Genomic DNA, 57,671 nt, shown 5'->3' with positions numbered 1-57,671 from the left:
CTTTGATTAAGTATGGGCAGAGTGACTAAAATTAATCGCTTATTAATTTCGAATAAATATTTAAATCGATAAGCTTTCCAGCTGATTTTTCGCTTTTTCTCAGAGTACCTTCAAAAGTAAAGTTTAATTTTTCTAATACTTTTATGGAATTTACATTTGCTGGTTCAACTTTTACAAAAATTGAATCAGGTTAGAAATTATATGGTTGTAATGGGAATTGAGGGATATGAATAAAAAAATTGTATCCCGCATTAACGGGCAGTAAGACCCCCACTGATTAAAGTTTCACTTTATTAGGGATTTGCCTTAAACATTTATTACAGTCAAGAATATTTATAATAATATGAACTAAAAAAGGTCCAATTTTTGTAATGTTGGAGGGGATTATTGTGGACATAACTCAAAGCGTGGCAAGAATAGTGGTTAATGGGAAAGACCTTTCTTTCACTTCAGTTCAAACCTCTGCATGGAATCATGGACCTGTAAATGATTTAATCATTACGACGAATCAGAGGGTGAATGAGCTTTTTCAATTCATGTGGTCACAAGTACCGGTTACGATGTCGATATATTTTCTTCAAGGGGCGGATTTACTTAGGTTCGTTAGGGTTGCTGGAATCGATGAGCGTGTAACAGGAGAATATGTATATCATTTCATTTGGTAATAAGAAGAATTCAAAGTAGTCTAGCAGCTACTGTTTTATTTTGTCATTTGAATATAAGCGAGCGGACTAGCTTATAGTACCTACTGAAATAAAGAATCATAATATAATTTGTAATAAATTATACGGAAGTGAGTTGAAGATCATGTTTTATTCATATTTTAATTCTGAAGCTGGCATGCGACCAGCGTATGGTACGTCTATAACATATAGTGGAGCACAAAGTACAGTCCAAGCTATTCAACAAGCATTGCAAATGCAACAACAAATGCAAATGCAGCAGCAAGGAGTACAACCATATTACTCATCCGTAGAGTATTTTTACCCAGTACATCATGTTACACCGTACGGAAGTTCTTTTCTTACTATTCCATATGGAACTATATACAACTTATAACTAGTAAGGAATGAAGTGGTGTATATAAATAAGGGTGCAGATTAATAGCGCCCTTATGAATAATAAAAATAGCTAGTCCAAACCGTATAAATCAATCTTACATAATATGTAGTAATAAGTTTGAAAGGGGAATTAGTATGTCTTGTTATTACTACTGTAAGTATTGTCAGGAGTATAAAGATAAGCATCATGATTGTTGTAAGAACACTAGTAAGTGTCATGATAACAAGGACAATCTTGTTAGAGCATCGGCATTTAGAGCTAGAAATACTGTGAATCAAAATGTTCCTGCTAATACTTTTGTGAAAGTGTTATTTCAAAATGAACAATTTGATTTAGCGAATGAGTATAATCCAGCAACATCTATTTTTATGCCGAAGACTAAAGGTGTATATTCTGTTATTGGAACAATTGGTTTCTTTCCAAACGATCCAACTTTAAATTATAGAGCGCGTGTAGAAATTCGTGTGAATGGAAACGCAGCGATAGCTATAGATAATGACTTTTTTGGTCCAATAAGTTTTGGAAATGTCGTAAGTGTTTCGACGATTGTTCAATTGAATGCAGGGGATGAAGTTGAGATTTATGCACAAAGTAGTATAGATGGGGTTTTAAGTCCTTTAGAAGATGGGGCACATTTTGAAGCGGCAAGATTTCCTTCTCCAACTAAATAAAACTGATCATTAAATGTTTTTTAGTAGGTTTAGTTAATCCCCTTACCAAATGGTGGGGGATTATTATTGTTTTTCTAGGATATATATAAGTAAATAGGTAAAGTGTAGTTTAATTTGTAGGGGCTTCAACCTTCTTCAGATAATGAACAAAATAATATGCAAATAAGTAACATGCTTGTGAAAACTCATTGTTAGTAAGTTTACTAGTTTTCTTATTGAACAGAAAGACGGAATACATAAAAGATCGTATCATTACGTTTTTTCTTTACTATATAGAAATTACATATTGAACACAGCTTTGTATAGGTAATGCTAATACACTGAAAAGAATAACATAAAGGCGATTACACTATATAAAAACAAAATCAATCCTAAGATGAGTAGTATCGGATGCAGCTTGAACATATTTGACCTCCTTGAGTATATAAAGAATTTTAATATATTGTTGGTCAATTTAGAAGGGGGACGGTTATATAAAAAAAGAGCATACATAATAAGTACGCTCCAAAGAAAGATAGGTTTTATGAGTGGATAATCTCCATACGATAATATATGTTCTTTTAATAAAAACGTGTAAAAAATCAATGAATTATCAATGGAATATCATAAAATGAGTAATTTTAGTCTAGGAATGCAGTTATTTTCTTTCTCAGTTATTTTAGGTAACAAAGTTGTGAAAATCGTGCATTATGCGGACTAACAACGGGATAACGATCGTACTTCAGTTACATATTTCTTAAAGTCTGGATATTGCGTGATAGTTTGACATTTGGGGGCGCATAGTTGATTAATTATAGACACATTTGTAATTACTTCGTTACAAGGACCGAAAAATGTAACTTTTAGTTTTGAATTTGGTGGGATTTTGAACACGATAGGTTTTTTTTCCATGAAATCAGCTCCTAATATTGAGTATTATAATTTAAAGGATATAGAGTCGTATTAGTATAATATGAAATTTCAGTGGATTTGCTTATAATAAAGAATTTCATAGTAGTAAAAGTGCTTAAAGATGTAAAGGGGAAATTGAGAATATGAAATAAAATGTTTAATTAATATAACTAATGCATTTTTTAGTTTGTTACATATTATGTTAGTAAGAATGGTATAAGGAGGTAGTATAAAATATTGGAAGAAAATGTACAAGCTCAGCTTTCGCCACCGTGGATCACATATTTTAATGAATTAAAAAATTCAACATTTGACTTAATAATATATAGAAAATGAGTAGTGATTTTTATTAACTGAAAGGGAATTGATACTGGAAGTTTTAAGTTAATAATATAAGAGGATTTTTTCTAATATCTATAAAAATGTTCAATACCTAAATTGATAGGATGAGACTACATAACAAATAGTAAGGTATATTTCGAATATGAGAATATTTTTTGTGACATACATGTTAAAGCTAATAGAAATATTTCTGAAAGAGAATATATTTTGAAAAACAGTAAAGATTCTTTTTACTTATATTATAGATAGCTAGTTTTAGAGAGCTGAGGCTTACAATAAAACTAGCTATGAATAGGACATTCAAAAGGAGTTGGAATGTATGGGGTATATTGTAGACATTTCAAAATGGAATGGAACTATCAATTGGGATATTGCAGCATCTCAGCTAGATTTAGTGATTGCTAGAGTTCAAGATGGCTCTAATACGGTGGATTTTATGTATCAAAATTATGTTAGTGAAATGAAAAAGCATAGTATCCCATTCGGTAATTATGCTTTTTGCCGTTTTATATCTATTGCTGATGCAAAGAAAGAGGCACAAGATTTTTGGAATCGTGGTGATCAATCTGCTAAGTTTTGGGTAGCGGACGTAGAAGTTCAAACGATGGTAGATATGCAAGGTGGGACACAGGCATTTATTGATGAATTACGCCGTTTAGGTGCGGGAAAAGTAGGATTATATGTAGGGCATCACACGTATCTATCATTTGGAGCACGTAATATTGAAGTTGATTTCGTATGGATCCCTCGTTATGGAGGGAATAAGCCAGCATATCCATGCGATATGTGGCAATATACGGATTCAGGGAATGTTCCTGGGATTGGGAAATGTGATCTGAATCGATTAGTAGGAAATAAGTCACTTTCTTGGTTTATAAATTCGAACAAAGCAAATCAATCTAACATAGTGTATACACAGCAACCGAATGGCATTGGTATTGCAGTTTCGAAATATCCTGATGGATATGGAATAAATTTATATGAAAACCCCATGAATCCTCAATTTACAGGTACACTCACTCAAAAAATTCCATATTTAATCTTAGCAGGTTATTGGGGAGGCGGTGAGCAAGATATGATTTGTTTAGGGAACGATAAGCAGTGGGTATATTTAAACCATTTTAATGTGAAATGGTTTTATGCAACTTCAAAATATCCTGTCGGTTACGGAGTAAATTATTATGAAGAGCCTGAATGTATGAATTATAAAGGAAACATAGATGGATCGACATCTTTTCGAGTGTGGGGTAGAGTGGGAAATGCGGTAGATATCGGACAGAATAGTTGGATACCTGAAAAACATGTAATTATTAAGCAACTATAGAAGCTATATTTTTTTGAGAATTATATAAAGAGCCTTCTTACTATGCATAGTAAGAAGGCTCTTTATATTTAAAAATGAAAATACATGATACATAGTCAACTCATATGAAATGAATTACATGTAGAAAACACACTGTTTTCACAATGACTGTGTATAGTTAATTTGCATAATGATAAAAGTGAGGTATTTGAATTGAAAAAGAAGAAAATATTTATTGGAACAATTATTTCATGCATGATGCTAGCATTATCTGCATGTGGTTCCTCAGACAACGTAGTAACATCAAAAGTAGGAAATGTTACAGAGAAAGAATTAAGTAAAGAATTACGACAACAATATGGAGAAAGTACTTTATATCAAATGATGTTAAGTAAGGCATTGCTAGATAAATATAAAGTTTCAGATGAGGAAGCAAAAAAGAAAGTAGAAGAAGCAAAAGATAAAATGGGTGAAAACTTTAAATCGACTTTAGAACAACTTGGGTTGAAAAATGAAGATGAATTAAAAGAAAAAATGAAGCCAGAAATTGCATTTGAGAAAGCAATTAAAGCAACAGTTACAGATAAAGATGTGAAAGATAACTATAAACCAGAAATGAAAGTAAGTCACATTTTAGTGAAAGATGAAAAAACGGCTAAAGAAATAAAGGAGAAAGTAAATAATGGTGAAGATTTTGCTGCCTTAGCAAAACAGTATTCAGAAGATACTGGTTCAAAGGAACAGGGCGGGGAAATATCTGGTTTTGCCCCTGGACAAACAGTGAAAGAATTTGAGGAAGCTGCGTATAAATTAGATGCAGGCCAAGTAAGTGAGCCGGTTAAAACAACTTACGGTTACCATATTATTAAAGTGACGGATAAAAAAGAATTGAAGCCATTTGATGAAGTAAAGGATAAAATTCGTAAAGATATAGAACAACAAAGACTACAAGATACGACAGGTAAATGGAAACAACAAGTAGTCAATGATTTATTGAAAGATGCTGATATTAAAGTGAATAATAAAGAATTTAAAGATACATTTAAATTTCTAGAAAAGAAATAATGACTGTAATCATAATTAGAAAAGGGAACTCATATAGAGTTCCCTTTTCTAATTAGTGTGTGAGTTATAAATAGATAGTAAGACAATACAATATTACATTTAAATATTAAGAATTACAATGGAAAATTATGGATTATAATTATTTCAACGAAAGTGGATATTCTACGGTTTTCATTATGCAAGTTTATTACATATATTTACTCTTTAATAATGGATATCGAACATAATTTAAAAAATAATACATATAATGTCTTTGAATAAATATTTAACATGGATAATTAGTAAAAAGCTGAGCATTCGATTGGAAAGGATGTTCTTTTTTATATGAAAATTTTAGGATAAAGAATGAATCGTTTTAAACGCGTCATTTACCACATCAATAAATTAAGGTGGTGGAGAATATATGAAAGTAATCTTTCAAGGAGAGGGCGGCGCGAAAATTTTTGAGTCATATGATGAAAATGTAAGTGATTTATTAGCTATATTAAAAGAAACGAAAGGGATTAAAATCGGGATGGTTGAGTATAAAGTGTTAAAGTACGAACTTAATTATTTTCGTCATCCGAAAAAAGCGGATACAGAGAGAGAGTTACATATAATAGTACAACCTAAGTATATGTAATAAAATATAATAATAAAAATCATTGATTCAGTTTTGTAAAGTTCCATGGAGTATGTAAGAAAAGAGAGTGTTGTAAATGCTCTCTTTTCTTATGCTTTGTGAGTTCGTTCATCATAGTATATGTTTTCAGTTATAGATGGTTAATAAACGATAAAAATTTAAAACTTTTTCGTTTAGGCAGGGATTTTATATTTAAGTAAATAAATATACTATGAAGTATTTTTTATACGAATACTGGAGGAGTATAAAATGAGTTTAGCAAGTTACATAGGCTGTAATGTAGAAATTCCGTTAACGGATCCGGATTCTAATAATCTAATTGTTTTTGGACCGTGTTTTTCAGATGAAAGTATGCTTGAAATTGTACAAGATTATCAATTCCAAACAAATTACACATATGAGGTTTCAACTAGTTGGGGAATTGAACTTGTCGAGTGGCAAAATGTAAAGGAAAAAAAGAAGCGAAAGAAAAACTTTTAACTTTATGGAAGGTTATTTGGAAGATAGAGACTATTTCGAATTATTTAGTTGTTGGGTTGGTGATGAAGATAAGGAACGAGTAGGGGAATTGAACTTAAAAATAAATCATTTTAATATAGATGAATTATGTATTCCAGAAAGAACATTAGTTAGGATAGAAAAATAAGCTTTGAAATATTTTTTAGAAAAAGGCGATTTCACTTTGGGTGAAGTCGCCTTTTAGTTGTTATATGCATGTTATATAAGAAATGAGAAGTTTATTTGATAAAGGAAAAAAGTATGGAGATAAATAAAATTATGTTTTTTGTTAAGAAATAATAAGTATGGCTCTTCTCAAAAGAACGTAAGTTCGTGTATAATAGGAACGAATGTTCTTTTAAGAAGTAACCTAATTATAGTTTAGAAGTAAATCCGAGTTTAGTGAGTATTAAAAATAACTAAGGGATAGTATGGCTAAATAAATGTATAAATGATCAAGGAGATAAAAAATGAACGATGTAAAGATACAAAAAGAAGAAAGAGAGTGGGTTCCGTTTACAGTAATGTCCGAACAACTTTTAAATATGAGAAAGATTATTGGAGAGAAATTAAAAGTACAAAAACCGCTTTTAACAAATGAAGCAAAAGAGAGAATTTCTGATAAATTATTAACGTCATTATTGTCTGAGAAAGAAATATTGGTAACATATTTTGAAGATGGTTACATACTAACAAGCTACATGACTGTTGTACATATCAATCCGGTAAAACAAATTGTAATTTGTACAGACGCCTTTTATAAAACTTACGTATTTAACGCTATGGATATTATTGAAATAACGTAAAAGAAGCTGAATATTAAATGGCAGCTTCTTTTATTTCTGATTTATGAGACAAATAATACATGAAAAAGCAGCTAGCTTCGTGCTAGCTGCTGAGCCCCAGGGAAAGGGAGAAAAAGATAGGGTACTCCAAAATCAACAAGAGCTGTCAAACAGCCTGATTATAGTATAGACAAATTAAAATTTTCTATACAGAAAGTTGAACATAAGATTAGGCTGTACCCACTTGGTTTTGATCTGCAAGGTCAGAATCAAATGTATTGGTCGCGCTAACACCGCTAAAAGTATTAACAACAAAACCAACGTTTGATGCGCCGGAACCATTATAAGCTTTCGTATTTTCTTTCGGAGATACGTTGTAGAAATCACCTAAGTTAAATGATCCATTGCTATTTTGTACAACTAAATTTCCTACAACTGATGGCATAATTTTCACCTGCTTTATAATAAGTTGTTAACATTACTATATGGAGTTATAGTCCAGATGGTTCATACAATAAAAATTGTGGAATAGTAAAACGTTTGGAGCGTGGATTTCAATAAAAGTGTGTTAAAATTAATATAATAAAGTTGAGTAATTTTTTAAAAAAATTTGTATAATTGATATATATGAAAATAAAGGAGGCAAAATGTAATGAAAGATATTATGAAAAAAGTTGATTTAACAGATGCCAAATCAAGTAATCTTGTTGCATTAATTTATAGTAATGAAGTTATATTAGTTGAAGACGCATTTTGTCCAAATGAAATAAAATTAAAGTTTAATGAAATTGCAATTTTATCTGCAATTAAAACAGCTCATATTGCGAAAGTGTCTATTAGGAAAGAACTTGAAGCGCTTTTTCATGACACGGGTGTTATATTAGTGAAACAAAATGTTGATTATGGTAGTAGCCAATCTATTACCATGCATTTTGAGCAATTTAAAAAATTGCAAGATGAGATTGAACATTTAAATAAAAGTATGTAATAAAGCAGCTAAATAAAGGTTCTATCATAAAGGTGGAATGTGTTGTGTTGAAAAAGTGGTTTAAAAATTATTTGGGTGAATCGCATTGTAAACATAAATATATTTTTATTAAGATGCAGGATAATGAGGATTTTAAAAAAGGTATATTAGGTGTAGTTTATATTTACCAGTGTGAGAAATGTGGAAAAGAGAAGTTGAAATGTAAAAACAATAATGAAATAAACAATGAATTTTTAGATATATAGCAAAAAGTAACCATGATGGTTACTTTTTTTGCTTATGTATGCAATATCAAAACCATTACTAAAGTATGAGTTGAGTTGATACTATAGTAAATCGCTGAATAAAAATGAAGAGAGTAAGATATAGGGAAGGAGGATGAGAGAAATGAAGCGAAAAGAAATTAGTAAATCTGTAATTATTACAGGCGTGACACAAGGGTTAGGACGTGCGATGGTTGATCGATTTCATGAATTAGGGTGGAACATATATGGTTGTGGACGTTCAAAAAATAAAATTGAAGAACTAAAAAAACAGTACAGTAAAATACATGATTTCCAAGTAATTGATGTTTCAGATTCTCAGCAAGTTAACGATTGGGCAAATTATATACTTAATAGACATATGGCTCCCGATCTGATAATAAATAATGCATCGATTGTAAATCAAAATGCACAACTTTGGAAAATTACGGCTCAAGAATTCGAAAATGTAATGAATGTAAACGTGAATGGTGTAGTAAATGTAATAAGAGCGTTTGTTCCCGCAATGGTAGCTAGGAAAGAAGGAATTATCATTAATATGAGTTCTAGTTGGGGGAGAGAAGGTGAAGCTGAGCTTGCGCCATATTGTGCCTCGAAATTTGCAATTGAAGGTATCACTAAATCTATGGCCCTGGAATTACCCCATGGCATGGCTGTAGTTGCTTTAGATCCTGGAGGGAGTATTAGTACTCCAATGCTGAAGTCATGTGCGCCACAATATATATATGAATCGCCTACACCTGAAACTTGGTCACATAAAGCGATTGAATATATATTGAATATAACAATAGATAAAAATGGAGATTCATTGACATGCCCAGCATGCGTATAAAAAACACATTATATCATTCACAAAATTACATCTGAAAAATAAAATAAAAGATTAAGGGTGAGATTTGTTTGTTTTGAAAGCTTTAGAAAATATTTGAATAGGTGATAAAAATGAATCCAAGCAGTTTAAAAGTGACAGGGGCATGGTTTCAAGTAGGGGGGAATCTTACAGCTGCTATTGGAACGACAAGAGGATTTATTGGAGAAGAGAAAGTTGAATCGGAACTTGTTATTGTAGGAAGCTCATTACAAGCCCTCGGGTATATATTACAAATCATTGCGAGCAATTATGATGATGGGGAAGAAAAAAGAGAGAATCAAAGTAAATTACTTGATCAAATAGGAATTGAGTTATTAGCATTAGGAAATATATCAAATGTAATAGGAATATATTTTAATATAAATGAACAATTGAAAGAAAATGATTATCTTATCATTACAGGGAACAGTTTACAATCGATTGGTGCTTTTTTAGGAGTAGAAGCAGCTTTGGTGGATATAAATGTATTACAGAAAATTATTATACTGGGTAACTCCATGCAAAGTTTAGGAGCTGGATTACAAGCGTATCAAGGTGTTTTAAATGTATTGAAAGATGAGAAAGAAAATAAAGATAGTATTTTTGATAAGAAGGATGAGAGAATCATTGCACTCATTGGTATTTGGATACAAGCGATAGGAACGTTAATTTCCGCAATTGGAATAACTGCAATAGAGGAAGAAAATAGGCTAGAAAACAATGAAAAGTCTGAAATACTTATATAAATAGAAGGAGATACATTGATTTTAGAGGCAGGTTAAGATTAAAATGGTAGTAGGTTTTTTTGCGTATATTTTGAAAAGTGATATATAAAATACAAAATAAGGAGTTTTCAAGGGATGATGTATTTATTAGCAATTTTTCTTCCACCTGTTGCTGTATTATTTTGTGGAAAACCAATTCAGGCAATCATAAATTTCATATTAACATTAATATTTTGGGTTCCAGGAGTTATACACGCAATTCTTGTAGTGCATGATAAAAAAGCTGATCAGCGTTTGAAAAAACAAATTCAAGCATATGATGAAATTAATAAGAGAAATCGAAGATAATTCATCTGCCAAATGTTTTTAAAAGAAAGGAGGATTAACCTCCTTTCTTTTTTTAGTGGGTGTTAAGTTTAAATTTTTGTGTGGCGGAAAGAATTTTTAATGTAAGTATTATGATAATAACTTTTAGATTGTGCATGTAATAGGCCGGTATAAATGCTTTCTGGTACATTAAAGAAATCATACATACCATGCTTTAATTGGATTCGCAAAATCATAGAAAAAGGATTATAACCAACAGCAACTATATTTTTTGAGGTAACCGGAGATAGCTTCATTATTATGCAACTCCTTATTTTTCATTTTTAATAATTCTTTGTAGGTAACGGTATTGTGGTGTTGAAATCTTTATAATTAAAGAGGTATTATACCTATATTCAATATATTTAATATTGGTTATACGTAATTATAAGTAAGTTCACACGAAGTTCATATCGATATGCTATTTTTATTTCACCTTTGATTTATTAATAAGAAAATATTGACCATTTGAAAAAAAGGTATATTATTTATACGAGGTAATAAAAATTCACTTCTTTCATTATTATGCTAAAAGGGGCAGCATTATTAGAAAATTAGAAGTGAAAATAGTATGTATAAGAGCCATTCTAAAATTTGTAATCTGTGAATTAGGAAAATATTGAATGCTCCAGGTCAGTACACTTTCTTGCCTAAACGTATTTACGAAAGTGACCTCAATATTTTTAATTAAATCAACGGGAGAATTGAAAGGCAGGAGAAAGTAACATGTCAGAAAATTATCGTTCTCGCGAGGAGCGACGACAAGTTAAAAAGAAAAAACAGCCAGCTTCTAAAACACAAAAACCAAAAGGTAAAACATCATTTTTCCGCAAGTTTTTAATTACTTGTTTATTACTTGGTATTGTAGGTTTAGTGGCGGGGGTTGCTACCTTTTTCGTAATGATTAAGGACGCACCAAAACTGGAAAAAGCAAAACTTGTTAATCCGTTATCCTCAAAAATTTATGATAAAAACGGGGATTTGGTATATGAATATGGAAAAGAAAAAAGGACGAATGTTACGTATGATCAAATACCTAAATTAGTAGAAAATGCATTTTTAGCGACAGAAGATTCACGTTTTTATGAGCATAGCGGAGTAGACTTTAAAGGTACTGCCCGTGCTGTTTTAGTGAGTCTTAAAGGAGATTATGGCTCTCAAGGTGGAAGTACGATAACGCAGCAAGTTATTAAAAACTACTTCTTATCTATGGATAAAACACCAAAGCGTAAGGCGCAAGAAATATATTTAGCTTATAAGCTAGAACAACAGTATTCAAAACATGAAATATTAGAGATGTACTTAAATAAAATTAACTTAGGTAATCGTTCATATGGTATCGCAACAGCAGCACAAAACTACTATGGTAAAGAATTGAAGGACTTAACATTACCAGAAGTTGCGATGCTTGCAGGTTTACCGAAAGCACCGAATAACTATGATCCAACGAAAAAAGAAAATGTTCAAAAAGCAACAGAAAGAAGAAATGTTGTTCTAAACTTAATGAATCGACATGGATATATAACAAAACAGGAAATGGAAGAAGCAATAAAAGTTGACGTAGAAAAGGGACTCAAGCCTGCAGCTCAACTACAAACAATGCCATACCCTGCATTTATGGATGCAGTTGTGAAAGAAGTAGAAAAAGAATTGCCAGATGCTAATATTGGTTCTGACGGTTTAGAAATTTATACAACGTTAGATCCGAAAGCACAGAAACTTGCTGATAATATTTTAAATAATAATATCATTGATTATCCAAACGATAAATTCCAAGGTGCATTCACATTTATGGATACGAAAACAGGAGAAGTTCGTGCTATAGGTAGTGGCCGTGGAGAAAATAAAGCTGTATTTAAAGGGCATAATATGGCAATTGAATTAGATCGTGCAGCTGGTTCAACGATGAAGCCAATTTTCGACTATGCTCCTGCAATTGAATATTTAAAATGGGCTACGTATCATCAAATCGATGACTCTCCATTTAAGTATTCAACGGGTCAAGAAGTTCGAAATGCAGATAGAAGTCATATGGGTCCAATTACGATGCGTGAAGCATTAAAAATGTCGCGTAATATTCCTGCAATTAAAACTGCAAAAGAAGTAGGGATTAGTAAATCAAAAGAATTCTCTGAGAAACTAGGTATTACATTTAATACAGCACCGACGGAATCGACAGCGATTGGTACAAATGAAGTATCGCCAACTGAAATAGCGGGTGCTTATGCGGCATTTGGCAATGAAGGTAAATATACGAAACCGCATTTTGTTAAGAAAGTCGTTTATCCAGACGGTAAGTCACAAAGTTTTGGACAAAAACCAAAACAAGTTATGACAGATTCTACCGCATACATGATTACTGATATGCTTCGTTCTGTAGTTACATCGGGTACTGGTACATCGGCAAATGTAGGCTCTTTAGATGTAGCTGGTAAAACGGGTACGACAAACTATTCATCAAAGCAATTAGCTCAATATAAAATTCCAGAAAGTGCAACTCGTGATAGTTGGTTTGCTGGATATACACCGCAATATACGATGGCAGTATGGACTGGGTATATGAAAGATGGTAAAGACGAGTATATTAGTAGTAAAAATACGAAAATTGCACAGTTGATCTTTAAAGAAATGATGAGCGAAATGGCTACAGATAAATCACGCTTTAAAATGCCAAGTAGTGTTATTCAAGAAGGTAGTGAGCTACGTATAAAAGGTGAAAAACGTGATTCATCGCCAAATACTAGCGTACCGGATACAACGGAGCAACCAAAACAAGATCAACAGCAAAAAACTGAAGAAGAGAAAAAGCAAGAAGAATTAAAGAAACAAGAAGAACTGAAAAAACAAGAAGAACAAAAGAAACAAGAGGAACTTAAGAAGCAAGAAGAACAAAAGAAACTAGAAGAGCAAAAGAAACAAGAAGAAGAAAAGAAACAAAATGAACAAAATAACGGAAATGGTCAAGGAACGACACCTCCAGCAAATAACGGAGGAGGCCAAGGAACGACACCTCCAGCGAATAACGGAGGAGGCCAAGGAACGACACCTCCAGCGAATAACGGAGGAGGCCAAGGAACGACACCTCCAGCAAATAACGGAGGAGGTCAAGGAACGACACCTCCAGCGAATAATAATGGAGGTCAAGGAACTCCAACCCCACCTGCAACAGTACAACCAAATAATGGTGGAAATGCAGGAGAGGTTCCTGCCAATAATGGACAATAAGAAAAATTTATAAAAAATATTAAAAAGCACTTAAGATTTGTGAAAATTACAATCTTAAGTGCTTTTTACATTTTGCTACAGAAAATGTAATGTTAAGGGCTAGATAGAAGAAAAAGAGTGAATTAACGTAAAGAGAGAAAAGTCTACTTGCAAATGATGGTATGTGTTGGTTATCCCGCAAAGGGACTAACTATGATGAATCATATAAAGTATTAAATAAGTAAAAATTATATTCAAATCTTTAATAAATGTCTTTCTTTAACGGTTACTTTAGTTTGGAAAACAATTAAAAAGTTGAATTTCTTATTTAAGGAATTCGACTTTGTTATGTTGAAACTGGATTAAAGGTTCGCCTTATTAAAATGTAGGGGTAATACAGTGATAGCTATTAAATGTTAAACGTACCATGAAAATTTTGGAAAAAAATTGAAGGGAAATGATAAAAGACTTGAGTCGGAGGTAGTGGAGGATAACTATGGCTATGAATGGGAGTACTACTGGGGTGTGTACCATGATGCCAAAATGATGGGGTAACTTGACCGGGAATTTGATATTGCTGCCAAGTTGCGGGAAGTTCAATTCCTACATCGGAGCTAGCTGTATGAACTGCAGGAACATGTATCCCAGGAGTCGAAGGAACTACGGCAGTTACTCTTAATAATACCCACATGAAATATTCACTCCTAAGTTGAGTTAATAAATTAGTATATTCTTTTCACACGTATAAAGGTACATATATAGGACTTTCGTTTAAAACATGCGTACAAAGTCTTAAGACTAATGTAAGCTGATGGTGGACTATTTAATATGAAAAGATACGTCTATTTGCGGAGGGAAAAGAGATAAAAAAAATATACAATGAGGGTGTTAATCGTAATATTTTACGAGTGTATGGAGGTATTTTTATGGAACGATTATGGACGAAATCATTTATTCAAATGACTTTCGCAATGTTATTTTTATTTACAGGATTTTATTTACTTGTTCCAACGCTCCCGCTCTTTATTAAAGAGATAGGTGGCAATGAATCGCAAGTTGGACTTATGATGGGGATGTTTACAATAGCTGCTGTTGTAATACGACCGATTATTGGAGGAATGTTAGATCAATATGGTAGAAGATCCTTTATTATTTTCGGACTCATCTTTTTTGGCTTAACGATGTACTCCTATAATATAGCATCGACTATTGTCCTTTTAGCTGTTTTACGTGTTATTCACGGAGTAACATGGGCTGTTTCTACAACAGCTGTTGGAACAGCAATAACGGATATTATTCCAGATTCACGCCGCGGTGAAGGTATGGGGTGGTATGGGATGGCGATGACAATTGCAATGGCGATTGGACCTATGATTGGATTATGGGTTGTGCAAAATTATTCATTTGATGGTCTATTTTTATTAGCGACGTTGTTATCTTTTATGGCAGTTGTATTATCATTAATAACGAAGATCCCATTTACGCCACAAAAAGAAAAAGGGAAAATTCAGCTATTTGAGAAATCCGTATTAACAATCACGATTGTAGTATTCTTTTTATCGTTTGCATATGGAGGAATAACAACCTTTTTACCGTTATTTGCATCATCAATTCATGTAAACCCGGGAACTTTCTTTCTTGTATATGCAATTGCATTAACAATTGTAAGACCAATTTCAGGGAAACTATTAGATAAGTATGGAGAAGTATTCATCATACTTCCAGCATTATGTATTACTATTTTAGCTATAGTTGTTTTAACTATCTCAAATGGTTTGATAGGTGTAATTATCGCAGCAACATTATACGGTATTGGATTTGGTTCAGCGCAGCCAGCTTTGCAAGCGGCAATGCTTACAATTGTCGATCCGAGTAAAAGAGGAGTTGCAAATGCTTCATTTTTTACAGCGTTTGATTTAGGAATCGGGTTAGGTGCTATTTTACTTGGAGTTGTTTCACAAATGTTTGGTTATCGTATTTTATTTTCAGGGAGTGCAATTTCAGCATTGATAGCCTTAATTATTTTCGTCTTCTTTGTAAAACAACGATTAGGAAAAAAAGAGTTTGCGTAAACTGGAGGAATAAAGATGAGAATTTCAATTGATCGTAAAGCTCTGCAATGGTTCCAGGAAGAATTACGTATAAAGCACGGTGAATCTGTACGTTTTACTGTAAGGTACGGAGGGGATAGTTCAATTCAGCCCGGATATTCTTTAGGGGTTGTTGCTGAGAAACCCGATGGCGAAATAGTGTCAGTTGAGAAGGAAGGTATTATATTTTTTGTAGATTCTGATGATCTTTGGTATTTTCAAAACTATGATTTATTTGTAAGTTATCATGAGGAAATGGAAGAAATTCAATTTAATTATGTAAAATAATAACTTTATTAAAAATGAATAAGTTTTATATAAAAATTATATTTAAGAGATAGTGAAATAAATATCATATAGTAACGAGCTGTATTTATGTACAGCTCGTTTTTTCTATTTCTCAAATAAAATTAGAATAATTGTATATTTGGCGGTGTTATATGAAAAATCTTTATATTTTGTTTTTGAAAATACGCAAAGAAGTCTATCCTTTCTTTATAAAATATAAGAATTATTTTCAAAAAATTGTATTGTTACAGTAAGAAAAGTGTAGGAAACTTATCATTATAAAATAAATTGAAATCTTCTAAAAACTCTGATACATTGAAATAGAAATGTAGTTTCACAATATTGTAAAGGCTTACAGTTATGTGCACGAAGATCTATTAGGATTGGAGGAAATAATGATGAAAGCTGAAGAAAAATTTTCCCCGGGATTAGATGGTATAGTGGCAGCGGAGACGAAAATCTCGTTTCTTGACACAGTAAAAGGTGAAATTGTAATTCAAGGGTATGACTTAATCGAACTCTCAAAAACAAAAGAGTATTTAGACATTGTGCACCTTTTATTGGAGGAACATCTACCGAATGAAGATGAAAAAGCAACACTTGAAAAGAAATTAAAAGAAGAATATGCAGTACCAGAAGGTGTATTCAACGTACTAAAGGCATTGCCTAAAGAGACGCATCCCATGGATGGATTACGTACAGGTGTGTCAGCGTTAGCTGGTTACGATAATGATATCGAAAACCGCTCGTTAGAAGTGAATAAAAGCCGAGGGTACAAGCTGTTAAGTAAAGTGCCAAACATTGTAGCAAATAGCTATCATATTTTAAATAATGAGGAGCCAATTGAACCTCTTAAAGAATTATCTTATAGTGCGAATTTCTTCTATATGTTAACTGGTAAAAAACCAACTGAACTTGAGGAAAAGATCTTTGATCGTTCCCTTGTTTTATATAGTGAGCATGAAATGCCAAACTCTACATTTACAGCTCGCGTTATTGCATCAACACAATCAGATTTATACGGTGCTCTAACAGGTGCAGTTGCATCTTTAAAAGGAAGTTTACATGGCGGTGCAAATGAAGCGGTTATGTACATGCTTTTAGAAGCTGGTAATGTTGAGAAATTTGAAGAGTTATTACAGAAGAAACTATATAACAAAGAAAAAATTATGGGCTTTGGACACCGTGTTTATATGAAGAAGATGGATCCAAGAGCACTTATGATGAAGGAAGCTTTAAAACAGTTATGTGATGTAAAAGGTGATTATACACTATATGAAATGTGTGAAGCTGGAGAAAAGATTATGGAAAAAGAAAAAGGAATTTATCCAAATCTTGATTATTATGCAGCTCCAGTATATTGGATGCTAGGTATTCCAATTCAACTTTACACACCAATCTTCTTTAGCTCTAGAACAGTGGGGTTATGTGCGCACGTTATTGAGCAACATGCAAATAATCGTTTGTTCCGTCCTCGTGTAAATTATATTGGCGAGCGACATGTACTTAGTAAATAAGAACAACTGGGGAGTTGTTAGCGCCGCCCGCCAGATGGGTGTTTGACCGACACCCATCATTAATAATAACGAATTTTCGACAGAAAGGGAAGAATAGCATGATTAAAACAAATGAAATTAAGCAAAAAGATGCATTATTAGAAGAGATTACCGATTATGTATTAAATAAAGAGGTTACTAGTGCAGAAGCATTCAGTACAGCTCGTTACGTATTACTTGATACACTTGGATGTGGAATTTTAGCACTGCAATATCCAGAATGTACGAAATTACTAGGACCAGTTGTGCCAGGAACAATCGTGCCAAATGGTACACGTGTACCAGGTACGTCTTATGTACTAGATCCAGTAAAAGGTGCATTTAATATCGGATGTATGATCCGTTGGTTAGACTATAACGATACTTGGCTTGCAGCAGAGTGGGGACATCCATCTGATAACCTAGGCGGAATTTTAGCAGTTGCAGATTATATTAGCCGTGTTCGTATTTCAGAAGGAAAAGAAGCTTTAAAAGTACGTGAAGTATTAGAAATGATGATTAAAGCACATGAAATTCAAGGCGTGCTTGCTTTAGAAAACAGCTTAAACAGAGTTGGTCTTGACCATGTATTATATGTAAAAGTAGCAACAACTGCAGTAGTTGCGAAAATGCTTGGCGGAACACGTGAAGAAATCTTTAATGCATTATCACATGCGTGGATTGATAATTCTAGTCTTCGTACATATCGTCATGCTCCAAATACGGGCTCACGTAAATCATGGGCTGCAGGTGACGCAACGAGCCGCGGTGTTCATCTTGCAATGACTGCTCTAAAAGGTGAAATGGGTTATCCAACAGCATTATCTGCGCCAGGATGGGGATTCCAAGATGTATTATTCAATAAACAAGAATTAAAATTAGCAAGACCACTAGAGTCATATGTAATGGAAAATGTATTATTTAAAGTGTCATATCCAGCAGAATTCCATGCACAAACGGCTGCAGAATGTGCAGTGAAGTTGCATCCGGAAATTAAAGAGAGATTAGATGGAATTGACCGTATTACAATTACAACTCATGAATCAGCAATTCGTATTATTGATAAAGAAGGTCCATTAAATAACCCAGCTGATCGTGATCATTGTTTACAATACATTACGGCAATTGGTTTATTAAAAGGAGATATCGTTGCAGACGATTATGAAGATGCAGTAGCAAACGATCCACGTGTAGATGAATTACGTAATAAGATGGTTGTTGTTGAAAACAAACAGTACAGTTTAGATTACCTTGATCCGAACAAGCGCTCAATCGCCAACGCTGTTCAAGTTCACTTTAAAGATGGCACAGTAACAGAAAATGTGGAATGTGAATATCCACTTGGTCACCGCTTCCGTAGAGACGAAGCAATTCCAAAAGTTGTTCAAAAATTCACTGCAAATATGGCAGGTCATTATTCTAGTAAGCAACAAGAACAAATTCATGAAGTTTGTTTAAATGAAGAAAAACTAGAAAATATGAATGTAAACGAATTTGTAGATCTATTCTTAATTTAATAATAGGGGGAATTTAGAATGGCTTGGGTTGTGAAAAAGCAGTCAACACAAGAGGAGCTTGCGAATCGATTCCGAGCTTTAGTAGAAGCAAATGAAATTTTGCAAATTCCAGGTGCTCATGATGCAATGGCAGCTCTTGTTGCAAAAAATACAGGTTTTTCAGCTCTTTATTTATCAGGAGCTGCTTATACTGCAAGTAAAGGCTTACCAGATTTAGGTATCGTGACGTCTACTGAAGTGGCTGAGAGAGCAAGAGATTTAGTAAGAGCTACAGACTTACCTGTTCTTGTTGACATTGATACAGGATTTGGTGGTGTACTAAATGTGGCGAGAACAGCTGTAGAAATGGTGGAAGCGAAAGTAGCAGCTGTCCAAATTGAAGATCAGCAATTACCAAAAAAATGTGGACATTTAAATGGTAAGAAACTTGTTACTACAGAAGAATTGGTTCAAAAAATTAAAGCGATTAAAGAAGTTGCACCGAGCTTATACATTGTAGCACGTACTGATGCTCGCGGCGTTGAAGGATTAGATGAAGCAATTGAAAGAGCAAATGCATATGTAAAAGCAGGTGCAGACGCAATTTTCCCCGAAGCGCTTCAATCAGAGGAAGAATTCCGTCTATTTAATAGTAAGGTAAATGCACCTTTGCTTGCGAATATGACTGAATTCGGAAAAACTCCATATTATAGTGCAGAGGAATTTGCGAATATGGGCTTCCAAATGGTTATTTATCCTGTAACTTCACTTCGCGTTGCAGCGAAAGCATATGAAAATGTGTTTGCTTTAATTAAAGAAACAGGTTCTCAAAAAGATGCACTTTCTAATATGCAAACGAGAAGTGAATTATACGAAACAATTTCATATCATGACTTTGAAGAGTTAGATACTGGTATTGCAAAAACAGTATTATCAGAAGATCAATAGATAAAGCAGCGAAGGCGATGAAAATACATCTTTGGCAAAATAAAATGCTTGATGTGAAAAATCATCGCCTTCTATTTTCAAAAAAGATATTCCACTCATCGTAGACGAGCATAAGCAAAAAGCTATGAAAGCCGAATGATAGGGGGATACATATGGAGAAAACGAAGTTACCATGGGATGAATTTTTTTCACTTAATAAAGATATAAATCATACTTACTTTACACCAGAAGATTTTTCAGGTGATGAAGATTTAATCGCAAAAACGACAGAACAATTCGTTAAACAAGAAATTGTTCCACAAATGGAGAATATTGAACAACATAACTATAAAGTTTCTCGTCAATTATTTGAGAAAGCTGGGGAACTTGGATTATTAGGCATTGAGGTACCAGAAGATTATGGCGGGTTCGAGTTAGGAAAGGCTGTCTCAGGTCTTGTAGCAGAGAAAATGGGTTACGCTGGTGCGTTTAGCGTTTCTTTTAATATACACGCTGGTGTAGGTACATTGCCGTACATATATTATGGAACGAAAGAGCAAAAAGAAAAATATTTACCGAAAATCGCATCGGGAGAATGGATTGGGGCTTATGCTTTAACTGAGCCAAATGCTGGTTCGGATGCATTAAGTGCAAAAACAAGCGCCATATTGAATGAAGAGGGAACAGCTTGGAAGTTAAATGGTGAGAAGCAATGGATTACAAATGCTCATATGGCAGATGTATACGTTGTTTTTGCGAAGACAAATAAAGGAATGACAGCGTTTATTGTCGAAAGAACATGTGAAGGTGTATCTATTGGATTAGAAGAAAAGAAAATGGGGATTAAAGGTTCTTCAACAGCGACTCTTATTTTAGAAGATGTTGTCATCCCTGCTGAAAATGTTTTAGGGGAAGTTGGGAAAGGGCATCACGTAGCCCTTAATATTCTTAACTTTGCTAGACTTAAACTTGCTTTTGGGAATATTGGAACAGCAAAACAAGCAATTGGTTTGTCGGTTCAATATGGAAAAGAGCGAAAACAGTTCCAAACGGAATTAGTAGACTTTACGATGATTCAAGAGAAAATTGCAAATATGATTATTGCTACATATGGAGTCGAAAGTGCAGCTTATCGTACAGCAGGTGTAATCGATGAAGCAATTCATGAGAGCGATGAAGATCTTATGAAGAAAATGTCTCAATTTGCAATTGAATGTGCACTGAATAAAGTAAATGCTTCTGAAACACTTGCTTATATCGTAGATGAAGCTGTACAAATTCATGGTGGTTACGGTTATATGCAAGAGTATGAGGTAGAACGATTATATCGTGATGCAAGAATTAGTCGTATTTTTGAAGGAACGAACGAAATTAATAGATTAACAGTTGCTAAAATGTTAATGAAACAAATCGAACAATTAGAAGATACTGAAGTAGAAAGTAATGTAGCAAATGTAGAAAGAAACCATCGTTACATTTTATTAGCGAAAAAATTGTTGAAACAATCTTTGAAAACGCTCTCTAAAACTCCAGGTCTAAAAATTGACCAAGAACAAGAATATTCACGTGTAATATCAAATATGTTGACGGACGTGTACATCATGGAATCAGCGTTTTTACGTACGAGAAAAGCGGTACGTAAAAATGGAGAGGAAAAAGAACGTACGAAGCAACTCATAACGGATGTTATTTGTGAAGAAGGATACCGTAAAGTAGAAGAAGCGGCGATTTCTGTACTTTCAGCAGCTGTCACAAAAGAACAAGATAGAAATGTGATTTTAGCTGAAATCCGTCAATTATTAGTGCCTTTATACACGAACGTATTTACGAAGAAGAGAGAAATTGCGAAAGCTATTATAAATCGCGGGAAATATATTGTGTAAATAGGAGGAAAGCGATATGAAAAAGATTGGTTTTATCGGTTTAGGTAACATGGGTCTTCCAATGTCAAAAAATCTAGTTAAATCAGGTTACACAGTATATGGCGTGGACTTAAATAAAGAGGCGGAAGCGTCCTTTGAAAAAGAAGGCGGAATTATCGGTCTATCAATCTCAAAACTAGCAGAAACATGTGATGTAGTTTTTACAAGTTTACCTTCACCTCGCGCTGTTGAAGCGGTATATTTTGGAGCAGAAGGATTATTTGAAAATGGTCACTCGAATGTAGTTTTCATTGATACAAGTACGGTATCGCCGCAGTTAAACAAACAATTAGAGGAAGCTGCAAAGGAAAAGAAAGTAGACTTTTTAGCAGCACCTGTGAGCGGTGGTGTAATCGGAGCCGAAAACCGAACATTAACGTTTATGGTTGGTGGATCAAAAGAGGTATATGAGAAAACGGAATCTATCATGGGCGTACTAGGCGCGAACATTTTCCACGTTAGTGAGCAGATTGATAGTGGTACAACTGTTAAGTTAATTAATAACTTATTAATTGGTTTTTATACAGCTGGTGTGAGTGAAGCTTTAACATTAGCGAAAAAGAACAATATGGATTTAGATAAAATGTTTGATATTTTAAATGTAAGTTACGGTCAAAGTAGAATTTATGAACGTAATTATAAAAGTTTTATAGCACCTGAAAACTACGAGCCAGGATTTACTGTGAACTTATTGAAGAAAGATTTAGGATTTGCAGTTGACTTAGCTAAGGAAAGCGAACTCCATTTACCGGTAAGCGAAATGTTACTAAACGTATATGACGAAGCGAGTCAAGCTGGATATGGTGAAAACGATATGGCTGCTTTATATAAGAAAGTTAGCGAGCAATTAATTTCTAATCAAAAATAAATTATACAAAGGAGAGAATACAATGATTACAACTGAAATTAAACGAGTAAAAAATCACATTAACGGTGAGTGGGTTGAATCGACAGGTACGGAAGTAGAAGCAGTTCCAAATCCAGCGACTGGAAAAATTATCGCTTACGTTCCACTATCTCCAAAAGAAGATGTTGAAAAAGCTGTTGAAGCGGCAAAAGCAGCATTCGAAACATGGTCTAAAGTACCAGTTCCAAATCGTTCAAGAAATTTATATAAATATTTACAGCTATTACAAGAAAATAAAGATGAGCTTGCAAAAATCATTACGCTAGAAAATGGTAAGACGCTAACGGATGCAACAGGTGAAGTACAGCGTGGTATTGAAGCGGTAGAACTTGCAACATCTACGCCAAATTTAATGATGGGTCAAGCACTTCCGAATATCGCTAGCGGAATTGATGGATCGATTTGGCGCTACCCAATCGGAGTTGTTGCTGGTATTACGCCATTTAACTTCCCGATGATGATTCCGTTATGGATGTTCCCACTTGCAATTGCTTGCGGTAATACATTCGTATTAAAAACATCTGAAAGAACGCCACTTTTAGCGGAGCGACTTGTAGAATTATTCTATGAAGCAGGTTTCCCAAAAGGCGTATTAAATTTAGTACAAGGCGGAAAAGATGTTGTAAATAGCATTTTAGAAAATAAAGATATTCAGGCTGTTTCGTTCGTTGGCTCTGAGCCGGTAGCTCGTTACGTATATGAAACAGGTACGAAACACGGAAAACGTGTACAAGCGTTAGCAGGTGCGAAAAACCATGCGATTGTAATGCCAGATTGCAATCTTGAGAAAACAGTACAAGGTGTAATTGGATCTGCATTTGCAAGTAGTGGAGAGCGCTGCATGGCATGCTCAGTAGTAGCAGTAGTGGATGAAATTGCTGATGAATTCATTGATGTATTAGTAGCAGAAACGAAAAAATTAAAAGTAGGCGATGGCTTTAACGAAGAGAACTATGTTGGACCATTAATCCGTGAATCTCATAAAGAGCGCGTTTTAGGCTACATTAATAGCGGTGTAGCAGATGGGGCAACTTTATTAGTAGATGGCCGTAAAATTAATGAAGAAGTTGGAGAAGGTTACTTTGTAGGTGCGACAATCTTTGATGGCGTGAATCAAGAAATGAAAATTTGGCAAGATGAGATTTTTGCTCCAGTATTAAGCATTGTACGAGTTAAAGATTTAGAAGAAGGTATTAAACTAACAAATCAATCTAAATTTGCAAATGGTGCAGTTATTTATACGTCAAACGGTAAACATGCACAAACGTTCCGTGATAATATCGATGCTGGTATGATCGGTGTAAACGTAAATGTTCCAGCACCAATGGCATTCTTCGCATTTGCAGGAAATAAAGCGTCATTCTTTGGTGATTTAGGTACAAATGGTACAGATGGCGTTCAATTCTATACACGTAAAAAAGTTGTAACTGAGCGCTGGTTTTAATATAAAATAAACAGCCAAATTAGTTATTAAATGAAAACCACCACTATTAATAGTGGTGGTTTTCATCTTGTTAATTACTTTTTTCAAAAGCAAGTTTAATACCAAAACCAATTAAGACGACTCCCGTTAACCCTTGAATATAACGCTGCGTCTTCGGTTTTTTCATAAAAGCACTAATTTTATCAATTAAAAATATATAAAAAGCGAACCAAATGGCTGTTAAAACGAGGTAAGTAAGGCCCATTACGAGTAGTTGGATAAACGTATTATGATTTGGATTTAAAAATTGCGGTAAAAACGTTAAAAAGAATACTGCAACTTTAGGGTTTAATAAATTCGTAAGAAACCCTTGTCGAAAGCAAGAGGTGTGTTCATCTTCATTATTTAAAGATATATCGTTCGTATCAATGCCTTCTTTATTTCTTACTGCTAAAAGGGCTTTAATACCAATATAAATTAAATATAGAGCCCCAACGTACTTGAAAATAGAAAATAAAAGAGCTGACTTTACAATAAGTGCAGAAAGACCAATTACAGCAGCTAAAGTATGAATTAATAGTGCAATACATGTACCAAACACTGTTTTCACTCCACCGACTTTACCAGCAACCAATGTATTTTTCGTAGCCATTGCTGTATCTGGACCAGGTAAAATGATAAGGCAAATAGACATAATGATGAAAAGAAGATAATTTTCTATCATAGCCGCCCCTCCTTTTTATTTTTAGAATATTTGATTAAAATCAGTGTAGCACAAAAATGGATTTAATAAAATTAAATTTTGTTAAAAATAATTAAATAAAAAAGGCTATATAGTAGCTGTAATTACACTACTATATAGCTTCGATTTTATACCGCTATTTGCGGGTAGTAAGATTTTCACCGCACAAGATTTAGCTGAAGCAAAGAAGTTAGGTAGGGGATGAACGAAACACCCCCTCATGACAATTTCATTTTATGCATTAAGTAAGTTAAAGAAACGATTCACATCTTCTTCTGAAACGTCACTTAACTGTTTATATTTATAATTCGGATTTTGATCTTTATCAACGACAACGGAGCGTACTCCTTCGAAGAAATCTTCATGTCTCATGAAATTTTTAGCAAGTATAAGGTCCGTAGCGAAACATTCTTCAACGGATTTATCTTTTCCATCAATAAACTGTTTTAATGTTACTTTTAGTGAAATAGGGGATTTTGATAACAGTGTTTCTTTCGTTTTTAGAGCAAAGGAACTTTCATCTTTCTCCAATGAATGGATGATTTCTTCAATTGTATCGAAAGCAAAATGTGAATTGATTACTTCTAATGAAGGAGCGAGCTCGCTTTCTAAGTTTGGAGCAGTTGCAAATGTACGAATAACTTCTTTTAAATTAGTATGTACATCATCTTCTTTATGCCAATTTACACTTTCAAGTTCAGTAAGAAACTTTGGTAATGAATCAGATGTCATAAAGTAATCAGCAGCATTAATAAATAATACGTCAGAAGCTTTTAAAATAGATGCTGTTAAAGCAACGAATCGTCCTGTATATCCAGGCGTTTTATTTAAGAAATATGCAGCTCCGACGTCTGGGAAGAAGCCGATATTCATCTCTGGCATTGCCCATTTCGTACGCTCAGTTACAATGCGATACTTCGCACCATTTGTAAGACCGACACCACCGCCCATTACAATTCCATCTAAACAAGCAATAATCGGTTTTGTATATTGATAAATATATGTATCAATTTCATACTCTTCTTCAAAAAAACGTTCTGCATGTTGCAATGCCACTTCATTGGAACGTGCTTCATAAAGAGTTTTAATGTCGCCGCCTGCACAAAAACCTTTTGTGCCAGCTCCTTTTAACACGATAAGTGCAATACGCTCATTGTGTTCCCACTCTTTAAGTTTTTGTCCGATAGGCTGTAACATGTCATAAGATAAAGAATTAAGTGCTTTTGGACGGTTTAAAGTAATTGTCGCAACGCCGTTTTCACTAACAGAAAATAAAACTTGTTCAGTCATAATGCATCCTCCCTTACATATCTTCTTATTCTTAATTCTTGATATGTACTGAAATGTCCTTTATAAATTTTGTCAAAAGTTGACGGTAAATATTAATTTGGTCACTGCATATTTTGACGAGTTATCTTTGCAGGATTTCAGAGACTGAGGGGGAATATTACAACATTACTGTAAGTGTAATTATTTGAAGTTATAATGATAAAAGCGCTATTATATAGGTGTGAAATGTTCATTATCAATTCTAAAAGTGTGTTTGAAGAAAAAATAAATCGTACAATTGTAATAAAAAATTTTACACTGAATTAGAAATAGAGAAAGGAGAAATCGGAATGCCAGGACCTTTACTATTGTCGGTTATTATTTTGTCTTTTTTAATGATAGGAATAACGCAGTATTTTCATCATACAGATACGACAGAAGAAGTGAAGGATAAAGTACGTCTCGTATTTCCGATTTTTATAATATCTATTTCATTCTGTATTTTATTAAATAAAGATGGCTACATTGTCGCAGTGTTCTCATTTTTCGTCGCAATCGTCTTAATTACCGTTTTATATTATGTAATGAAAGACTTTATACAAAAATAAAGATGTCATAATAGGCATTTTTATTTTGGGGAAAATATAAAATTTCACATACCGTATTTTATATAAAATACATGAAGTATATAACAATAGAAAAGTGTGTACTTTGCTGTGTATGTACTTGTCAATCTTGCATAGCCACTATACTATTAAAATGTAGAGATTATAAAAAGGGGTTGTATCTATCATGAAATTTGAGATGCACACAAAAATTATTTCAAATGAAAAAGAAGTAAGATTACATATTGAAGAAAATATATTTCAATTAATATTGGATGGCTATCACTTATTTACAGTTCAAGAAATATTGCCTTTATATAAATCAAATGAAGAAAGAATTGGAAGTGCAACGATATTGAAGCTAGAGTGGGAGAACGGAAAAACTACAATAAACTATCAACTCGTTTCACTAAAATCAGTAAATTAAAAGGAGTAGAAAAATATGAAGTTATTTCATACAGCGGATTGGCATTTAGGTAAGCTTGTTCATGGCGTGTATATGACTGAAGACCAAAAGATTGTATTAGATCAGTTTGTACAGGCTGTTGAAGAAGAAAAACCAGATGCTGTAATTATTGCAGGGGATTTATATGACCGAGCAATTCCACCTACAGAAGCAGTAGACTTATTAAATGATGTGCTGCAAAAAATAGTTATTGATTTGCAAACACCAGTTATTGCGGTAGCTGGTAATCATGATAGTCCGGATCGTATCCATTTTGGAAGTAGTTTAATGAAAAAACAAGGATTACATATTGCAGGTCAATTTCAATTCCCGTATGAACCTGTTGTACTAAATGATGAATATGGAGAGGTTCACTTCCATCTAATACCGTATGCAGACCCAAGCATAGTGAGGCACGTGTTGAAAAATGAAGACGTACGTTCTCATGATGATGCGATGCGCATTTTTATGAATGAGCTCTCTGAAACGATGGATAAAGAAGCTAGACATGTATTTGTTGGACATGCATTTGTAACTTCTTCAGGAGAAGCGGAGGAGAATACAAGTGATGCAGAACGACCACTTTCAATTGGTGGTGCTGAATATGTAAATAGTCATTATTTTGATAAGTTTCATTACACAGCGCTTGGACATTTACATCAAGCGCATTTCGTACGTAATGAGACGATTCGATATTCAGGTTCACCACTTGCCTATTCAATTTCTGAAGAGAAACATAAAAAAGGTTATTACATTGTAGAACTGAATGAAACTGGTGAAGTAGCAATTGAAAAAAGATTACTTTCACCACGTCGTAAAATGCGAACAGTAGAAGCGAAAATAGATGAATTATTACAGCACCCAGTAAGTGAAGATTACGTATTTGTAAAATTATTAGACGAAAACCCTGTCTTACAGCCGATGGAGAAAATACGATCTGTATATCCAAATGCAATGCACGTTGAAAGAGCGATGCAAAGACGAGAACTCACAGATACAAATGAAGTAACTGTTTCAAGACATAAAACGGATGATTTATCTCTTTTAAAGGCTTTCTATAAAGAAATGAAAGGGTTAGATTTATCAGAAGAGAAAGAACGCCTATTTATAGATGTATTACAAACAGTGCAAGAACGGGAAGGTGAACGAGGATGAGACCGATTCAGCTTATTATGACAGCATTCGGACCATATAAACAGAAAGAAATAATCGATTTTGAAGATCTTGGAGAACATCGTATTTTCGCTATTTCTGGGAATACAGGAGCTGGAAAAACAACGATTTTTGATGCGATTTGTTATGTGTTATATGGTGAGGCTAGTGGAGAAGAACGTAGTGATACGAGCATGCTTCGAAGTCAATTTGCTGATGATAATGTTTATACAAGTGTTGAATTAACCTTTCAGTTAAAAGGGAAACGCTATGAAATAAAACGACAACTTGGACATAAAAAACAAGGGAATAAGACCATTACAGGACATGCAGTAGAATTATATGAAGTTATTGATGGAGAAAACGTTCCAGCCGTCGATCGTTTTCATGTAACAGACGTAAACAAAAAAGTGGAAGATTTAATTGGGTTAAGTAAACATCAATTTAGCCAAATTGTTATGTTACCCCAAGGGGAATTCCGAAAACTATTAACATCTGAGACGGAAAACAAAGAAGAGATTTTACGTCGTATTTTTAAAACGGATCGTTATAAATTAATGCGTGAGTTACTTGATCAAAAGAGAAAACAATGGAAAGACGTCTTGCAAGAAAAACAAAAAGAGAGAGAGCTCTATTTCCGTAATGTTTTTAAATTACCAATCCGTGATGGAGCATTATTAGAGACATTAGTGGCACAAGAACATGTAAATACGCATCAAGTAGTAGTAGCGTTAGAACAAGAAACAACCGTGTATAAGGCAGAGGTTGAGCAATTACAAGTAGAACAAGATGTTCAAACGAAGCAATTAAAGGATGCAGAAACACGTTTTCATGCAGCAAAATCTGTAAATGAGAAATTTATAGATTTACAACAAAAGAATGAGAAATATAACAATTTACAAGAGAACCGTGCAGCAATTGAAAGGAAAGAAAAATCCTTTAAACGTGCGGAACAAGCAAAGCGCTTATTACCATTTGAACAATGGTATGAAGAAGCGATGGAAAATGAGCAGAAAGCTGAAAGTTTGTTAAAACAGATAATCGTCAAACAAGAACAGATAATGAACAGCTTTGAACTTGCTAAGGAGAAGTATGAAGTAGTAAAGAATAAAGAAGCTGAAAGAGAAGATGCTAAAAAGCTTGTTCAAAGATTAGAAGAGTTACAAGCGATCATTGAATCATTAGCTGAGAGAAAGCTGAATTTACAAAATGCCGAAATTCAAATAGGGAAATTAAAAGAAAGTATGCAAAAGTTAGATCAACAACTAGAAGAGCATACAAACCAAAAACAGAGAATGTCTGATGAATTGCAGCAATTAGAACAAGCACTTGAGCAATATGTAGCTAAAGTGGAAGAACTAACGAATATGCGAGAAGATGCAAAAGTTTTAAAACAAGCATATGATGTTTGGCAAGAAAAACAAAAATTCGAGCAAGAAAAAGAAGCGACAACTAATAAAATGCAAGTGGCAGTTCGTGCATATGAAAACATGGAGCGCCGCTGGTTAAGTGAACAAGCTGGTATATTAGCTCTTCATTTACATGACGGTGAATCTTGTCCGGTATGTGGTAGTACGAATCATCCGCAAAAAGCTACAGAGCAAAGTAATGTGATCGATGAAAGAGAGTTAAACGATTTAAGAGATAAGAAGAACATTGCTGAAAAATTACATGTGCAAGTAGAGGAGAAATGGAATTTCTATCGACTACAATATGAACAAGTGATAGAAGAAGTTGTGAAGCGCGGCTACAATTCGGAAAAATTAGCTGAAACATATAGTGCACTTGTTCAAAAAGGAAAACAATTAGCTGCAGACGTGAATACGTTAAAAGCAAGTGAAGAAACACGTAAGCAGATTACTGCGAACATGAAAAGCGTAGAAGAAAAAATAGAAGAACTTCAGAAACAAAAACGAGAATTGGAAACAATGCAGCACCGTACAGAAATGGAGTGTATGCAACTTCGTACGTCATATGAACATGATAAACGAAATATTCCAGAAAACTTACAAACAGTACAAGCTTGGAAAGCACAGTTTGACCAAGCTATGCAGGAACTTAGGTTAATGGAGGACGAATGGAAGAAAGTGCAGGAAGCGTATCAGCATTGGCAAAATGAAAATATACGTATTCAAGCAGAACAAAAAGGTGCTTCTAATCAATTTGAAAGTGCAAAATTAAAGAAAGAAGAGACTTTCGCACGCTTTATGAAAGAGCTAGAACAAAGCGGGTTTACAGATGAATTCACGTATAAAAAAGCCAAATTAAGCGATCCCGAGATGGAGATGTTACAAAAAGAAATTCAAGGTTATTATTCATCGCTTGAAGTGCTTGCAAAACAAATTGAAGAGTTAAACTCAGAATTAAAAGATAAAGAGTATATGGATATTACATCTTTAGGTGAACACATAAAAGAACTAGAAATTAATCTCGATATCATTAAAGAAAAACGTCAACGTGCGCAAAATGCGGTAACATATATTTCTGATTTACATGAAAACATTAGACGTATTGACGAACAAATTCACGAGGAAGAAAAAGCCTTCCAAGAACTTGTTGATTTATATGAAGTAATGAAAGGTGATAACGAAAGTCGTATATCATTTGAACGTTACATCTTAATTGAGTATTTAGAACAAATTGTTCAAATCGCAAACGAACGACTACGTAAATTATCAAATGGACAATTTTATTTAAAACGAAGTGAGCGAGTTGAAAAAAGAAACCGTCAAAGTGGATTAGGTTTAGATGTGTACGATGCATACACTGGCCAAACACGCGATGTAAAAACACTATCCGGTGGAGAGAAATTTAACGCATCACTTTGCCTAGCGCTAGGAATGGCAGATGTCATTCAAGCATATGAAGGCGGTATTTCCATCGAAACGATGTTCATCGATGAAGGGTTCGGTTCATTAGATGAAGAATCGTTAACGAAAGCGGTAGATGCCTTAATTGACTTACAAAAATCAGGCCGATTTATCGGTGTCATCTCACACGTTCAAGAGCTGAAAAACGCAATGCCAGCTGTATTAGAAGTAACGAAGCAGAAGGATGGGTGTAGTCAGACTAGGTTTGTGGTGAAGTAAGCTTAGAAAATGGAGTAGGGAATCTACCGATACTTTTAGTGTCATATGTATGAATAATAAAACGTCGTCTCTTCATATTGGAGGCGACGTTTTATTTTATAAAATATCTATGAATTATCTGTAGAAGGCGGCGTATTCTCCAAACGATTATAAGTTTTAAAGGCTGAAATTGCTGAGATAACTCCGCCTACTAAAAATAAAGCGGATCCTCCAACTAAGATGATACGACTGACATATGTTTCCCGTGCTTCTTCGACTTCTTCTTGTAACGCTGTAGGCATATGAATCCCCCCTTTATAAAAGTTGTTTTATAAATAGTATATACAAACGCCTAAAATGTGTTAAAATAACTGATGATTTTATGCAGTGGGTAATTAGATGAGTAGGATGCGAGTGGCTAAGTAAATCTTCATCATAAATTTATGTGAACTTCACATAGAGCACATATTAACATTGTATTATGTATATGTACCAAATAAATAAATAAAGTGAATGTAAGTTCTGTTTTCAAAAATTTAAAATCCTTTTATTTCTATATAAAAGTTTTAATCAAGGGTTTTAAAAAATTTGGAAATAGATCTTATGAATATGGAATTCATATAAAAGGGGAATGTCTTATGACAACATATACGAGTGAAATGAGAAAAACTTTAGTTTCAGAAGAAGATGTAGATATTTTAAAAATTATGGCGCATCCAATCCGACTGCAAATTGTAAATGAATTAAGTACGAGAAAAACTTGTAATGTAACACAATTAACAGAGTTACTGAATATTCCGCAATCTACTGTTTCACAACATTTATCAAAAATGAAGGGTAAAGTGTTACGAGCAGAGAGAAGAGGTTTAGAAATTTATTATCATATTAACAATTTAAAAGCGAGTAAGATTGTTAATGTTTTAGGGTATATAAACTAGTGAAATATTTTTATATAAAATAGCCCCTGCTGTTGAGCAGGGGCTATTTTGTGTTGTTTTATGTATTTGTATTTAAAACTTTATAGTTTTTATGATTTACAATTGTTCGATCAAATTCAAAAGTACCACCGCTTACATTTGTAATTTCAACTAAGACCGATTCAGTATAAAGTTTTAATACAGATCCTGTAATCTTTAAATTATTTCGTTGAAAAAGTATAGTATCCCCTACGTTTGCTTTCATAGTACCTCCTCATTAAAGACAGAAATATTTTTTTATTATATATATTAAACCACGGATAGATATATTAGTGAATATTTAGTTTTATTTATTGGAAAAAAATTTGTGATTTTATAAAAAATAAGGTGGATTGAAGTATAAAAAATTTTTCTATTGTATTTAATCAGTAGTTTTTTGTATTTCATCCTTCGTTTTTTGTAACTGATTCTACGTTTTTGACGCTCTGTCTTGTAAGTGCTTACATAAACAAAAACATCTTATACAATGAAGGTGTTAAATCAAAAGAGGTGACCAAAATGAACATAAAAAAAGTAAATTTAGCGAATAGCATTGAAATAGAAAGAGGAGGCGGAAAGGTATGAAAAAATCAACTGTTAATCCATGGCTTGTTGTCCTTGGCACAGTTATAGTACAAATGGGGCTTGGGACGATATATACATGGAGTTTATTCAATCAGCCTTTAGTTAGTAAATATGGTTGGAGTCTTAACGCTGTTGCGATAACTTTCTCAATTACTAGTCTTTCTTTAGCATTTTCAACTTTATTTGCGAGTAAATTGCAAGAAAAATGGGGACTTCGTAAACTTATTATGATAGCTGGATTAGCATTAGGACTAGGATTAATATTTAGTTCACAAGCATCCTCACTAATATTACTTTATGTACTAGCGGGAGTTGTTGTAGGTTATGCAGATGGTACAGCATATATCACTTCACTATCAAATTTAATAAAGTGGTTTCCAGAGCGTAAAGGTTTAATTGCTGGTATTTCTGTCTCTGCATATGGTTCAGGTAGCTTAATCTTTAAATACGTTAACGCACAGTTGATTGAATCAGTTGGTGTATCCCAAGCATTTATATACTGGGGTTTAATTGTTACAGCTATGATTGTAATTGGTGCTTGTTTAATCCATCAAGCTGCAGATCAAGGAGCAGTTCATGAAACAAAAACTGAGGAATACACAACGAAAGAAATGTTAGGCACAAAACAAGTATACTTATTATTTATCATGTTATTTACATCATGTATGAGTGGCTTATACTTAATTGGTATGGTAAAAGACATTGGTGTTCAACTTGTAGGACTTAGCGCAGCAACAGCAGCTAATGCGGTGGCTATGGTTGCAATCTTCAATACATTAGGTCGTATCATTTTAGGACCGTTATCGGATAAAATTGGGCGTTTAAAAATCGTTACTGGTACTTTTGTTGTTATGGCGAGTTCAGTCTTAGTTCTAAGTTTTGTAGATTTAAATTATGGTATTTACTTCGTATGTGTAGCAAGTGTAGCGTTTTGCTTTGGTGGAAATATCACTATTTTCCCAGCTATTGTTGGTGATTTCTTCGGTATGAAAAACCATAGTAAGAACTACGGAATTGTGTATCAAGGATTTGGATTTGGGGCGCTTGCAGGTTCCTTTATCGGTGCACTTCTAGGTGGATTCAAACCAACGTTCATGGTAATAGGTGTATTATGTGTCGTGTCATTCATTATCGCAATTTTAATTCAAGCACCTAAGCAGAAAAAAGAAAAAGAAGAAGAGTATCGCAGCGTAGCATAAGTATATAAATCTTCTATAACAATATGATTACGAAAAAGCATCCTATTCTATTAATTAGGATGCTTTTTTTATGAGTTATTTTAACAAGGTTAAATTACTTTTATGATTTTCATAGATGTAAAAGTGAGTGAAATGCCTATTTGGATTATATTGAAATACAATAAATTGATACATCGTATTCGAAATATATATTAAATCTTAAATGACAAAAAAGACATTCATTAGTATTTGTAAGATATATTTTCAGAAAAATATTGAGAAAATATATACTTGAGTTTTTCATAAAGCATTGTAAATGAACGTATCTCTAGTTTAGTTTCTTCAATTTTAAAAAGAGGACTTTGAATTTTATTTATAATATAAGTACTTTTAATGCGTTTACATATGATTTTATTAAGAAGCATTAAAATGGTTTATCTGAAAAATAAAAAAAGATTGACAAGTTTATTGAGAAACATTATCATTTCGGTGTAAGATGTTAAATGAAAAACATTATCAATAAAATGGATTTTAAAGTAATGCGCACTTGACCAATTAGTTTAGTAAGTGTATTATTTTTTACAACACAACTGATAATGAAAATCAATATCATTGGTGTTACTTAATGAAATTAATGTTTATGTGAAAGGATAGAGAAAATGAACTTAGGGGAATTTGATGGGAAAACAGTTTTAGTAACAGGTGCAGCACAAGGCATAGGCAGTGTCGTTGCCAAAATGTTTTTAGAAAGAGGAGCCACAGTTATTGCGGTTGATCAAAATGAAGAGGGGTTAAATGTACTCTTAAATCAAAATGAATTAAACAATACACGTATGAAAACGTTTCGTTTAGATGTGAGTGATAGCGCCGCTGTTGAAGACATGGTAAATCATATTGCAAATGAAATAGCGCCAATAGATATTTTAATAAATGTTGCAGGGGTTTTACGTATGGGACCAATTCATTCGTTAAGTGATGAAGATTGGAATAAAACATTCTCTGTAAATACGACAGGGGTTTTCAATATGTCCCGAGCGGTAAGTAAAAATATGATGTTAAGAAAATCGGGGGCAATTGTTACAGTCGGTTCAAATGCGGCAAATACGCCAAGAATGGAGATGGCTGCGTATGCTGCGTCAAAGGCCGCAACGACGATGTTTATGAAATGTTTAGGACTAGAGCTTGCGGCATACAATATACGCTGCAACTTAGTTTCTCCAGGTTCTACTGAAACTGAGATGCAAAGATTACTATGGGCTGATGAGAATGGAGCTAAAAATATAATTGCTGGTTCTCAAAATACATATAGACTCGGAATTCCATTACAAAAAATTGCACAACCTTCAGAAGTTGCTGAAGCAGTGTTATTTTTAGCCTCAGATAGAGCAAGTCATATTACAATGCACAATTTATGTGTTGATGGCGGTGCTACGTTAGGAGTTTAATAAAAATTCAGGAGGTTATTATATTATGAATGAACATATAGCTGTAAAGGAATTGTCAGAAAAACTTTTAGAAGATTATAAGACTGAATCTTCATTCTTTTTCGCTTCACCAACTCGAACGATATTAGCAGAAGGAGAGTTTACTACAGTAAAGCATCGTGAAATTGAAAGTTTCCCAGAGCTTGTGCAAGCGACATTAAGTAATGCGAAACAAGCTGGAAATCCAAATCCTATCGTTGTGGGTGCTTTGCCATTTGATCGTAGAAAAGAAGTCCAACTCATCGTACCAGAATATAGCAGAATTTCTGAGCGTTTACAATTGGATACAACAAATCAGCTTGAAACAAATGAGAATGTAACATTTGAAATGACACCAGTGCCAGACCCTGAAGTTTATATGAATGGTGTGAAGCAAGGAATTGAAAAAATACAGGACGGTGATTTAAAGAAAATCGTTCTATCCAGATCGTTAGATGTTAAATCTTCCGAAAAGATTGATAAGCAAAAACTTCTGCGAGAATTAGCAGAGCATAATAAGCATGGTTATACATTTGCTGTAAATTTACCGAAAGATGAAAAAGAGAACAGTAAGACGCTAATTGGAGCAAGCCCTGAATTACTTGTTTCACGTAATGGTATGCAAGTTATTTCTAACCCGTTAGCTGGTTCAAGGCCACGTAGTGAGGACCCAGTAGAAGATAAAAGAAGAGCAGAGGAATTACTTTCTTCGCCAAAAGATTTACATGAACATGCGGTAGTAGTTGAAGCGGTTGCCGCTGCACTTCGTCCGTATTGTCATACATTACATGTTCCAGAAAAGCCATCAGTTATTCATAGTGAAGCGATGTGGCATTTGTCTACAGAAGTGAAAGGTGAACTTAAGGATCCAAATACTTCTTCTTTACAATTAGCAATTGCCCTTCATCCTACGCCAGCAGTTTGCGGAACTCCGATGGAAAAAGCAAGAGAAGCTATACAGCATATTGAGCCATTTGACCGCGAGTTCTTTACAGGAATGCTAGGATGGAGCGATTTAAATGGAGATGGAGAATGGATTGTTACAATTCGTTGTGCTGAAGTACAAGAAAATACACTTCGTTTATATGCAGGAGCTGGAGTTGTTGCTGAGTCAAAACCAGAAGATGAGTTAGCAGAAACATCAGCTAAGTTCCAAACAATGCTAAAAGCTTTAGGGTTAAGAGATAGTTCACTTAATGAAAAATAGGGGGAAGAAAGAATGCTAGTAGGTTATACAGAATGGCCAAAAGAATTTGCCGATCGTTACCGAGAAGCAGGATGTTGGCTTGGTGAAACATTTGGAGGAGTGTTAAGAGAGCGGGCTGAGAAATATGGAGATCGAATCGCGGTTGTAAGTGGTAAGAAGCATATAACATATAGTGAACTTAATAAAAAGGTAGATCGTTTAGCAGCAGGTTTACTGAATTTAGGAATAAAGAAAGAGGACAGAGTTGTAATCCAGTTACCTAACATTATCGAGTTTTTCGAAATATGTTTTGCACTATTTCGAATTGGAGCGCTTCCTGTCTTTGCACTACCTTCACATCGAAGCAGTGAAATTAGTTATTTTTGTGAGTTTGGCGAGGCGAGCGCTTACGTTATTTCAGATAAGGCTCTCGGTTTTGATTATCGAAAACTAGCAAGAGAAGTGAAAGAGAAAGTGCCAACTTTACAACATGTAATTGTAGTGGGAGAAGAAGAAGAGTTTGTGAACATAAATGATCTGTATATGGATCCCGTCTCATTACCAGAAGTTCAGCCAAGTGATGTTGCATTTCTCCAATTATCAGGAGGCACAACAGGTCTTTCTAAATTAATTCCTAGAACACATGATGACTATATTTATAGTTTACGTGTTAGCGCTGAAATTTGTAATTTGAATGCAGAAAGCGTCTATATGGCAGTTCTTCCAGTAGCACACAATTACCCAATGAGTTCTCCAGGGACATTTGGAACTTTCTATGCGGGTGGAAAAGTGGTATTGGCAACTGGTGGTAGTCCAGATGAGGCCTTTGCTCTTATCGAAAAAGAAAAAGTTACAATTACAGCGCTTGTTCCGCCATTAGCAATGATTTGGCTTGATGCTGCATCTTCTCGTAATGCCGATTTATCAAGCCTAGAGGTTATGCAAGTAGGTGGTGCTAAGTTTAGCGCTGAGGTTGCAAAACGTATACGTCCTACATTTGGATGTACGTTACAGCAAGTATTCGGTATGGCGGAAGGATTAGTGAACTATACAAGATTAGACGATCCGGAAGAAATTATTATTCATACACAAGGTAGACCGATGTCTGCACTCGATGAAGTACGAGTTGTTGATGAAAATGACAACGATGTACAACCGGGCGAAGTAGGTAGTTTATTAACACGAGGTCCATATACAATTCGTGGTTACTATAAAGCCGAAGAGCATAATGCACGATCATTTACAAAGGATGGCTTTTATCGCACAGGTGATCTTGTAAAAGTAAATGAACAAGGATACATCATTGTAGAAGGAAGAGATAAAGATCAAATTAACCGCGGTGGTGAGAAAGTTGCTGCGGAAGAAGTTGAAAATCATCTATTAGCACACGATGCGATCCATGACGTAGCAATCGTATCTATGCCTGACGATTATTTAGGTGAACGCACCTGTGCTTTTGTTATAGCTCGCGGACAAGTTCCGGCAGTAAGTGAATTAAAAATGTTTTTAAGAGAACGTGGTATAGCGGCTTATAAAATTCCAGATCGAATTGAATTTATTGAATCATTCCCGCAAACAGGAGTCGGAAAAGTCAGCAAAAAAGAACTACGTAAAGTCATTGCTGAAAAACTTATTACAGTAAAACAATAATAAAAACCGGAAGGAAGTGATTAGATGGCTATCCCATCTATTTCAGTATATAAAATGCCAATTGAATCAGAACTACCAAAAAATAAAGTGAATTGGACACCAGATCCGAAACGTGCAGTACTTTTAATTCATGACATGCAAGAATATTTTCTTGATGTATATAGCGATAAAGAATCACCAAAAGTAGAACTTATTTCAAATATTAAAATGATAAGAGAAAAATGTAAACAACTTGGTATACCAGTTGTTTATACAGCGCAACCTGGTGGACAAACGTTAGAACAAAGAGGTTTATTACAAGACTTTTGGGGTGACGGTATTCCTGCTGGACCAGATAAAAAGAAAATTGTTGATGAACTTACTCCTGATGAGGATGATATATTCCTCACAAAATGGAGATATAGTGCATTTAAAAAGACAAATCTATTAGAAATTTTAAATGAACAAGGAAAAGATCAACTCATTATTTGCGGTATTTATGCGCATATTGGCTGTCTTTTAACAGCTTGTGAAGCATTTATGGATGGTATAGAGCCGTTCTTTGTAGCAGATGCAGTTGCTGATTTTTCACTAGAGCATCATAAACAAGCATTGGAGTATGCATCTAATAGATGTGCAGTAACGACATCAACAAACCTACTGTTAAACGATTTACAAAGTGTAAAAGATGATGAGAGTGAAGGAATCACTATACAGGAAGTGCATGAACTAGTTGCACAACTACTTCGTGAGCCAGTAGAGAGTATTGATATTGATGAGGACTTATTAAATAGAGGGCTTGATTCGGTCAGAATTATGAGTTTAGTAGAGAAGTGGCGTCGTGAAGGGAAAGAAATCACTTTTGCACATTTAGCAGAACGTCCAACTGTTGCAGGTTGGTACAGTTTACTATCTTCACAAACAGCACAGGTGCTGTAACAAATAGACTACATAATAAAGGGGTAGTAAAGAATGCCTAACAGTCAAAAGATTCGTCATTCGTTATCATCTGCGCAGTCTGGTATGTGGTTTGCGCAACAATTAGATCCGCTTAATCCGATATATAATACTGGGGAATATGTAGAAATAAACGGGAATATTCATCAAGACATTTTTGAATTAGCTGTACGTAAAGTTGTAATGGAAGCAGAAGCACTTCACGTTCGCTTCGAAGAGGATGAAATTGGCCCATGGCAAGTTATTGAAGAATCACAGTTTCATATGCATTTTATTGACGTTCGGAAAGAAGAAAACCCTGAAGAAGCTGCTAAAGTATGGATGAAAAATGATTTATCTATGCCAGTCGATTTGAAAAAAGATACTTTATTTACTGAAGCACTTATTCAAGTTGAAAATAATCGTTTCTTTTGGTATCAGCGCATCCATCACATTGTGATGGATGGCTATGGATTTTCACTTCTTAGCCAAAAAGTAGCGAATGAGTATACATCACTTATAGAAGAAATAAACAAGAATGAAAAACCATTTGGTTCTCTTGCAAAAGTCGTGCAAGAAGATATTGAGTATCGTGAGTCTAAACAATTTCAGGAAGATCGTATTTTTTGGTTAGAAAAGTATGCAGATGAACCAGAAGTTGTAAGTTTGGCAGAACGAGCACCGAGAACATCAAATGGATTTTCACGAGAAACAGCTTATTTATCTAGTTCTAGCACGAAAACTTTACTAGAAGATATCAATATTTCGTTAACAAGTTGGCCGGAATTCATTGTCGCTATAACAAGTATTTATATGCATAAATTAACAGGTGAAAATGATATTGTTTTAGGTTTACCGATGATGGGACGTCTAGGTTCGGTATCTATTCATACACCAAGTATGGTAATGAATTTAGTGCCACTTCGTATTACAGTAACTCCAAATATAACTCTTGCGGAATTATTGCAACAAGTTTCTAAAGAAATCCGAGATGTACGTCGCCATTATAAATACCGTCATGAGGAATTAAGAAGAGACTTAAAGTTACTAGGTGAAAATCAAAGGTTGTTTGGACCGTTAGTGAATGTTATGCCTTTTGATTACGGGCTAAATTTTGCTGGAAATCGTGGTATTACGCATAATTTATCAGCAGGACCTGTCGATGATTTATCAATAAATGTATATAAACGTTTTGATCAAAATGAGCTAATGATTCATTTTGATGCAAATCCTGAAGTATATAATGGCGAGGAGCTAGCATTGCATAAAGAAAGATTTATGAATCTATTTGAATTAGTAGTAAATAATTATGAGAAAAACGAGTCGATTGGAAAAATAAACATTACTCTGCCTGAAGAAAATCATAAAGTTTTATTGGAATGGAATGAAACGAAGGAAGACGATGAGTTAATCAGTCTGCCTATATCATTTGAAAAACAAGTGCAAAAAAATCCCAATAAACTAGCCATTACTTGTGACGGTGTAAACCTTACGTATAAAGAGCTAAATGAACGAGCGAATGAACTAGCACATTATTTAGTAGAAGAAGGAATACGACCAAACCAGTTTGTAGCTTTAGTATTCCCTAGATCAATAGAAATGGTAGTTAGTATGCTAGCAGTCTTAAAGGCTGGTGCAGCGTATTTACCAATAGATCCAGAATACCCAGCAGAAAGAATTAATTATATAGTAAATGATGCAAAACCAGTTTGTATCATAACACATTCATCTGTTTCATCTAAGTTAGTTATAGAAAATGATATGAAAAAAATTGTATTAGATGAAGAAGAAACGAAACTAGCGTTACATACATATTCTCGTATGAATATAGCATGTAAGAATGATGTATCACTTTTAAACCCAGCCTATACAATATATACTTCAGGCTCAACAGGAAACCCAAAAGGTGTAATTGTTCCTATGAGAGGTTTAAGTAACTTTTTAATGGCTATGCAACAAAAGTTTTCATTAAATGAAAATGATCATTTATTAGCAGTTACAACGTTTGCGTTTGATATTTCTGCTCTAGAAATTTATTTACCTCTTATTAGTGGTGCAAGTTTAACAATTGCGCAAAAAGAAGACATACAAGAGCCATCAGCATTAACGACACTTTTACAAGAAGAAAGAGTGACAATTATGCAGGCTACACCGACGCTTTGGCAGGCGTTAGTAACTGATTATCCAGAGAAGCTACAAGGGCTAAATATACTTGTTGGTGGTGAAGCTCTTCCAGAGCATTTAGCAAATAAATTAAAAGAATTAGGTTGCTCAATAACTAATTTATATGGACCAACTGAAACGACGATTTGGTCTACTTTCATGAACATTGATGAAGGTGAAAAGGGTATACCTCCTATTGGAAAGCCAATTTGCAATACAGAAGTGTATGTATTGGATGCAGGGTTACAACCAGTTCCACCTGGAGTTATTGGGGAATTATATATTGCGGGGGAGGGACTTGCAAGCGGATATTTAGGAAAACCGGAGTTAACAGCTGAACGGTTTATTGCAAATCCTTATGGAGAATCAGGGAAGCGCATGTACCGTACAGGAGATCTCGTGAAATGGCGTAGTGATGGTGCGTTAGAGTACATTAGTCGCGCAGATCATCAAATTAAAATTCGTGGATTCCGAATTGAATTAGCTGAAATTGAAACGGTATTACAACGACATGAAAATATTCAACAAGCGATAGTAATGGTACGAGAAGATCGTCCAAATGATAAACGCATCATTGCGTATATCGTTGCAGAAGAAAAGGAACCGATTAATCTTTCAGAAATTCGTTCTTATGTTTCAGAAAGTTTAGCGAATTATATGATACCATCGGCATTTGTTGTGCTAGAAGAACTACCATTAACGCCAAATGGTAAGGTTGACAGAAAGAAATTACCTGCTCCTGATTTTAATGGAATGCACAATGAGAGAGTTGCTAGAAATCCGAAAGAAGAAATATTATGTGATTTATTTGCAGAAGTACTTGGTGTTTCTCGAATTAGCATTGATGATAATTTCTTTGAAATGGGTGGACATTCACTTCTTGCATCTCGTTTAATGGCAAGAATTCGTGAAACGTTAAGTGTGGAATTAGGAATTGGGAAACTATTTGAATCACCAACTGTTGCCGAACTGGCGAAACAATTAAACCATGCAAAAAGCGCAAGACCAGCTATTCAGAAAGCAAGTAGGCCAAATGAAGTTCCACTTTCATTTGCACAGCGCAGGTTATGGTTCTTAAATTGTTTAGAAGGTCCAAGTCCTACTTATAATATTCCGCTAGTCATTCGTATGAATGGAATATTGAATCGGGAAGCATTACAAGGTGCTTTTTATGATGTAGTTGAGAAACATGAAACACTTAGAACAATTTTCCCTAACGTATTAGGTAGTTCCTATCAGAAAATTTTAGATATGGAAAACTTAAATCTAGAAATGGTTATAACTAATACATGTAAAGATGAATTAGAAAGTGTACTTTCAGAGGCGGTAAGATATAGCTTTAACCTCGATTTTGAGTCGGCAGTTCGTTTGCAACTTTTTACAGTGAGTGAAAACGAACATGTATTATTAATTCTATTACATCATATTGTAGGTGATGGCTGGTCATTACAGCCGTTAACGAGAGATTTTACAGCGGCGTATAAAGCGCGATGTCAAGGTGACAGAGTTCAGCTGGAGTCACTTCCAGTTCAATACGCAGATTATGCACTTTGGCAACAGCAATTGCTAGGTGATGAAACGACACCAGAGAGTCTTATTTCAACACAATTAGATTTTTGGAAAGAAGAACTTAAAGGTTTACCAGACCAAATGGAGTTACCTACAGATTTCCAGCGTCCAATTGAGACGAGTTACCGCGGGGAAACAATTCATTTTCATATAGATGAAGGTATGCATAGTAGGTTAGTAGAGCTTGCACGTAAAAATGGAGTTAGTTTGTTTATGGTATTGCAAGCAGGGCTTAGTGCACTATTTACAAGATTAGGTGCAGGCACTGATATACCAATTGGAAGTCCGATTGCTGGAAGAAATGATGATGTACTTTCAGATATTGTTGGTTTATTTGTAAATACATTAGTGTTACGTACAAATACGTCAGGAGATCCAAGTTTTAAAGAATTATTAAATAGAGTGAAGCAGGTAAATCTTGCAGCTTATGAAAATCAAGATGTTCCATTTGAAAGGCTTGTTGAAGTGTTAAATCCAGTACGTACTCGAAACAGCCACCCGTTGTTTCAAGTTATGTTAGCTTTTCAAAATACACCAGAAGCAACGTTTCATGTACCAGGTTTAGAAGCGAGCCTTGAAATTCAAAGCGTCGGTTCTGCAAAATTTGATTTAACATTTGAAATTAGTGAGAGTAACGGGGTTGATGGTACTCCGAACGGTTTACATGGATTACTAGAGTTTAGTACCGATTTATATAAACGTGAAACGGTTCAAAAACTAATAGAACGATTCATTTTGTTATTAGATGATGCAGTTACAAATCCGGATCAATCAATTGGCAGATTAGAAATATTAACTGTAGCAGAGAAAAATACAGTGTTAGAAAAGTGGAATGGTGGTTTTCAAATTGCACCAGAAATGACATTGCCACAATTATTTGAAAAGCAGGCTCATATAAATCCAAATTCTATTGCTGTTGTCTTTGAAGATAAGAAATTAACTTATGAAGAGTTAAATAGAAAAGCAAATAAAATAGCTCGATTCCTAATAGCAAAAGGGATTGGTCCTGATCAACTCGTTGCTTTAGCGATGCCAAGATCATTAAACATGGTTGTAAGCTTATTAGCTGTTCTTAAAGCTGGTGCTGGATACCTTCCGTTAGATCCAGATTACCCAGCAGACCGTATTTCATTTATGCTACACGATGCGAAACCATCATGTGTTTTAATGAATTCAGAAGTGGAAATTGAATGTAATGAGGCACTAAAAGTTTTAATTGATAATGTAAAAGTAATAGCAGAAGTTGAGAAATATAGTGAAGACAATATTGATGAAGTGGAACGAATTAAGCCATTATCTCCATCACATATTGCTTACGTTATTTATACGTCAGGGTCAACGGGTAGACCGAAAGGCGTTATGATACCTCATCAAAATGTAGTAAGACTTTTAGGAGCAACTGATCATTGGTTCCAGTTTGACGGAAACGATGTTTGGACGATGTTCCATTCATACGCTTTTGATTTCTCTGTTTGGGAAATTTGGGGACCTTTATTATACGGAGGGCGTTTAGTTGTAGTGCCACATACTGTAAGTCGCTCACCGAAAGAATTTTTACAGCTTCTTGTTAAAGAAAAGGTTACGGTTTTAAATCAAACTCCATCAGCGTTCTATCAATTGATGCAAGCAGATCGTGAAAATGAAGAGATTGGCCAAAAATTATCTTTACGATATGTTGTTTTTGGAGGAGAAGCACTTGAGCTAAGTCGCTTAGAAGATTGGTATAGTCGACATCCTCATAACGCACCAAAGCTTATTAATATGTACGGTATTACGGAGACGACAGTACATGTTAGTTATATTGAATTAGATGAAACTATAGTCTCTTTACGAGCAAATAGTTTAATTGGGTGCAGTATACCTGACCTTAAAGTGTATGTGTTAGACAACTATTTACAACCAGTGCCACCTGGAGTAGTTGGAGAAATGTATGTTGCAGGTGCAGGGCTTGCGCGTGGATATTTAGGAAGAGCAGGATTAACGGCTGAACGCTTTATCGCAGATCCATTTGGAAAGCCAGGTACAAGAATGTATCGTACAGGAGACTTAGCTCGCTGGCGTAAAGATGGGACGCTAGATTATATAGGACGTGCAGATCATCAAATAAAAATTCGTGGGTTCCGAATTGAATTAGGAGAAATAGAAGCAGTCATAATGAAGCACCCTAAAGTTGAGCAAGTAGCCGTTATTGTACGGGAAGATCAACCAGGGGATAAACGGTTAGTTTCTTATATCGTTGCATCAAATAATGAAGCGATTGATACGAATGAAATGCGTCAGTTTGCTAGTGGTAGTTTACCAGATTATATGGTTCCATACGCTTTTGTAGTAGTAAATGAGTTACCTTTAACTCCAAACGGTAAATTAGATAGAAAGGCATTGCCAGCTCCAGAATTTATCGCATCATCTTCTAGTCGTGGTCCAAGAACACCGCAAGAAGAAATGTTATGTGACTTGTTTACAGAAGTGCTAAGTGTACCTCAAATTGGAATTGATGACGGATTCTTTGATCTTGGTGGCCATTCACTCCTTGCAGTGCAGCTTATGAGCCGCATGAAAGAGGCGCTTGGAGTGGAACTAAACATTGGCACTTTATTTGCAGCACCGACTGTTGCAGGGTTAGCTGAAAGACTTGAGATGGGGAATGGTCAAAGTGCACTTGATGTGTTGCTTCCATTACGAGCAAGCGGGGATCAATTACCACTATTTTGTGTACATCCAGCAGGTGGATTAAGTTGGTGCTATGCAGGACTTATGAAATCTTTAGGAAAAGATTATCCAATCTATGGTGTACAAGCACGTGGTATTGCTAAAAATGAAGAACTTCCAAAAAGTTTAGAGGAGATGGCGGCGGATTACTTGAAACATGTTCGTGAAGTACAGCCTTATGGACCATATCGTTTATTAGGTTGGTCGCTTGGAGGAAATGTTGTGCATGCAATGGCAGCGCAATTACAAAATGAAGGGGAAGAAGTAGAATTACTCGTTATGCTTGATTCTTATCCTGGACACTTCTTACCGAATACGGAAGCGCCTACTGAAGAGGAAGCGTTAATCGCATTACTTGCTTTAGGCGGATATGACCCAGATAACATGGATGGTAAACCACTTACAATGGAAAGTGCAGTTGAAATCCTTCGTAAAGATGGAAGTGCATTAGCAAGTCTTGAAGAAGAGACTATATTGAACTTGAAAGAAACATATGTAAATTCAGTAGGGTTGTTAGGGAAATATGTACCGAAAGTTTATAACGGAGATATCTTATTCTTTAGATCTACTGTTATACCAGACTGGTTTGATCCTATTTCTCCAAATACGTGGCTAAATTATTTAGATGGGCAAATTGTGCAGCACGATATTGATTGTAGACATAAAGATCTATGTCAGCCAGGTCCACTTACGGAAATTGGACAAGTATTAGCGAAATATTTGCAGAATAAGAAAGGGGTAAGTAGAGTATGACGAATCCATTTGACAATGATAATTACACATATAAAGTATTAATAAATGAGGAGGGCCAGTATTCTCTCTGGCCTGCTTTTCTCGATGTACCTATTGGCTGGAATGTCGTATATGAAGAAGCTAGTAGGCAGAGCTGCTTAGAATATGTTGAATATAACTGGAAAGATTTGAATCCACAAGGTAATCAAGTTCGCGAAAAAACATTAGTAGGAAAACGATAATGGAAGAAAAACTAAATCCAAAAGTAGTTGTAAGTATCGTTTATATAACTGCGATGTTTATGGCTGCGATGGACGCAACGATTGTAAATGTAGCACTGCAAACGATAAGTAGAGAACTACAAGTACCTCCATCTGCAATGGGGACGGTGAATGTTGGATATTTAGTTAGTTTAGCTGTTTTCCTCCCGATTTCTGGTTGGTTAGGAGATCGTTTTGGTACGAAAAGAGTATTTTTAATTGCTCTTTTCGTATTTACAATTGCATCTGCTTTATGCGGAATGGCTAACGATATTACTTCATTGAATATTTTCCGTATTATTCAAGGTGCTGGCGGAGGGCTTTTAACACCGGTCGGAATGGCGATGTTATTTCGAACATTTTCACCAGAGGAAAGACCGAAGATTTCCCGGTTCATTATACTTCCAATTGCTGTAGCACCAGCAATTGGTCCTATCATCGGTGGTTTCTTTGTAGATCAAATGTCTTGGCGTTGGGCATTTTATATTAATCTACCGTTTGGAATCGTTGCATTGCTATTTGGACTTCTATTTTTAGCAGAACATGTTGAAAAATCAGCTGGTCGCTTTGATTCGCTCGGCTTTATTTTATCAGCACCAGGATTTGCGATGCTCATATATGCACTCAGCCAGGGACCATCAAAAGGGTGGATTTCTCCAGAAATTATGAGTACTGGGATAGCTGGGGTTGTATTCATTACATTGTTTATAATTGTAGAACTGAAAGTAAAGCAACCGATGTTAGATTTACGCTTATTAAAAGAACCAGTCTTTAGAAAGATGAGCATTATATCATTATTTTCATCAGCTGGTTTATTAGGAATGTTATTTGTTTTTCCTCTTATGTATCAAAATGTGATAGGAGTTTCTGCACTGGAATCAGGACTTACGACATTTCCAGAGGCGATTGGATTAATGATTTCTTCACAAATTGTACCATGGTCATATAAGAAATTAGGAGCTCGAAAGGTAATTTCTATTGGATTAATATGTACGGCGGTTATATTTGTTTTATTGAGTTTTGTAAATCACGATACGAATCCGTGGCAAATCCGGGCATTATTGTTTGGTATCGGTATTTTCTTAGGTCAATCTGTCGGTGCGGTTCAATTTTCTGCCTTTAACAATATCACGCCGCCTTCTATGGGGAGAGCGACTACTATATTCAATGTGCAAAATCGACTAGGTTCAGCAATAGGAGTAGCGGTTTTAGCTAGTATACTAGCTGGTTTTGGAGGTAATAACGTTCAATCCGATTTTTTACCATATCAAGCAGCATTAATTGGGTCAGCAATATTTTTGCTCATAGCACTACTATTTTCTTTACGTATTTCCGATAAAGAGGTAATGTCAAAGAAGAAAGAAAAAACATTATCTGTATCAGAAAAAGAGAAAGTACTTGTCAATGAATAACAATATACGTATGCTTTTTTATGAAAATTGATATTCGTTGAATAAAGGAGAGTTTACATGATAGAAAGTAAAGTTGTAGATTCTATTCCAACTTTGAATGAGAATGATTGTCAAATATGGTGGGCAAGAATTTCGGATTTACAATCATGGCATTACAATTTACTAAATGATATAGAGCGAGAGAAAGCAAATTCGTATCATCATTCGGCAGATCGAGCTCGTTTTATAATAGGTTGCGTAATAAGTAGATTAGTTCTCGGCAAGATACTTTCTATGTCACCAGTCCAAGTACCAATTGATCGAATGTGCTCAGTATGTAAATTGCAGCATGGAAGACCACAATTACCAGAAGGTATGCCGCAATTATCCGTTTCGCATTCAGGTGAGTGGGTTGTCGTTGCATTTACAAAATCTGCACCTGTTGGCATAGATGTAGAACAAATGAATCCAAGTATAGATGTTATGAAAATGGCAGAAGGTGTATTAACAGACATTGAAATAGCGCAAGTTATGAAACTGCCAAATGAACAGAAAATAGAAGGTTTTTTAACATATTGGACTCGAAAAGAAGCGGTGCTGAAAGCGACAGGTGAAGGACTAATGATTCCACCAGTACATATTACAGTATCAGCTCCAAATGATCCTCCAAACTTGTTGGTTTTTAAGGATAGACAAGAGTTAGCAAGTAATACAATGATGGAAGATGTAAGGCCTAGTTTAGATTATAGGGCTTCTGTTGCAATATTCAGTAAGGAAGTGACTGAAATTACGCAATTAGACGCGGCAGCACTTTTAAATCTTAAATAAAAAAATTACAGAAGAGGTGTTCCTCATGTTAGTAGCGGAAAATAGAAAGAATGAATTCACTTATAATGTACAAGCAATTAAAAATATTTTATTTTCTGGAGATACATCATCCATTCATGCTTTAGAAAAGCTTTTAAATGATACAGTTCAGTTTGATGTTCTTGAACAAGAGGCACTTGGTAGACAGTACATTCCGAAAGAAGCAAAGAATTTCTTTGATAAAGATGGAACATTTCTTTACCGTGTATCTAATGTTAGTTATAAAGGAAAGGTGTTATCTGAAAATCTAATTTTTGCAGACACTTCGTTTTTACCGGACGCAATAAAGAGTGAATTAGAGAGTGGAAATATTCCTGTTGAAAAGCTTATAGAAAAGATGGAAGTAAGAAGAAACGTATTATATGAAGGATATCAGCCATCTGGAAATATTATTGAATTGTTTGATGGATGTTCTGTTACAGCGAATGTGTATCCAACTAGAAAGTATCAAATTGTAAGTAACTGCAAATGTGTATTTTATATTTGTGAAGTGTATCATGCAGAGAATATAAAGCAATTGCTTAAATAAAAACAAGAAACCAGCCTATAAAATGGCTGGTTTCTTGTTTTTATTTAACAGCTTCTTTTAATTCTTTACCTGCTTTAAATGCAGGAACTTTACCAGCGGCGATTTGAATTTCTTCGCCAGTTTGCGGATTACGTCCTGTACGAGCAGATCTTTCGCGTACTTCAAAAGTTCCAAACCCGATTAGTTGAACTTTATCTCCAGATTGTAATGCATTAGCAATTGTGTCAAATACGGATTGTACAGCTGCAGAAGCGTCCTTTTGAGAAATATCAGCTGATTGAGCTACGTTTTTAATTAATTCTGTTTTGTTCATGTTTTCACCTCATAAAAAAATTTTTGGAATGAATGTTTTAGTATAATAGATAGTAAAGATAAAGCTATCACTATGATTAGAAAGAATACTATATAATTATGTTAATTTCGTTGCAAGAGACTGAATCCCTTCTATTATTTAGGGATTAATTAAGAATCGATGCATATAAAAAGCTTTAATATGAGGATGAGGGGGAGTATACGAATGATTTTTCGTGAAAAAAATGAGAAGGAAAGTATTTTAATTCGTCAACATGATCATGGTTTTTTAGCTGGAGAGATTGCAAAGCATATAAAAGAAGACTTTTTTGAAGATAAAACATATTTAAAAGAAACAGTTGATGCAATATATGAGCATGACAGAGGATGGATAGAGCTTGATAAAGTACCAATTTTGAATGATGCTAAAAATATTCCATATACATTTATGGATTGTCCAAGCCCATTACGTTTTGTTTTTTATACGATTGGATTGAATGAAATTGAAAATTCTAATCCATACGGGGCATTGCTTTGTAGTAAACATTTTTTATCATTTCCACTAAACGAGGAAGATGAAGAGATGATGTCATTTTATAAACATGAATTAGAACGACAAAAAAGAATTTTGAAAACGTTAACAAAGGAACAGTTTGCGATGTTCGATAAGCATTATAGATTATTAAAGTTTTGTGATGAACTTTCTTTATACGTATGTATGAATAAGCCTGGTGTCAAAAAGAAAGATGAAATTGATTTATTTAAAGATGGTTTTGAAGGAACAGAAATGTTTAATAGTAAAGAGGAGAAACTTATTCAAGCTGAATGGGTGGACGAGGAAACAATTCGGATTACACCATTTCCATTTCAAACGGAATTTTATACGTATGTAAAATATAAAACGATAAATAAGCATGAAATGAAAGAAAAAGGGATTGCAAAGGCTGATAGAGAATCAGAAATGAAGAAACAAGCCATTCGTTTCATATAATAAGGAGGTAATATAAATTGAAAGATTATATATTAAAACAGTGTGATTACCATGCTTGGGCTAATACTAGATTATTCAATCGATTAAAAGAGTTACCAAACTATGAGAAAATTTTTAATGAGCAGATACAGAGTGTATTCCCATCCATTAAGGATACTTTTGTGCATATTTATATTACAGATCAAGTGTGGTTACATATATTGCATGGTAAAAGTATGAATGAAGCAATACAAGACCGAGAAGATTTACGAAAACAAATTGAAACTAAATCGTTACATGAATTAGAAAAAATGTTTGAAAACATGGCAAATCAATATAAAGAGTTTTTAATTACAATACAAGATGTGAATGCTGTATTTGTTATTGAGAATCCATACGTAGGGAAATTAGAAACTTCGATTTTAGAATTAGTGCAACATGTTGTAAATCATGGTACATATCATAGAGGAAATATAACAGCGATGATCCGTCAACTTGGTCATTCATCGACAATGATGGATTTTGTACTGTATTTACATATGGTTAAAAAGCAGAGAGAGTAATATAGTTTGTAAGAAGGAGAGGCTTTAATTATAGAAGTCTCTCCTTCTATTTTATTCTGCATTCATGGTAGATCGACTGATTAAAGTTTTCTTAAGAAGCTTTATTTTCTTGTAATTGCTTAGCGTATTGTACAGCCTTATATGCATTGACTCTACCGTTTTTCCAGTACGTACCTGTACCACTAATTTTATCAGTAGTAGACTCAATAATTTGGCGGATTTGTGTATTGCTATATCCTTGATTTGCTAAAAGAGCTGCGACTCCTGCAACATGAGGTGTTGCCATAGATGTACCACTTAATGATTGATACGTGCTTCCTTTATATGTTGAATATATATTTGAACCTGGTGCTGCAACATCTACCCAGCTACCATAAGTAGAGAATGAAGATTTTCTATCTGATTGATCTGTAGAAGCAACTGCAATTACTTCGCTGTAATAAGCAGGGTAATTAGCTTTTGTATTTCCAGCATTTCCAGCAGCTGCAACTATAACAGAGCCTTTATTCCATGCATATTGAACGGCTTGTTGTAATGCAGTACCACCATTTGGAGCTCCTAAACTTAAACTAATTACTTTTGCACCCGAATCAGCAGCTTCTCGAATACCTTGCGCTACAGCATCAAGAGTACCACTTCCTTGATTATCTAATACGCGGACAGCATAAATTGAAGTCTGTGGGGCAACACCAGCAATTCCGACGCTGTTATTCGTAAGTGCTCCAGTAATTCCAGCGCAATGTGTACCATGACCATTACCATCATCAGATGTATTGTCGTTATCAACATAATCATGCCCGTAAATTACTTTCGAAGCCAGATCAGGGTGTGAGCCTTGAACTCCTGTATCAATAATAGCTACTTTTACACCAGGATCACTTCGTTGGCTATCCCAAGCTTGTGGAGCTTGAATCTTTTGTAACCCGTATTGATTATTAAAATATGGGTCGTTTGGAGTCCAAAAGGCGTGAACGTAATAATTCGGTTCTGCATATTCCACATCTGGATTATTTTTATAGCTCTTTATTTTTTCTTTTACAGTACCTTTTGAAAATTGTACGACTTCAAAACCTAACTTATCATCTTTAGATAAGACATTAGCTCCGACAGATTTATGAAAAGATTGCACATTACTTAAAGATGCATTTTGTTTGAACTTAACGATTAATTGGTTAGGAACGTAATCAGTAGATGATGTTTCAGCGCTTGAAGTATTCGTGTTAAAGAAGAAACCACCAATAATAAATGACAAAACAGATAGGAAAACGATGATTTTGTTTTTCAAAAGATTTTTCCTCCCTTTTCTTGGATGAGTTTTTCAGTGACACTTTAATGTCACATTCCTTTTCAACTATATAGTTAGACCATACGATTTATGACATTTATGTGAAAAACTTTTGGAGGAATAAAAAGGAGTAAATATTGATATAAATATATTTTTAATAATAGTAATTAAGTAAAAGAGGGGATGAAAAAAGGAACGCTCATCATGTATGAGTCATTCCTTTTTCATAGATTAACTTGCCTGGTTTTTATTATTTTCTTTCAATTTCTCTGCTTGTAAAAAGCGATTCGTTTCAGCAACAACAATACTACTTAATCCAATTAGACCAATCAAGTTTGGAATTGCCATAAGTCCATTTGCAATATCAGCAAATGTCCATACGATTCCTAGCTTTAAATTAGCACCAATTGCAATCATAACAATAAAGATTGCTTTATAATATTTAACTGCACTTTCTCCGAATAAATAAGCTACACATTTTTCCCCATAATACGACCAGCCTAAAATAGTAGAGTAGGCAAATAAAATAATTGCGATACCGAGAATCATACTACCAGCAGTACCAAATACAGATTGGAATGCAAGTGTTGTAGCTTCAACGCCAGTTTTACCAGATCTCCAAGCACCTGTAGTAATTAATACTAGTCCTGTAATTGTACATACAATAAACGTATCTAGAAAAGTACCAGTCATTGAAACTAAAGCTTGCTTTGCAGGCGAATCAGTTTTTGCCGCCGCCGCGGCAATAGGGGCACTCCCTAAACCAGCTTCGTTCGCAAATACACCACGCGCCATTCCGATTTGAATAGCTGATGCAACTGTTGCCCCAATAAAACCACCAGCAGCTGCTGTACCATTAAATGCACCAGAAAAAATAAGTGAAAAAGCTTCTGGAATTTGTTCGTAGTGATAGAAAATAATTATAAGACCAGCAATTATATAAAAGAAAGCTTTAATAGGAACGACATATCCCGTCACTTTCCCAATTTTTTTTACACCGCCTAAAATAACAATTGCGATTAAAAATGACATTACTATACCAGTTAAAGCAGGAGGGAAAGAGAAATTAATTCGCATTGCCTCTGCAACTGAGTTAGATTGCACCATATTACCAATACCGAAAGAAGCAGTTGTGCCGAATATAGCGAATAATACTGCCAGCCATTTCTTACCTAAACCATGCTCTAAATAATACATTGGTCCACCTGAATATTCACCATTTTCATTACTAACACGGTATTTCACTGCAAGTATTGCCTCGGCATACTTTGTTGCCATACCGAATAAAGCGGTAATCCACATCCAAAATATTGCACCAGGACCACCAATTGTAACAGCTGTTGCAACACCGGCTATATTTCCCATACCAATCGTTGCGGCCATAGCTGTCATAAGTGCTTGGAAGTGACTAATATCTCCAGAAGAAGAGGTATCTTCTGATTTTTTAAATGCTAGTTTGTGAGCGTATAATAGTTTACTAAACTGTAAACCTTTTAAACGCACTGTGAGAATGATACCTGTTCCAACGAGTAGCAACAAAGTTGGTAATCCCCACACGTATTGATTCAGTTGTTCTAATACTTTACTTACTGTCTCCATCTTTATTCTCCTTTTTTAGAAAAAATAAAAACCACTTCAAGTAAATGAAATGGTCTCTGGAGAAACAAGGGATAGAAAAATAAACCGATACAATCGGCTTTTTCTTTCGCTTGTCTCTGTCCTTTTACCTGAGAGATTATCCGCTGTAGTAGCGGATTTGCTCCTTCGGTGCTCGTTTTCCTCCGCGCTCTATGAAAGCGAGAGGGAGTCTCTCCAGAGATTCGTCCCCATGCAGTTCTACTTGTAACCAAGACCTGAGAGTTTCAAAGCTGGTATAACAACTTTTTGCCCCGTCGGTAGATCAATAGACCTTCTCCTGAATGGTTCATCCGAATTATAAAATTTATAAACACATTGATTGTAAATCAATAAAAACATTATAGACATACAAATTGTGAATTGCAATCATTTTTTATTTTAAAATAGTAAATAGTTTTATTTTTTTGTAAGTCCTAATTTATCTTCAACTTCATTTAAAGTAGATAAAGCGATGACAATATGTTGATCCGCAAGTCCTAAAGCTTGTTTTGTTTTTTCAATAGTTTCATCGGTTGGAGTAGAGTTATTTGCTCCGTCTATAATTAAATTTGCTGCATTTTTCATGAAATTTGATGCGGATTTAAACTGAGTTGTGAACTGAAGTAGTTGTTTTTGTATATCTATATCTGTTATGTTTTCTTCAATTTTAAGCGTGTCTATTTCGTTCATAATTGTTTCGTACTGCTTGGAAACAGCACTCATTGTAACTAATAGTTTATTTCGATCTACTGAATCTCCATTCGTGTTAATCTCTTCCCAGGCAGGTAACCAATCTTTTTCGATGATGTCATTATAATGAGTAGTCAATTCATTAATTTTAGGTTGTAATTTAGTTTTGAAAGTTTTTGTCTCCGCTGTTTCTACAGTTGCTTTTTCGTGGTTATTTTTAACATTAGTAACATAGAAAATCGTACCGAAAATGATGAAAATAGAAATAACAACTGTCCATTTAGTAAAAAGTAATTTCCGCAATATGTAACGCCTCCAAAATTTAAAAACTTATAATTATAATATATAACAATAATGTTGTTTAAAGTAGAGAAAATAGGTTAGAAATAATTTTAATTATTTCTTTTTTATACATAAATAATTAAAGTTAGTAAAATGATGAAAGTTGTATGCGAGAAAAGAGGGTTTTTAGTGAAAATGAATAGAATAAAAAAAGATGTAATTCATTAAGAGTTACATCTTTTTTATTCTGAATCATTTGAAATTAAATTCGATAGATGTTTTGATAGATGTAGTGATAAATATGATTAGTTCTATATGTCTATAAAGAGTATTAGGGTGATTATAAAAATATTATGTGAACTAATTATTGTGAGAAGAAGATAAATTATATGCTAAAGGGGGAATTAAAAATGCTACTAAAAACAATCTACTGTAAGGTGGAAGAAGAGAAAAAGGAATTGTTTTCAAATGCGCAAGGAAAATGGCGTGATATACGGCACCTAGATGGTTTTCATGGACAATTTGGTGGATGGTATGAAGATGAGGCATGTGTATTTACTTTATGGGAAGATAGAAGTACATATCAATCATTTATGAATGGTGCTCACGATACAATTTATTTAAATAGTAATCAAGAGGATACGTTTCTTTCATGTGAAATTGAATTATTTCAAACGTTGTATGATATAACTGATACGCATTTGAAAGACGTTGTTACAGAAGGATCATTCGTAAGAGTTGCTATATGTGATGTAAAGATGGAAAAGGAAAATCATTTTTTACAGAAGCAAGAAACAATTTGGAATAAAGGAATGGAAAAAGCAAAAGGAATGTTAGGTGGAGTAGTTGGGAAGTCTTTAAAAAATAAAAATCGTTACATAGTGTTAACGTATTGGAAAGATGAAAAGACGCACCAACATTATGTGGAAGAGATTTTCACAGGTTTATATAAATTAGCTAATATTCATGAAGAGATAGAAGAGATAAAAGGAAAACAAGCTGTATGTAAGGAAGAATGGCTTGTATATTAAACGCTGAAAAAGTGCATAAATGAATGTATAATAAAGAGATTTTCTTATAAACAAGTAATTAATAGAAGACGTTATACACCCTTTCATGTTAATATATTTAAGTTATAATAGGAGGCTTACCCTTTTGTATTGTACGGTAGAAGCAGTGTGAGCTTGAAATTTTTTTTAGAAAAGGATGTGCCTAATTTGCGTATCAATAAATTTATTAGTGAAGCTGGAAAAGCGTCTCGACGTGGAGCGGATAAACTAATTAATGAGAGAAGAGTAATTATTAACGGTAAGGTTGCAAAAATTGGTGACCAAGTGAACCCAGGTGATGATGTACGAGTAAATGGAGAGCAGCTTCGAATTGCTCGAGATCACGTATATATCGCTTTAAATAAACCAGTAGGTATTACATGTACGAGTGAAAAATCAGTAAAAGGTAATATTATTGATTTAGTGAATCATCCTTTACGAATTAGCCACATTGGACGTCTTGATAAAGACTCTGACGGTTTAATTTTGTTAACGAATGATGGCGATATTGTTAATGAGATTTTACGTGCTGAAAACAAACATGAGAAAGAATATATCGTTTCAGTAGATAAGCCAATTACACCTGATTTCTTAGAGAAAATGGCAGCGGGTGTTAAAATTTTAGGAACAAAAACGCTTCCTTGTGAGATTACACAGTTATCAAAATATGAGTTCCAAATTATTTTAACACAAGGGCTAAATCGCCAAATTCGCCGTATGTGTGAAGCTTTAGGTTATCAAGTATACACGTTAAAACGTACGAGAATTATGAATATTGAATTGAATAATTTACCAGTTGGGCAGTGGAGAGATTTAACGAAGAAGGAGAAAAGACGTCTATTTGCAGACTTAAATTACGAACCACAAGATTGGTAAAATTGTGAAGTGAAACCAAAAAAAATTGGTTTCACTTTTTTAAATTAAATAAATAATTTTTTTAAACACTTGCAAAAATAAAATGAATAAGATATATTAAATAACAATAAATGGATGTTTTACAAAAAGCAAAGAAAAGGACACGAGTTATTTTACCCGGTTATACAGAGAAGGAAGGAAAGCTGAGAACTTCCTAACGCAGAAAAATAACTTACCACCTTAGAGCTGCACTAGGGAAATGAAGTATCTAGTGCCGTGTATGCGACGTTATCGCAAAAGAAGCCATTATGTTTTTTGTGATGGGAATCTGGGTGGAACCACGGATATAAGCATATTCGTCCCTATATTTAGGGATGAATATGCTTTTTTGCATTCAATTTCATAATAAGCG

General features: G+C 34.3%; 53 protein-coding genes, 1 pseudogene, 1 riboswitch and 1 other annotated feature. Of the genes and pseudogenes, 41 read left to right on the top strand and 13 right to left on the bottom strand.

Going from position 1 to position 57,671, the window contains the following annotated elements:
• Positions 1-31: 31 nt before the first annotated feature.
• Positions 32-181 (bottom strand): annotated as a pseudogene (locus ACK1U5_RS07210) (GNAT family N-acetyltransferase); the annotation flags it as partial.
• Positions 182-389: 208 nt separating this feature from the next.
• On the opposite strand from ACK1U5_RS07210, the gene ACK1U5_RS07205 reads away from it, so the two are divergent.
• The 3 genes from ACK1U5_RS07205 (at position 390) to ACK1U5_RS07195 (ending at position 1,733) form a co-directional block, all read left to right on the top strand.
• Complete coding sequence (locus tag ACK1U5_RS07205; protein ID WP_000355689.1) at positions 390-665, top strand: hypothetical protein; 276 nt, start codon at positions 390-392, stop codon at positions 663-665.
• 142 nt (positions 666-807) lie between these two features.
• On the top strand, positions 808-1,059 hold the full coding sequence (locus ACK1U5_RS07200) for a DUF3947 family protein (protein ID WP_000500092.1): 252 nt from the start codon (positions 808-810) through the stop codon (positions 1,057-1,059).
• Positions 1,060-1,196: 137 nt separating this feature from the next.
• The gene (locus ACK1U5_RS07195) at positions 1,197-1,733 is read left to right on the top strand and encodes a C1q-like domain-containing protein (protein ID WP_002098484.1); all 537 of its coding nucleotides are present in this window, start codon (positions 1,197-1,199) and stop codon (positions 1,731-1,733) included.
• A 696-nt stretch (positions 1,734-2,429) separates the two neighbouring features.
• Here the strand turns inward: ACK1U5_RS07195 and ACK1U5_RS07190 are convergent.
• A complete protein-coding gene (locus ACK1U5_RS07190; RefSeq protein ID WP_000412556.1) occupies positions 2,430-2,624 on the bottom strand; it encodes a hypothetical protein in 195 nt (64 codons plus the stop codon).
• 661 nt (positions 2,625-3,285) lie between these two features.
• On the opposite strand from ACK1U5_RS07190, the gene ACK1U5_RS07185 reads away from it, so the two are divergent.
• The 5 genes from ACK1U5_RS07185 (at position 3,286) to ACK1U5_RS07165 (ending at position 7,260) form a co-directional block, all read left to right on the top strand.
• Positions 3,286-4,290 carry a glycoside hydrolase family 25 protein gene (locus ACK1U5_RS07185; protein WP_061139330.1) on the top strand — a complete coding sequence of 335 codons (1,005 nt, stop codon included), beginning with the start codon at positions 3,286-3,288 and terminating at the stop codon, positions 4,288-4,290.
• 192 nt (positions 4,291-4,482) lie between these two features.
• A complete protein-coding gene (locus tag ACK1U5_RS07180; protein ID WP_000727342.1) occupies positions 4,483-5,334 on the top strand; it encodes a peptidylprolyl isomerase PrsA in 852 nt (283 codons plus the stop codon).
• A 403-nt stretch (positions 5,335-5,737) separates the two neighbouring features.
• Positions 5,738-5,956: a hypothetical protein gene (locus tag ACK1U5_RS07175; RefSeq protein WP_000864279.1), complete on the top strand. Its 219-nt coding sequence runs from the start codon at positions 5,738-5,740 to the stop codon at positions 5,954-5,956.
• A gap of 249 nt (positions 5,957-6,205) precedes the next feature.
• On the top strand, positions 6,206-6,436 hold the full coding sequence (locus ACK1U5_RS07170; protein ID WP_000050517.1) for a hypothetical protein: 231 nt from the start codon (positions 6,206-6,208) through the stop codon (positions 6,434-6,436).
• Positions 6,437-6,924: 488 nt separating this feature from the next.
• The gene (locus tag ACK1U5_RS07165) at positions 6,925-7,260 is read left to right on the top strand and encodes a YolD-like family protein (protein WP_001999741.1); all 336 of its coding nucleotides are present in this window, start codon (positions 6,925-6,927) and stop codon (positions 7,258-7,260) included.
• 208 nt (positions 7,261-7,468) lie between these two features.
• Here ACK1U5_RS07165 and gerPF read toward each other — a convergent pair whose 3' ends face one another.
• Positions 7,469-7,684 (bottom strand): spore germination protein GerPF, encoded by a 216-nt coding sequence (gene gerPF, locus ACK1U5_RS07160; protein WP_001141569.1) that lies wholly within the window; start codon positions 7,682-7,684, stop codon positions 7,469-7,471.
• A 207-nt stretch (positions 7,685-7,891) separates the two neighbouring features.
• Between gerPF and ACK1U5_RS07155 the strand changes: the two genes are divergently transcribed.
• The 5 genes from ACK1U5_RS07155 to ACK1U5_RS07135 all read left to right on the top strand — a co-directional run bounded on the left by ACK1U5_RS07155 (position 7,892) and on the right by ACK1U5_RS07135 (position 10,413).
• Complete coding sequence (locus ACK1U5_RS07155; protein WP_000651907.1) at positions 7,892-8,227, top strand: hypothetical protein; 336 nt, start codon at positions 7,892-7,894, stop codon at positions 8,225-8,227.
• A gap of 44 nt (positions 8,228-8,271) precedes the next feature.
• Positions 8,272-8,472, top strand: coding sequence for a hypothetical protein (locus ACK1U5_RS07150; RefSeq protein WP_000915140.1), 201 nt, complete (start codon positions 8,272-8,274; stop codon positions 8,470-8,472).
• A 142-nt stretch (positions 8,473-8,614) separates the two neighbouring features.
• A complete protein-coding gene (locus ACK1U5_RS07145) occupies positions 8,615-9,322 on the top strand; it encodes an SDR family oxidoreductase (protein WP_000823069.1) in 708 nt (235 codons plus the stop codon).
• Positions 9,323-9,432: 110 nt separating this feature from the next.
• A complete protein-coding gene (locus tag ACK1U5_RS07140; protein ID WP_001070041.1) occupies positions 9,433-10,086 on the top strand; it encodes a DUF6944 family repetitive protein in 654 nt (217 codons plus the stop codon).
• Between the two features lie 114 nt (positions 10,087-10,200).
• Positions 10,201-10,413 (top strand): YqaE/Pmp3 family membrane protein, encoded by a 213-nt coding sequence (locus ACK1U5_RS07135; protein ID WP_000990218.1) that lies wholly within the window; start codon positions 10,201-10,203, stop codon positions 10,411-10,413.
• Between the two features lie 68 nt (positions 10,414-10,481).
• Here the strand turns inward: ACK1U5_RS07135 and ACK1U5_RS07130 are convergent, their stop codons facing one another.
• Positions 10,482-10,688, bottom strand: coding sequence for a KTSC domain-containing protein (locus ACK1U5_RS07130; RefSeq protein ID WP_000777843.1), 207 nt, complete (start codon positions 10,686-10,688; stop codon positions 10,482-10,484).
• Positions 10,689-11,157: 469 nt separating this feature from the next.
• On the opposite strand from ACK1U5_RS07130, the gene ACK1U5_RS07125 reads away from it, so the two are divergent.
• On the top strand, positions 11,158-13,656 hold the full coding sequence (locus tag ACK1U5_RS07125) for a transglycosylase domain-containing protein (RefSeq protein ID WP_001293942.1): 2,499 nt from the start codon (positions 11,158-11,160) through the stop codon (positions 13,654-13,656).
• 388 nt (positions 13,657-14,044) lie between these two features.
• On the opposite strand, the gene ACK1U5_RS07120 is transcribed toward ACK1U5_RS07125, so the two are convergent.
• Positions 14,045-14,326 carry a hypothetical protein gene (locus ACK1U5_RS07120; protein WP_000270088.1) on the bottom strand — a complete coding sequence of 94 codons (282 nt, stop codon included), beginning with the start codon at positions 14,324-14,326 and terminating at the stop codon, positions 14,045-14,047.
• Between the two features lie 235 nt (positions 14,327-14,561).
• Here ACK1U5_RS07120 and ACK1U5_RS07115 point away from each other — a divergent pair, with 235 nt between their 5' ends.
• From ACK1U5_RS07115 to ACK1U5_RS07080, 8 genes are all read left to right on the top strand, one after another.
• Entirely contained in the window at positions 14,562-15,707 is a 1,146-nt protein-coding gene (locus tag ACK1U5_RS07115; protein WP_000440662.1) for an MFS transporter, read from the top strand.
• Positions 15,708-15,722: 15 nt separating this feature from the next.
• Positions 15,723-16,013 (top strand): HesB/YadR/YfhF family protein, encoded by a 291-nt coding sequence (locus ACK1U5_RS07110; protein WP_001222842.1) that lies wholly within the window; start codon positions 15,723-15,725, stop codon positions 16,011-16,013.
• A gap of 395 nt (positions 16,014-16,408) precedes the next feature.
• Positions 16,409-17,530: a citrate synthase gene (gene mmgD, locus ACK1U5_RS07105; RefSeq protein WP_001987369.1), complete on the top strand. Its 1,122-nt coding sequence runs from the start codon at positions 16,409-16,411 to the stop codon at positions 17,528-17,530.
• Between the two features lie 98 nt (positions 17,531-17,628).
• On the top strand, positions 17,629-19,065 hold the full coding sequence (gene prpD / locus ACK1U5_RS07100; protein WP_030025555.1) for a 2-methylcitrate dehydratase: 1,437 nt from the start codon (positions 17,629-17,631) through the stop codon (positions 19,063-19,065).
• Positions 19,066-19,083: 18 nt separating this feature from the next.
• Entirely contained in the window at positions 19,084-19,992 is a 909-nt protein-coding gene (gene prpB / locus ACK1U5_RS07095) for a methylisocitrate lyase (protein ID WP_000312639.1), read from the top strand.
• Between the two features lie 152 nt (positions 19,993-20,144).
• The gene (locus ACK1U5_RS07090) at positions 20,145-21,854 is read left to right on the top strand and encodes an acyl-CoA dehydrogenase family protein (RefSeq protein WP_069604850.1); all 1,710 of its coding nucleotides are present in this window, start codon (positions 20,145-20,147) and stop codon (positions 21,852-21,854) included.
• 16 nt (positions 21,855-21,870) lie between these two features.
• Positions 21,871-22,761, top strand: coding sequence for an NAD(P)-dependent oxidoreductase (locus ACK1U5_RS07085; protein ID WP_000719411.1), 891 nt, complete (start codon positions 21,871-21,873; stop codon positions 22,759-22,761).
• 22 nt (positions 22,762-22,783) lie between these two features.
• Positions 22,784-24,244 (top strand): CoA-acylating methylmalonate-semialdehyde dehydrogenase, encoded by a 1,461-nt coding sequence (locus tag ACK1U5_RS07080; protein WP_000633347.1) that lies wholly within the window; start codon positions 22,784-22,786, stop codon positions 24,242-24,244.
• A 70-nt stretch (positions 24,245-24,314) separates the two neighbouring features.
• Here ACK1U5_RS07080 and ACK1U5_RS07075 read toward each other — a convergent pair whose 3' ends face one another.
• Both ACK1U5_RS07075 and ACK1U5_RS07070 read right to left on the bottom strand, forming a co-directional pair.
• Positions 24,315-24,947 (bottom strand): LysE family translocator, encoded by a 633-nt coding sequence (locus ACK1U5_RS07075; RefSeq protein ID WP_000572358.1) that lies wholly within the window; start codon positions 24,945-24,947, stop codon positions 24,315-24,317.
• Positions 24,948-25,199: 252 nt separating this feature from the next.
• Positions 25,200-26,255: an enoyl-CoA hydratase/isomerase family protein gene (locus ACK1U5_RS07070; RefSeq protein ID WP_069604849.1), complete on the bottom strand. Its 1,056-nt coding sequence runs from the start codon at positions 26,253-26,255 to the stop codon at positions 25,200-25,202.
• Positions 26,256-26,584: 329 nt separating this feature from the next.
• Between ACK1U5_RS07070 and ACK1U5_RS07065 the strand changes: the two genes are divergently transcribed.
• From ACK1U5_RS07065 to ACK1U5_RS07050, 4 genes are all read left to right on the top strand, one after another.
• A complete protein-coding gene (locus tag ACK1U5_RS07065) occupies positions 26,585-26,842 on the top strand; it encodes a hypothetical protein (protein ID WP_001119404.1) in 258 nt (85 codons plus the stop codon).
• 184 nt (positions 26,843-27,026) lie between these two features.
• On the top strand, positions 27,027-27,266 hold the full coding sequence (locus tag ACK1U5_RS07060) for a DUF2584 family protein (RefSeq protein ID WP_000667346.1): 240 nt from the start codon (positions 27,027-27,029) through the stop codon (positions 27,264-27,266).
• Between the two features lie 15 nt (positions 27,267-27,281).
• Positions 27,282-28,439: an exonuclease SbcCD subunit D gene (locus tag ACK1U5_RS07055; protein WP_000765150.1), complete on the top strand. Its 1,158-nt coding sequence runs from the start codon at positions 27,282-27,284 to the stop codon at positions 28,437-28,439.
• Positions 28,436-31,525, top strand: coding sequence for an AAA family ATPase (locus ACK1U5_RS07050; RefSeq protein ID WP_069604848.1), 3,090 nt, complete (start codon positions 28,436-28,438; stop codon positions 31,523-31,525). Before ACK1U5_RS07055 ends, ACK1U5_RS07050 begins: the two co-directional genes overlap by 4 nt.
• A gap of 107 nt (positions 31,526-31,632) precedes the next feature.
• Here the strand turns inward: ACK1U5_RS07050 and ACK1U5_RS07045 are convergent, their stop codons facing one another.
• Positions 31,633-31,806 carry a hypothetical protein gene (locus ACK1U5_RS07045; protein ID WP_001141667.1) on the bottom strand — a complete coding sequence of 58 codons (174 nt, stop codon included), beginning with the start codon at positions 31,804-31,806 and terminating at the stop codon, positions 31,633-31,635.
• Between the two features lie 336 nt (positions 31,807-32,142).
• Here ACK1U5_RS07045 and ACK1U5_RS07040 point away from each other — a divergent pair, with 336 nt between their 5' ends.
• The gene (locus tag ACK1U5_RS07040) at positions 32,143-32,442 is read left to right on the top strand and encodes an ArsR/SmtB family transcription factor (RefSeq protein WP_000214801.1); all 300 of its coding nucleotides are present in this window, start codon (positions 32,143-32,145) and stop codon (positions 32,440-32,442) included.
• 58 nt (positions 32,443-32,500) lie between these two features.
• Here the strand turns inward: ACK1U5_RS07040 and ACK1U5_RS07035 are convergent, their stop codons facing one another.
• Positions 32,501-32,686, bottom strand: coding sequence for a YkvS family protein (locus ACK1U5_RS07035; protein ID WP_000646793.1), 186 nt, complete (start codon positions 32,684-32,686; stop codon positions 32,501-32,503).
• 355 nt (positions 32,687-33,041) lie between these two features.
• Here ACK1U5_RS07035 and ACK1U5_RS07030 point away from each other — a divergent pair, with 355 nt between their 5' ends.
• From ACK1U5_RS07030 to ACK1U5_RS06985, 10 genes are all read left to right on the top strand, one after another.
• Positions 33,042-34,244 carry an L-lactate MFS transporter gene (locus ACK1U5_RS07030; protein ID WP_000750119.1) on the top strand — a complete coding sequence of 401 codons (1,203 nt, stop codon included), beginning with the start codon at positions 33,042-33,044 and terminating at the stop codon, positions 34,242-34,244.
• Positions 34,245-34,882: 638 nt separating this feature from the next.
• Positions 34,883-35,668 carry a 2,3-dihydro-2,3-dihydroxybenzoate dehydrogenase gene (dhbA, locus tag ACK1U5_RS07025; RefSeq protein WP_001048430.1) on the top strand — a complete coding sequence of 262 codons (786 nt, stop codon included), beginning with the start codon at positions 34,883-34,885 and terminating at the stop codon, positions 35,666-35,668.
• 25 nt (positions 35,669-35,693) lie between these two features.
• Positions 35,694-36,893 (top strand): isochorismate synthase DhbC, encoded by a 1,200-nt coding sequence (gene dhbC, locus ACK1U5_RS07020; RefSeq protein WP_001002075.1) that lies wholly within the window; start codon positions 35,694-35,696, stop codon positions 36,891-36,893.
• A 12-nt stretch (positions 36,894-36,905) separates the two neighbouring features.
• Positions 36,906-38,522: a (2,3-dihydroxybenzoyl)adenylate synthase gene (locus tag ACK1U5_RS07015; RefSeq protein ID WP_069605111.1), complete on the top strand. Its 1,617-nt coding sequence runs from the start codon at positions 36,906-36,908 to the stop codon at positions 38,520-38,522.
• 24 nt (positions 38,523-38,546) lie between these two features.
• Positions 38,547-39,440, top strand: a complete 894-nt coding sequence (locus ACK1U5_RS07010; RefSeq protein WP_069605112.1) for an isochorismatase family protein — start codon at positions 38,547-38,549, stop codon at positions 39,438-39,440.
• Between the two features lie 33 nt (positions 39,441-39,473).
• Entirely contained in the window at positions 39,474-46,631 is a 7,158-nt protein-coding gene (locus ACK1U5_RS07005) for an amino acid adenylation domain-containing protein (protein ID WP_069605113.1), read from the top strand.
• Complete coding sequence (locus ACK1U5_RS07000) at positions 46,628-46,852, top strand: MbtH family protein (protein WP_061655393.1); 225 nt, start codon at positions 46,628-46,630, stop codon at positions 46,850-46,852. Before ACK1U5_RS07005 ends, ACK1U5_RS07000 begins: the two co-directional genes overlap by 4 nt.
• Positions 46,852-48,282 carry an MDR family MFS transporter gene (locus tag ACK1U5_RS06995; RefSeq protein WP_044584434.1) on the top strand — a complete coding sequence of 477 codons (1,431 nt, stop codon included), beginning with the start codon at positions 46,852-46,854 and terminating at the stop codon, positions 48,280-48,282. The genes ACK1U5_RS07000 and ACK1U5_RS06995 overlap by 1 nt, the downstream gene beginning before the upstream one ends.
• A gap of 57 nt (positions 48,283-48,339) precedes the next feature.
• Complete coding sequence (gene sfp / locus ACK1U5_RS06990; protein ID WP_000572999.1) at positions 48,340-49,089, top strand: 4'-phosphopantetheinyl transferase Sfp; 750 nt, start codon at positions 48,340-48,342, stop codon at positions 49,087-49,089.
• Between the two features lie 25 nt (positions 49,090-49,114).
• Entirely contained in the window at positions 49,115-49,657 is a 543-nt protein-coding gene (locus tag ACK1U5_RS06985) for a hypothetical protein (RefSeq protein ID WP_000959126.1), read from the top strand.
• A gap of 40 nt (positions 49,658-49,697) precedes the next feature.
• Here ACK1U5_RS06985 and ACK1U5_RS06980 read toward each other — a convergent pair whose 3' ends face one another.
• Positions 49,698-49,970 carry an HU family DNA-binding protein gene (locus ACK1U5_RS06980; RefSeq protein ID WP_001043905.1) on the bottom strand — a complete coding sequence of 91 codons (273 nt, stop codon included), beginning with the start codon at positions 49,968-49,970 and terminating at the stop codon, positions 49,698-49,700.
• Between the two features lie 204 nt (positions 49,971-50,174).
• Here ACK1U5_RS06980 and ACK1U5_RS06975 point away from each other — a divergent pair, with 204 nt between their 5' ends.
• Both ACK1U5_RS06975 and ACK1U5_RS06970 read left to right on the top strand, forming a co-directional pair.
• Positions 50,175-50,939, top strand: coding sequence for a DUF3891 family protein (locus ACK1U5_RS06975; protein ID WP_000577281.1), 765 nt, complete (start codon positions 50,175-50,177; stop codon positions 50,937-50,939).
• Positions 50,940-50,956: 17 nt separating this feature from the next.
• Positions 50,957-51,481, top strand: coding sequence for a DinB family protein (locus tag ACK1U5_RS06970; protein WP_000656261.1), 525 nt, complete (start codon positions 50,957-50,959; stop codon positions 51,479-51,481).
• Positions 51,482-51,572: 91 nt separating this feature from the next.
• Here ACK1U5_RS06970 and ACK1U5_RS06965 read toward each other — a convergent pair whose 3' ends face one another.
• The 3 genes from ACK1U5_RS06965 to ACK1U5_RS06955 form a co-directional block, all read right to left on the bottom strand.
• The gene (locus ACK1U5_RS06965; RefSeq protein WP_000790937.1) at positions 51,573-52,766 is read right to left on the bottom strand and encodes a S8 family peptidase; all 1,194 of its coding nucleotides are present in this window, start codon (positions 52,764-52,766) and stop codon (positions 51,573-51,575) included.
• Positions 52,767-52,997: 231 nt separating this feature from the next.
• Positions 52,998-54,365, bottom strand: coding sequence for an alanine/glycine:cation symporter family protein (locus ACK1U5_RS06960; protein WP_069605114.1), 1,368 nt, complete (start codon positions 54,363-54,365; stop codon positions 52,998-53,000).
• Between the two features lie 106 nt (positions 54,366-54,471).
• Positions 54,472-54,592: riboswitch (glycine riboswitch) on the bottom strand.
• Between the two features lie 208 nt (positions 54,593-54,800).
• Complete coding sequence (locus tag ACK1U5_RS06955; protein WP_044584437.1) at positions 54,801-55,376, bottom strand: hypothetical protein; 576 nt, start codon at positions 55,374-55,376, stop codon at positions 54,801-54,803.
• 389 nt (positions 55,377-55,765) lie between these two features.
• On the opposite strand from ACK1U5_RS06955, the gene ACK1U5_RS06950 reads away from it, so the two are divergent.
• Together ACK1U5_RS06950 and rluF are read left to right on the top strand one after the other, a co-directional pair.
• The gene (locus tag ACK1U5_RS06950) at positions 55,766-56,386 is read left to right on the top strand and encodes a YdbC family protein (RefSeq protein WP_030025572.1); all 621 of its coding nucleotides are present in this window, start codon (positions 55,766-55,768) and stop codon (positions 56,384-56,386) included.
• Positions 56,387-56,572: 186 nt separating this feature from the next.
• The gene (gene rluF / locus ACK1U5_RS06945) at positions 56,573-57,280 is read left to right on the top strand and encodes a 23S rRNA pseudouridine(2604) synthase RluF (RefSeq protein WP_001222170.1); all 708 of its coding nucleotides are present in this window, start codon (positions 56,573-56,575) and stop codon (positions 57,278-57,280) included.
• Between the two features lie 122 nt (positions 57,281-57,402).
• Positions 57,403-57,626: a binding site (T-box leader), on the top strand.
• Positions 57,627-57,671 lie beyond the last annotated feature (45 nt).

The sequence above is a fragment of the Bacillus sp. XB1 genome (genome assembly GCF_053557995.1).
The sequence above is the reverse complement of the archived record's forward strand: the minus strand, read 5'-3'. Positions and strand labels throughout refer to the sequence as shown.

What these genes read in the sequence shown, in the direction of transcription:
- ACK1U5_RS07200 (WP_000500092.1), top strand. Translation starts at nt 808, where the DNA reads ATGTTTTATTCATATTTTAATTCTGAAGCTGGCATGCGACCAGCGTAT.
- ACK1U5_RS07195 (WP_002098484.1), top strand. Translation starts at nt 1,197, where the DNA reads ATGTCTTGTTATTACTACTGTAAGTATTGTCAGGAGTATAAAGATAAG.
- ACK1U5_RS07190 (WP_000412556.1), bottom strand. Translation starts at nt 2,624, where the DNA reads ATGGAAAAAAAACCTATCGTGTTCAAAATCCCACCAAATTCAAAACTA.
- ACK1U5_RS07185 (WP_061139330.1), top strand. Translation starts at nt 3,286, where the DNA reads ATGGGGTATATTGTAGACATTTCAAAATGGAATGGAACTATCAATTGG.
- ACK1U5_RS07175 (WP_000864279.1), top strand. Translation starts at nt 5,738, where the DNA reads ATGAAAGTAATCTTTCAAGGAGAGGGCGGCGCGAAAATTTTTGAGTCA.
- ACK1U5_RS07170 (WP_000050517.1), top strand. Translation starts at nt 6,206, where the DNA reads ATGAGTTTAGCAAGTTACATAGGCTGTAATGTAGAAATTCCGTTAACG.
- ACK1U5_RS07165 (WP_001999741.1), top strand. Translation starts at nt 6,925, where the DNA reads ATGAACGATGTAAAGATACAAAAAGAAGAAAGAGAGTGGGTTCCGTTT.
- gerPF (WP_001141569.1), bottom strand. Translation starts at nt 7,684, where the DNA reads ATGCCATCAGTTGTAGGAAATTTAGTTGTACAAAATAGCAATGGATCA.
- ACK1U5_RS07155 (WP_000651907.1), top strand. Translation starts at nt 7,892, where the DNA reads ATGAAAGATATTATGAAAAAAGTTGATTTAACAGATGCCAAATCAAGT.
- ACK1U5_RS07145 (WP_000823069.1), top strand. Translation starts at nt 8,615, where the DNA reads ATGAAGCGAAAAGAAATTAGTAAATCTGTAATTATTACAGGCGTGACA.
- ACK1U5_RS07140 (WP_001070041.1), top strand. Translation starts at nt 9,433, where the DNA reads ATGAATCCAAGCAGTTTAAAAGTGACAGGGGCATGGTTTCAAGTAGGG.
- ACK1U5_RS07135 (WP_000990218.1), top strand. Translation starts at nt 10,201, where the DNA reads ATGATGTATTTATTAGCAATTTTTCTTCCACCTGTTGCTGTATTATTT.
- ACK1U5_RS07130 (WP_000777843.1), bottom strand. Translation starts at nt 10,688, where the DNA reads ATGAAGCTATCTCCGGTTACCTCAAAAAATATAGTTGCTGTTGGTTAT.
- ACK1U5_RS07125 (WP_001293942.1), top strand. Translation starts at nt 11,158, where the DNA reads ATGTCAGAAAATTATCGTTCTCGCGAGGAGCGACGACAAGTTAAAAAG.
- ACK1U5_RS07120 (WP_000270088.1), bottom strand. Translation starts at nt 14,326, where the DNA reads ATGTGGGTATTATTAAGAGTAACTGCCGTAGTTCCTTCGACTCCTGGG.
- ACK1U5_RS07115 (WP_000440662.1), top strand. Translation starts at nt 14,562, where the DNA reads ATGGAACGATTATGGACGAAATCATTTATTCAAATGACTTTCGCAATG.
- ACK1U5_RS07110 (WP_001222842.1), top strand. Translation starts at nt 15,723, where the DNA reads ATGAGAATTTCAATTGATCGTAAAGCTCTGCAATGGTTCCAGGAAGAA.
- mmgD (WP_001987369.1), top strand. Translation starts at nt 16,409, where the DNA reads ATGATGAAAGCTGAAGAAAAATTTTCCCCGGGATTAGATGGTATAGTG.
- prpD (WP_030025555.1), top strand. Translation starts at nt 17,629, where the DNA reads ATGATTAAAACAAATGAAATTAAGCAAAAAGATGCATTATTAGAAGAG.
- prpB (WP_000312639.1), top strand. Translation starts at nt 19,084, where the DNA reads ATGGCTTGGGTTGTGAAAAAGCAGTCAACACAAGAGGAGCTTGCGAAT.
- ACK1U5_RS07090 (WP_069604850.1), top strand. Translation starts at nt 20,145, where the DNA reads ATGGAGAAAACGAAGTTACCATGGGATGAATTTTTTTCACTTAATAAA.
- ACK1U5_RS07085 (WP_000719411.1), top strand. Translation starts at nt 21,871, where the DNA reads ATGAAAAAGATTGGTTTTATCGGTTTAGGTAACATGGGTCTTCCAATG.
- ACK1U5_RS07080 (WP_000633347.1), top strand. Translation starts at nt 22,784, where the DNA reads ATGATTACAACTGAAATTAAACGAGTAAAAAATCACATTAACGGTGAG.
- ACK1U5_RS07075 (WP_000572358.1), bottom strand. Translation starts at nt 24,947, where the DNA reads ATGATAGAAAATTATCTTCTTTTCATCATTATGTCTATTTGCCTTATC.
- ACK1U5_RS07070 (WP_069604849.1), bottom strand. Translation starts at nt 26,255, where the DNA reads ATGACTGAACAAGTTTTATTTTCTGTTAGTGAAAACGGCGTTGCGACA.
- ACK1U5_RS07065 (WP_001119404.1), top strand. Translation starts at nt 26,585, where the DNA reads ATGCCAGGACCTTTACTATTGTCGGTTATTATTTTGTCTTTTTTAATG.
- ACK1U5_RS07060 (WP_000667346.1), top strand. Translation starts at nt 27,027, where the DNA reads ATGAAATTTGAGATGCACACAAAAATTATTTCAAATGAAAAAGAAGTA.
- ACK1U5_RS07055 (WP_000765150.1), top strand. Translation starts at nt 27,282, where the DNA reads ATGAAGTTATTTCATACAGCGGATTGGCATTTAGGTAAGCTTGTTCAT.
- ACK1U5_RS07050 (WP_069604848.1), top strand. Translation starts at nt 28,436, where the DNA reads ATGAGACCGATTCAGCTTATTATGACAGCATTCGGACCATATAAACAG.
- ACK1U5_RS07045 (WP_001141667.1), bottom strand. Translation starts at nt 31,806, where the DNA reads ATGCCTACAGCGTTACAAGAAGAAGTCGAAGAAGCACGGGAAACATAT.
- ACK1U5_RS07040 (WP_000214801.1), top strand. Translation starts at nt 32,143, where the DNA reads ATGACAACATATACGAGTGAAATGAGAAAAACTTTAGTTTCAGAAGAA.
- ACK1U5_RS07035 (WP_000646793.1), bottom strand. Translation starts at nt 32,686, where the DNA reads ATGAAAGCAAACGTAGGGGATACTATACTTTTTCAACGAAATAATTTA.
- ACK1U5_RS07030 (WP_000750119.1), top strand. Translation starts at nt 33,042, where the DNA reads ATGAAAAAATCAACTGTTAATCCATGGCTTGTTGTCCTTGGCACAGTT.
- dhbA (WP_001048430.1), top strand. Translation starts at nt 34,883, where the DNA reads ATGAACTTAGGGGAATTTGATGGGAAAACAGTTTTAGTAACAGGTGCA.
- dhbC (WP_001002075.1), top strand. Translation starts at nt 35,694, where the DNA reads ATGAATGAACATATAGCTGTAAAGGAATTGTCAGAAAAACTTTTAGAA.
- ACK1U5_RS07015 (WP_069605111.1), top strand. Translation starts at nt 36,906, where the DNA reads ATGCTAGTAGGTTATACAGAATGGCCAAAAGAATTTGCCGATCGTTAC.
- ACK1U5_RS07010 (WP_069605112.1), top strand. Translation starts at nt 38,547, where the DNA reads ATGGCTATCCCATCTATTTCAGTATATAAAATGCCAATTGAATCAGAA.
- ACK1U5_RS07005 (WP_069605113.1), top strand. Translation starts at nt 39,474, where the DNA reads ATGCCTAACAGTCAAAAGATTCGTCATTCGTTATCATCTGCGCAGTCT.
- ACK1U5_RS07000 (WP_061655393.1), top strand. Translation starts at nt 46,628, where the DNA reads ATGACGAATCCATTTGACAATGATAATTACACATATAAAGTATTAATA.
- ACK1U5_RS06995 (WP_044584434.1), top strand. Translation starts at nt 46,852, where the DNA reads ATGGAAGAAAAACTAAATCCAAAAGTAGTTGTAAGTATCGTTTATATA.
- sfp (WP_000572999.1), top strand. Translation starts at nt 48,340, where the DNA reads ATGATAGAAAGTAAAGTTGTAGATTCTATTCCAACTTTGAATGAGAAT.
- ACK1U5_RS06985 (WP_000959126.1), top strand. Translation starts at nt 49,115, where the DNA reads ATGTTAGTAGCGGAAAATAGAAAGAATGAATTCACTTATAATGTACAA.
- ACK1U5_RS06980 (WP_001043905.1), bottom strand. Translation starts at nt 49,970, where the DNA reads ATGAACAAAACAGAATTAATTAAAAACGTAGCTCAATCAGCTGATATT.
- ACK1U5_RS06975 (WP_000577281.1), top strand. Translation starts at nt 50,175, where the DNA reads ATGATTTTTCGTGAAAAAAATGAGAAGGAAAGTATTTTAATTCGTCAA.
- ACK1U5_RS06960 (WP_069605114.1), bottom strand. Translation starts at nt 54,365, where the DNA reads ATGGAGACAGTAAGTAAAGTATTAGAACAACTGAATCAATACGTGTGG.
- ACK1U5_RS06950 (WP_030025572.1), top strand. Translation starts at nt 55,766, where the DNA reads ATGCTACTAAAAACAATCTACTGTAAGGTGGAAGAAGAGAAAAAGGAA.